Origin of the sequence: Streptomyces sp. SKN60 (assembly GCF_026236535.1) — a bacterium.
Lineage (GTDB): Bacteria > Actinomycetota > Actinomycetes > Streptomycetales > Streptomycetaceae > Streptomyces.
On the sequence record NZ_JAHTMW010000017.1, the window covers coordinates 1 to 56,960 of the forward strand.

At 74.5% G+C, this 56,960-nt stretch carries 46 protein-coding genes (1 of these 46 running past the window's edge); 20 read left to right on the forward strand and 26 right to left on the reverse strand.

The genetic code is table 11. The features are described 5' to 3' along the window. The first annotated feature begins 432 nt into the window (after window positions 1-432). Both KV205_RS26015 and ptsP read left to right on the forward strand, forming a co-directional pair. A complete protein-coding gene (locus KV205_RS26015; RefSeq protein WP_265867052.1) occupies window positions 433-882 on the forward strand; it encodes a PTS glucose transporter subunit IIA in 450 nt (149 codons plus the stop codon). A gap of 81 nt (window positions 883-963) precedes the next feature. Next, entirely contained in the window at window positions 964-2,634 is a 1,671-nt protein-coding gene (gene ptsP, locus KV205_RS26020; protein WP_265867053.1) for a phosphoenolpyruvate--protein phosphotransferase, read from the forward strand. A 62-nt stretch (window positions 2,635-2,696) separates the two neighbouring features. Here the strand turns inward: ptsP and KV205_RS26025 are convergent, their stop codons facing one another. Beyond that, a complete protein-coding gene (locus KV205_RS26025; protein ID WP_265867054.1) occupies window positions 2,697-3,620 on the reverse strand; it encodes a hypothetical protein in 924 nt (307 codons plus the stop codon). Between the two features lie 34 nt (window positions 3,621-3,654). Beyond that, a complete protein-coding gene (locus tag KV205_RS26030) occupies window positions 3,655-4,956 on the reverse strand; it encodes an MFS transporter (RefSeq protein ID WP_308404100.1) in 1,302 nt (433 codons plus the stop codon). A gap of 47 nt (window positions 4,957-5,003) precedes the next feature. Here KV205_RS26030 and KV205_RS26035 point away from each other — a divergent pair, with 47 nt between their 5' ends. After that, window positions 5,004-6,323: an aminotransferase class I/II-fold pyridoxal phosphate-dependent enzyme gene (locus tag KV205_RS26035; RefSeq protein ID WP_265867055.1), complete on the forward strand. Its 1,320-nt coding sequence runs from the start codon at window positions 5,004-5,006 to the stop codon at window positions 6,321-6,323. 76 nt (window positions 6,324-6,399) lie between these two features. Here the strand turns inward: KV205_RS26035 and KV205_RS26040 are convergent, their stop codons facing one another. Beyond that, on the reverse strand, window positions 6,400-8,364 hold the full coding sequence (locus KV205_RS26040) for an acetoacetate--CoA ligase (RefSeq protein ID WP_265867056.1): 1,965 nt from the start codon (window positions 8,362-8,364) through the stop codon (window positions 6,400-6,402). 215 nt (window positions 8,365-8,579) lie between these two features. Here KV205_RS26040 and KV205_RS26045 point away from each other — a divergent pair, with 215 nt between their 5' ends. Continuing rightward, window positions 8,580-10,952 carry a glycoside hydrolase family 31 protein gene (locus KV205_RS26045; protein ID WP_265867057.1) on the forward strand — a complete coding sequence of 791 codons (2,373 nt, stop codon included), beginning with the start codon at window positions 8,580-8,582 and terminating at the stop codon, window positions 10,950-10,952. A 121-nt stretch (window positions 10,953-11,073) separates the two neighbouring features. Here the strand turns inward: KV205_RS26045 and KV205_RS26050 are convergent, their stop codons facing one another. After that, complete coding sequence (locus KV205_RS26050; protein ID WP_265867058.1) at window positions 11,074-11,622, reverse strand: NUDIX domain-containing protein; 549 nt, start codon at window positions 11,620-11,622, stop codon at window positions 11,074-11,076. A gap of 59 nt (window positions 11,623-11,681) precedes the next feature. Between KV205_RS26050 and KV205_RS26055 the strand changes: the two genes are divergently transcribed. Genes KV205_RS26055 through KV205_RS26065 form a run of 3 tightly spaced genes read left to right on the forward strand, consistent with a single transcriptional unit; the run spans window position 11,682 to window position 14,260 of the window. Then, window positions 11,682-12,521 carry a M15 family metallopeptidase gene (locus KV205_RS26055; RefSeq protein ID WP_370410708.1) on the forward strand — a complete coding sequence of 280 codons (840 nt, stop codon included), beginning with the start codon at window positions 11,682-11,684 and terminating at the stop codon, window positions 12,519-12,521. 45 nt (window positions 12,522-12,566) lie between these two features. Beyond that, window positions 12,567-13,076 carry a Zn-ribbon domain-containing OB-fold protein gene (locus tag KV205_RS26060; RefSeq protein ID WP_265867059.1) on the forward strand — a complete coding sequence of 170 codons (510 nt, stop codon included), beginning with the start codon at window positions 12,567-12,569 and terminating at the stop codon, window positions 13,074-13,076. Next, window positions 13,073-14,260, forward strand: coding sequence for a lipid-transfer protein (locus tag KV205_RS26065; protein WP_265867060.1), 1,188 nt, complete (start codon window positions 13,073-13,075; stop codon window positions 14,258-14,260). The genes KV205_RS26060 and KV205_RS26065 overlap by 4 nt, the downstream gene beginning before the upstream one ends. A gap of 19 nt (window positions 14,261-14,279) precedes the next feature. On the opposite strand, the gene KV205_RS26070 is transcribed toward KV205_RS26065, so the two are convergent. The 4 genes from KV205_RS26070 to KV205_RS26085 are packed head-to-tail and all read right to left on the reverse strand — an operon-like array spanning window position 14,280 to window position 18,552. After that, complete coding sequence (locus tag KV205_RS26070; protein WP_265867061.1) at window positions 14,280-14,888, reverse strand: ATP/GTP-binding protein; 609 nt, start codon at window positions 14,886-14,888, stop codon at window positions 14,280-14,282. Next, the gene (locus KV205_RS26075) at window positions 14,869-15,282 is read right to left on the reverse strand and encodes a DUF742 domain-containing protein (RefSeq protein WP_265867062.1); all 414 of its coding nucleotides are present in this window, start codon (window positions 15,280-15,282) and stop codon (window positions 14,869-14,871) included. Before KV205_RS26075 ends, KV205_RS26070 begins: the two co-directional genes overlap by 20 nt. Before the next feature lie 16 nt (window positions 15,283-15,298). Continuing rightward, window positions 15,299-15,736 (reverse strand): roadblock/LC7 domain-containing protein, encoded by a 438-nt coding sequence (locus KV205_RS26080; protein WP_265867063.1) that lies wholly within the window; start codon window positions 15,734-15,736, stop codon window positions 15,299-15,301. Beyond that, window positions 15,733-18,552 carry a nitrate- and nitrite sensing domain-containing protein gene (locus tag KV205_RS26085; protein WP_265867170.1) on the reverse strand — a complete coding sequence of 940 codons (2,820 nt, stop codon included), beginning with the start codon at window positions 18,550-18,552 and terminating at the stop codon, window positions 15,733-15,735. Before KV205_RS26085 ends, KV205_RS26080 begins: the two co-directional genes overlap by 4 nt. A gap of 424 nt (window positions 18,553-18,976) precedes the next feature. Between KV205_RS26085 and KV205_RS26090 the strand changes: the two genes are divergently transcribed. Continuing rightward, window positions 18,977-19,486: a hypothetical protein gene (locus KV205_RS26090; protein WP_265867171.1), complete on the forward strand. Its 510-nt coding sequence runs from the start codon at window positions 18,977-18,979 to the stop codon at window positions 19,484-19,486. Window positions 19,487-19,557: 71 nt separating this feature from the next. Here KV205_RS26090 and KV205_RS26095 read toward each other — a convergent pair whose 3' ends face one another. The 5 genes from KV205_RS26095 to KV205_RS26115 all read right to left on the reverse strand — a co-directional run bounded on the left by KV205_RS26095 (window position 19,558) and on the right by KV205_RS26115 (window position 28,255). After that, on the reverse strand, window positions 19,558-24,378 hold the full coding sequence (locus tag KV205_RS26095; RefSeq protein ID WP_265867064.1) for a hypothetical protein: 4,821 nt from the start codon (window positions 24,376-24,378) through the stop codon (window positions 19,558-19,560). 43 nt (window positions 24,379-24,421) lie between these two features. Then, a complete protein-coding gene (locus KV205_RS26100; protein ID WP_265867065.1) occupies window positions 24,422-25,318 on the reverse strand; it encodes a hypothetical protein in 897 nt (298 codons plus the stop codon). Then, a complete protein-coding gene (locus KV205_RS26105) occupies window positions 25,315-25,785 on the reverse strand; it encodes a hypothetical protein (protein ID WP_265867066.1) in 471 nt (156 codons plus the stop codon). The genes KV205_RS26100 and KV205_RS26105 overlap by 4 nt, the downstream gene beginning before the upstream one ends. Then, window positions 25,782-27,329, reverse strand: coding sequence for a hypothetical protein (locus KV205_RS26110; RefSeq protein ID WP_265867067.1), 1,548 nt, complete (start codon window positions 27,327-27,329; stop codon window positions 25,782-25,784). The genes KV205_RS26105 and KV205_RS26110 overlap by 4 nt, the downstream gene beginning before the upstream one ends. Window positions 27,330-27,547: 218 nt before the next feature. Beyond that, window positions 27,548-28,255 (reverse strand): GntR family transcriptional regulator, encoded by a 708-nt coding sequence (locus KV205_RS26115; protein ID WP_265867068.1) that lies wholly within the window; start codon window positions 28,253-28,255, stop codon window positions 27,548-27,550. Window positions 28,256-28,422: 167 nt separating this feature from the next. On the opposite strand from KV205_RS26115, the gene KV205_RS26120 reads away from it, so the two are divergent. From KV205_RS26120 to KV205_RS26135, 4 genes are all read left to right on the forward strand, one after another. Continuing rightward, on the forward strand, window positions 28,423-29,703 hold the full coding sequence (locus tag KV205_RS26120; RefSeq protein ID WP_265867069.1) for an MFS transporter: 1,281 nt from the start codon (window positions 28,423-28,425) through the stop codon (window positions 29,701-29,703). A gap of 85 nt (window positions 29,704-29,788) precedes the next feature. Continuing rightward, the gene (locus tag KV205_RS26125; RefSeq protein WP_265867070.1) at window positions 29,789-30,553 is read left to right on the forward strand and encodes a LamB/YcsF family protein; all 765 of its coding nucleotides are present in this window, start codon (window positions 29,789-29,791) and stop codon (window positions 30,551-30,553) included. Continuing rightward, window positions 30,550-31,176, forward strand: coding sequence for an allophanate hydrolase subunit 1 (locus KV205_RS26130; RefSeq protein WP_265867071.1), 627 nt, complete (start codon window positions 30,550-30,552; stop codon window positions 31,174-31,176). Before KV205_RS26125 ends, KV205_RS26130 begins: the two co-directional genes overlap by 4 nt. Then, window positions 31,173-32,045: a biotin-dependent carboxyltransferase family protein gene (locus KV205_RS26135; protein ID WP_265867072.1), complete on the forward strand. Its 873-nt coding sequence runs from the start codon at window positions 31,173-31,175 to the stop codon at window positions 32,043-32,045. The genes KV205_RS26130 and KV205_RS26135 overlap by 4 nt, the downstream gene beginning before the upstream one ends. 116 nt (window positions 32,046-32,161) lie before the next feature. On the opposite strand, the gene KV205_RS26140 is transcribed toward KV205_RS26135, so the two are convergent. The 5 genes from KV205_RS26140 to KV205_RS26160 form a co-directional block, all read right to left on the reverse strand. Beyond that, on the reverse strand, window positions 32,162-35,779 hold the full coding sequence (locus KV205_RS26140; RefSeq protein WP_265867073.1) for a hydantoinase B/oxoprolinase family protein: 3,618 nt from the start codon (window positions 35,777-35,779) through the stop codon (window positions 32,162-32,164). Between the two features lie 276 nt (window positions 35,780-36,055). After that, window positions 36,056-36,964, reverse strand: coding sequence for an SGNH/GDSL hydrolase family protein (locus KV205_RS26145; protein WP_265867172.1), 909 nt, complete (start codon window positions 36,962-36,964; stop codon window positions 36,056-36,058). 409 nt (window positions 36,965-37,373) lie between these two features. Then, on the reverse strand, window positions 37,374-38,492 hold the full coding sequence (locus tag KV205_RS26150; protein WP_265867074.1) for a glycosyltransferase family 1 protein: 1,119 nt from the start codon (window positions 38,490-38,492) through the stop codon (window positions 37,374-37,376). A 171-nt stretch (window positions 38,493-38,663) separates the two neighbouring features. Further along, window positions 38,664-40,085 carry a HEAT repeat domain-containing protein gene (locus KV205_RS26155; RefSeq protein WP_265867075.1) on the reverse strand — a complete coding sequence of 474 codons (1,422 nt, stop codon included), beginning with the start codon at window positions 40,083-40,085 and terminating at the stop codon, window positions 38,664-38,666. 231 nt (window positions 40,086-40,316) lie between these two features. Further along, window positions 40,317-40,751 (reverse strand): ankyrin repeat domain-containing protein, encoded by a 435-nt coding sequence (locus KV205_RS26160; protein WP_265867076.1) that lies wholly within the window; start codon window positions 40,749-40,751, stop codon window positions 40,317-40,319. 326 nt (window positions 40,752-41,077) lie between these two features. Here KV205_RS26160 and KV205_RS26165 point away from each other — a divergent pair, with 326 nt between their 5' ends. Further along, window positions 41,078-41,272 (forward strand): hypothetical protein, encoded by a 195-nt coding sequence (locus KV205_RS26165; protein ID WP_128976945.1) that lies wholly within the window; start codon window positions 41,078-41,080, stop codon window positions 41,270-41,272. A gap of 43 nt (window positions 41,273-41,315) precedes the next feature. Continuing rightward, window positions 41,316-42,986 (forward strand): hypothetical protein, encoded by a 1,671-nt coding sequence (locus tag KV205_RS26170; RefSeq protein WP_265867077.1) that lies wholly within the window; start codon window positions 41,316-41,318, stop codon window positions 42,984-42,986. Between the two features lie 86 nt (window positions 42,987-43,072). Here the strand turns inward: KV205_RS26170 and KV205_RS26175 are convergent, their stop codons facing one another. Further along, on the reverse strand, window positions 43,073-44,575 hold the full coding sequence (locus tag KV205_RS26175) for a PLP-dependent aminotransferase family protein (RefSeq protein WP_265867078.1): 1,503 nt from the start codon (window positions 44,573-44,575) through the stop codon (window positions 43,073-43,075). A 177-nt stretch (window positions 44,576-44,752) separates the two neighbouring features. On the opposite strand from KV205_RS26175, the gene KV205_RS26180 reads away from it, so the two are divergent. From KV205_RS26180 to KV205_RS26195, 4 genes are all read left to right on the forward strand, one after another. Further along, on the forward strand, window positions 44,753-45,421 hold the full coding sequence (locus KV205_RS26180) for a YitT family protein (protein ID WP_265867173.1): 669 nt from the start codon (window positions 44,753-44,755) through the stop codon (window positions 45,419-45,421). After that, complete coding sequence (locus KV205_RS26185; protein ID WP_265867079.1) at window positions 45,418-46,185, forward strand: glycerophosphodiester phosphodiesterase; 768 nt, start codon at window positions 45,418-45,420, stop codon at window positions 46,183-46,185. The genes KV205_RS26180 and KV205_RS26185 overlap by 4 nt, the downstream gene beginning before the upstream one ends. An 85-nt stretch (window positions 46,186-46,270) precedes the next feature. After that, the gene (locus tag KV205_RS26190; RefSeq protein ID WP_265867080.1) at window positions 46,271-47,644 is read left to right on the forward strand and encodes an MFS transporter; all 1,374 of its coding nucleotides are present in this window, start codon (window positions 46,271-46,273) and stop codon (window positions 47,642-47,644) included. A gap of 255 nt (window positions 47,645-47,899) precedes the next feature. Beyond that, window positions 47,900-48,274: an RNA polymerase-binding protein RbpA gene (locus KV205_RS26195; protein WP_026278069.1), complete on the forward strand. Its 375-nt coding sequence runs from the start codon at window positions 47,900-47,902 to the stop codon at window positions 48,272-48,274. A 108-nt stretch (window positions 48,275-48,382) separates the two neighbouring features. Here KV205_RS26195 and fxsA read toward each other — a convergent pair whose 3' ends face one another. The 4 genes from fxsA to KV205_RS26215 all read right to left on the reverse strand — a co-directional run bounded on the left by fxsA (window position 48,383) and on the right by KV205_RS26215 (window position 52,335). Beyond that, window positions 48,383-48,982 (reverse strand): FxsA family membrane protein, encoded by a 600-nt coding sequence (fxsA, locus tag KV205_RS26200; protein ID WP_265867081.1) that lies wholly within the window; start codon window positions 48,980-48,982, stop codon window positions 48,383-48,385. Window positions 48,983-49,049: 67 nt separating this feature from the next. Next, entirely contained in the window at window positions 49,050-49,823 is a 774-nt protein-coding gene (locus KV205_RS26205) for a polyprenol monophosphomannose synthase (protein ID WP_265867082.1), read from the reverse strand. 402 nt (window positions 49,824-50,225) lie between these two features. Then, window positions 50,226-51,848, reverse strand: a complete 1,623-nt coding sequence (locus tag KV205_RS26210) for an amidohydrolase (protein ID WP_265867083.1) — start codon at window positions 51,846-51,848, stop codon at window positions 50,226-50,228. Window positions 51,849-51,894: 46 nt separating this feature from the next. Next, complete coding sequence (locus KV205_RS26215) at window positions 51,895-52,335, reverse strand: Lrp/AsnC family transcriptional regulator (RefSeq protein WP_189976755.1); 441 nt, start codon at window positions 52,333-52,335, stop codon at window positions 51,895-51,897. Between the two features lie 235 nt (window positions 52,336-52,570). Here KV205_RS26215 and KV205_RS26220 point away from each other — a divergent pair, with 235 nt between their 5' ends. Then, complete coding sequence (locus tag KV205_RS26220; protein ID WP_265867084.1) at window positions 52,571-52,939, forward strand: hypothetical protein; 369 nt, start codon at window positions 52,571-52,573, stop codon at window positions 52,937-52,939. A gap of 21 nt (window positions 52,940-52,960) precedes the next feature. On the opposite strand, the gene KV205_RS26225 is transcribed toward KV205_RS26220, so the two are convergent. After that, the gene (locus KV205_RS26225) at window positions 52,961-54,052 is read right to left on the reverse strand and encodes a phosphotransferase family protein (protein WP_265867085.1); all 1,092 of its coding nucleotides are present in this window, start codon (window positions 54,050-54,052) and stop codon (window positions 52,961-52,963) included. Window positions 54,053-54,213: 161 nt separating this feature from the next. Then, window positions 54,214-55,335 (reverse strand): hypothetical protein, encoded by a 1,122-nt coding sequence (locus tag KV205_RS26230; RefSeq protein ID WP_265867086.1) that lies wholly within the window; start codon window positions 55,333-55,335, stop codon window positions 54,214-54,216. A gap of 345 nt (window positions 55,336-55,680) precedes the next feature. Here KV205_RS26230 and KV205_RS26235 point away from each other — a divergent pair, with 345 nt between their 5' ends. After that, window positions 55,681-55,887, forward strand: a complete 207-nt coding sequence (locus tag KV205_RS26235) for a hypothetical protein (RefSeq protein WP_265867087.1) — start codon at window positions 55,681-55,683, stop codon at window positions 55,885-55,887. On the opposite strand, the gene KV205_RS26240 is transcribed toward KV205_RS26235, so the two are convergent. Continuing rightward, window positions 55,850-56,960, reverse strand: partial view of an acyl-CoA dehydrogenase family protein gene (locus tag KV205_RS26240; protein ID WP_265867088.1) — the 3' portion only. It continues 50 nt past the right edge of the window; the window shows 1,111 of its 1,161 coding nt (coding positions 51-1,161); its start codon lies beyond the right edge, outside the window; its stop codon occupies window positions 55,850-55,852. The two genes, KV205_RS26235 and KV205_RS26240, sit on opposite strands and share 38 nt — an antisense overlap.

A 56,960-nucleotide genomic window follows, 5' to 3' on the forward strand; every position in this document is an offset into this window, starting at 1 on the left:
CTTTCCTCCGGGCGCTTCCTTCGTTTCCGACTCTATCAGATCTTTCCGATCCGATTTCCTCGGCGCTTTCCGGTCCCTTTTCCAGGAATTCACCTGGGGTTCCTTCGGCGGGGTCAAACACTACCAGGCTTTTCCGCTCCCCCTGACCACCCCTCGGCGAGCAGAGCACGCAGAGGTGTAGACCACTGGGGTTAGGATCTGGCTTGATAGGTGCTGCCGACCCACGACTCAAAGCCGCGTTGGGGTCAGGCAGGAGTACGACAGTACATCCCACCACCACTGGAAGCAAATCGTTTCGGGGTAGTCCCTAGGTCCGCCAACCGGTACGTCCCGGGCGGAACCCGGACTTCCCATGACATACGCTTCTGAACAGTACGCCGTCCAGGACAGGTAGTGACGGCGCCTCATATCTCCGCCCCTGGGAGGCTTCCCATGACATCCGTGACGTCGCCACTCGCTGGACGCGCCATCGGTCTCGCCGCTGTTCCCGACCCGGTCTTCTCCGGCGCGATGGTCGGTCCCGGTACCGCCATCGACCCCGTCCGTGAGCCCGGCGAGGCCGTCTCGCCCGTCGACGGGGTCGTCGTCTCTCTGCACCCGCACGCGTTCGTCGTCGTGGACGCCGAGGGTCACGGGGTGCTGACGCACCTCGGGATCGACACCGTTCAGCTCAACGGGGAGGGCTTCGAGCTCCTCGTGAACAAGGGCGACACCGTGACCCGCGGACAGGCGGTCGTGCGGTGGAACCCGGCCGCGGTCGAAGAGGCCGGCAAGTCCCCCATCTGTCCCATCGTGGCGCTCGAAGCCACCGCCGACTCCCTCTCCGACCTCCGCGAGGACGGGGACGTGAAGGCCGGCGACCAGCTCTTCTCCTGGAGCTGACCGTCGGCTCGTCCCACTGACGAGCGCGCAGACGACATTCAACGCGGCGGCCCGGCCGCCGCTCTATCGGAGACGGGTGAGATGGAGACAACGCTGCGAGGCGTCGGCGTCAGCCACGGGGTGGCGATCGGCGAGGTCCGGCACATGGGCACGGCGGTCCTGGAGCCGCCTGCCAAGCAGATCGGCGCCGACGAGGCGGAGCGCGAACAGGGGCGCGCCCGTCAGGCCGTCGAGGCCGTGGCCGCGGACCTGAATGCGCGCGGCAATCTGGCCGGTGGCGAGGCCCAGGCGGTCCTCGAGGCGCAGGCGATGATCGCGCAGGACCCGGAGCTGATGGCCGACGTGGACCGCCGGGTCGCGGTGGGCAGTACGGCCGAGCGGGCCATCTTCGACGCGTTCTCGCACTACCGGGAGCTGCTCGCGGGTGCCGGTGAGTACATGGCCGGCCGGGTGGCCGACCTGGACGACGTGCGGAACCGGATCGTGGCGCGGCTGCTGGGTGTGCCGATGCCGGGTGTGCCGGACAGCGACGAGCCGTATGTGCTGATCGCCCGGGACCTGGCGCCGGCGGACACGGCGCTCCTCGACCCGGCGCTTGTGCTCGGCTTCGTGACCGAGGAGGGCGGGCCGACCAGCCACAGCGCGATCCTGGCGCGTGCGCTCGGCGTGCCGGCCGTGGTCGCGCTGCCCGGTGCCGGTGAGCTGGCCGAGGGCACGGTCATCGCGGTGGACGGTTCCACGGGCGAGATCTTCGTGGACCCGAGCGAGGAGAAGAAGGCGGCGCTGACCAAGGCCGCCGAGGAGCGGAAGGCGGCGCTGTCGGCTTCCAGTGGTCCGGGGGCGACCTCGGACGGGCACAAGGTGCCGCTGCTCGCGAACGTCGGTGGTCCGGCGGACGTGCCGGCGGCGGTCGAGGCCGGTGCCGAGGGCGTGGGTCTGTTCCGTACCGAGTTCCTGTTCCTGGACGACAGCGCCAAGGCGCCGTCGGAGGAGAAGCAGGTCGAGGCGTACCGCAAGGTGCTCGAGGCCTTCCCCGAGGGCCGGGTGGTCGTGCGGGTGCTCGACGCGGGTGCGGACAAGCCGCTGGACTTCCTGACGCCGGCCGACGAGCCGAACCCGGCGCTCGGCGTGCGGGGGCTGCGGACGCTGCTCGACCACCCGGAGGTGCTGCGGACGCAGCTGACGGCGCTGGCGAAGGCCGCCGAGGGTCTGCCGGTGTATCTGGAGGTCATGGCGCCGATGGTGGCCGACCGCACGGATGCGAAGGCGTTCGCCGACGCGTGCCGTGAGGCGGGGCTGCGGGCGAAGTTCGGTGCGATGGTGGAGATTCCGTCCGCCGCGCTCCGGGCGCGTTCGATCCTGCAGGAGGTCGAGTTCCTGTCCCTGGGCACGAACGACCTGGCGCAGTACACGTTCGCCGCCGACCGTCAGGTGGGTGCGGTGTCGCGGCTGCAGGACCCGTGGCAGCCGGCGCTGCTCGACCTGGTGGCGCTGTCGGCCGAGTCGGCCAAGGCCGAGGGCAAGAGCTGTGGTGTCTGCGGTGAGGCCGCGGCGGATCCGCTGCTCGCGTGTGTGCTGACGGGTCTGGGCGTGACCTCCCTGTCGATGGGTGCGGCGTCGATTCCGTATGTGCGGGCGACGCTGGCGAAGTACACGCTGGCGCAGTGCGAGCGTGCGGCGTCCGCGGCGCGTGCCGCGGACACGGCGCACGACGCGCGGATCGCCGCGCAGGCCGTGCTGTCCGGGGAGTAACCGGACGGCAGCGAAGTCGAAGGGGCCTTCCCGCCGTTCGTGGCGGGGAGGCCCCTTCGGTGTCAGTGGGGGTGGGGGTGCGGGTCGTCGGTGGGTCCGAGGGGGAAGCCGGCGCGGTAGTCGACGTGGGGTTCGGGGGCGATGGGGTCGCCGGTGCGGGCGTCGGTGCAGTAGGCGTCGAAGACCTCGGCCTCGGTGAGGGGGTGGAGTCGGCCGTCGTGGAGGCGCCAGCCGTGGAGTCGGTCGGGGGCGCCGGGGGTGGTGGTGCGCAGGACGAGGCCGCCGGGGCTGCCGAGGGCGATGCCGGCGGCGAGGACGCTGAGGAACTCGGCGCCTTCGGCGGTGTCGAGGCGGGCGGGTCCGTCGGTGTCGCGGGTGGTGTGGAGGGCGGCGATGAGCTGGTCGTCCTCGGCGGGGACGCTGCAGACGAGGTGGTGGGTGCCGGGTCCGGCGCCGTCGAGGAGGCGGAGCAGGAGGTGGGAGGCGCGGTCGAAGGAGGCACGTCCGATGTCCTGGCCGCAGTCGGCGCAGGGTCCGGCGTCGGTGAGGAGCATCGTGGCGTACTCCCAGGTGGCGTGGCGGACGGCGGTGTCGACGAGGGTGGGGACGAGGGTCGTGAGGGGTTGGCCGGTGTAGGTGACGCGGGGTCCGGTGGCGGCGCGTTCGGCGGTGTAGGCGGCGCGGCTGGCGGGGTGGTCGGGGTCGCGGCCGGTGGCGGCGCAGTGTTCGGCGTAGTCCTCGGGGTCGAAGAGGGCGACGGAGGTGTGGCCGCCGCGGGCGTGGAGGGTTTTGAGCAGGGCTTCGGCGTGGGCGAGGTAGCGGCGGTGGTCGTCGAAGGCGAAGGTCGGGTACTGCCGCATGGCGGTGAAGTCCTCCTCGTCGGCGAGGAGGGCGACGGTGCCGGCGGTTTCGCGGCGCAGGGCGCGGCGGAGGGCCGCGCTGGTGGTGCGGTTGTTCGTGCGGTCGGTGGTGCGGCGGTCGGTCATGGGTCCCCCTGGGTGCTGTCGTCGTTGCGACTGACTACTCACTCACCGTAACCGTGGGCACTGACAGTGACGCCTGGGCGGGCTTGGTGACGCGGTCGCGGATCAGGCGGTGCTGGGCGGCTCCGGCGCCGACGAGGGCCAGACCGAGGACCGGCCAGGCCAGGGGCCCCGCGGTCATGACGGCGGTGACGAGGAGGGGGCCGGCGAAGCGCTGGGTGGACTGGGCGAGTCCGTGGACGCCGAGGTAGGAGCCCTGGGCGTCGGCGGGGGCGAGGGCGACGGAGAGTTCCCAGGAGGCGGTGGCGTGGATGATCTCGGCGAAGGTGAGGGCGATCACGGCGACGGCGAGGGCGCCGATCGCGAGGGCCCGGCCGCCGGCGGCGGAGACGGCGAGGGCGAGGGTGCCGACGACGAAGAGGCCGCAGAGCGGGACGATCAGCCGGCGGGCGGCCGGGGTGGTGGCGCCGAAGCGGGCGAGGGGGACCTGGAAGAGGACGACGAGGACGGTGTTGAGGACGAGGAGCAGCGGGGCGAGGCCGACGGGGGCGGCGGTGGCGTGGACGATCCAGAGGGGGACGGCGACCTGGAGGATCGTGTCGTCGAGGAAGAGGGCGGCGTCGGTGGCGGTGTAGCCGAGGAAGGTGCGGTCGCGCCAGGGGTTGGCGCGGCGTGGTGCGGGGGCGCCGGCGGTCTTGCCGTCCCGGGCGGCGGAGACGACGGCGACGTGGGCGGGGGCCGGGGGTTCGGCGCAGCGCAGGGTGAGGGCGGCGATGACGGCGTAGGAGAGGACGTTGCCGACGAGGAGCAGCGGGTAGGCGTGGACGCTGCCGGTGGCGAGGGCCGCGGCGGCGCCGAGGCCGCCGATGGACCAGCCGATGTTGACGGTGGTGCGCTGGATGGCCTGGTAGCGGACGCGTTCGGGTCCGGCGAGGCGGGCGGCGTAGAGCTTGATGAGGACGCTGCCGGCCCGGTCGGGGAGGGCGCCGAGGGCGGAGTAGAGGGTGAGCAGGAGGAAGTCGTCGGTGGTGAGGAGGGCGAGGAGGGCGACGGCGCGCATCACCTGGGTGGCGGCGATGACGCGGACGAGGGGGAAGCGGTCGGCGAGTCGGCCGGCGAGGGGTGCGCCGGCGATGCCGACGCCGCCGGAGACGGTCATGAGGAGGCCGACCTGGCCGAGGCCGAGTCCGGAGACGTAGGTGAAGTAGAGCGCGGTGCAGCCGGCCCAGAGGCCCGTGCCGGTCTTGTCGATGATGCTGACGATCAGCATGCGGCGGCCGTCGCGGCCGCCGGGTATGCGGTCGAGCGCGGTGCGGTGCCATGAAGTCGGGCGGCTCACTCGGTTCCCCCTTGACGCGAGTTATGTATTGATACATAGTTCAGTACGTGGCAACACAATATTCGATCAGTGGGACGACGGCCAAGGGGATTGCCGCGTCCGTCGAGCGCGGAGTCTCCGAGGGCGAGCTCGCGCCGGGCGACGCGCTGCCGCCCGTACGCCGGCTCGCCGACGAGCTCGGCGTGAGCCCGGGCACGGTGGCGACCGCGTACAAGGAGCTCCGGCGGCGCGGACTGGTGGTGACGCGCGGGCGCGGCGGCACGGTCGTCGCGGAAGCGCCCTCGGTGGCCTCGCGCCGGCCGCCGCGCGTGCCCGAAGGGCTCGTGGACCTGGCCGGCGGGCACCCGGACCCCGCGTTCCTGCCGGTGCTGCACCCGCCGGCCGAGGTACGCCCGGTGTTCGGCTCGCACCGGGCCGCGCCCCGGCTCGCCGGTCTGGAGGAGCTGACCCGCGCCTGGTACGCGCGGGACGGCGTCCCGGCGGAGCGGGTGAGCTTCGCGCACGGGGCGCTCGACTGCATCGCCAGGCTGCTCTCGGTGGAGCTCCGTCCCGGCGACGCGGTCGCGGTCGAGGACCCCGGCTTCCACCATCTCCTCGATCTGGTCCCGGCCCTGGGGCTGCGCATGGTGCCGGTGGCCGTGGACCGGGAGGGCATCACCCCGGACGCGCTGCGCACGGCGCTCAGGGCCGGGGTCCGGGCGGTGGTGTGCACCCCGCGCGCCCAGAACCCGACCGGGGCGTCCCTCTCCCCCGCCCGGCGGGACGCGCTGGTCGAGCTGCTGCGCGAGTTCCCCGAGGTCCTGGTCGTCGAGGACGACTACACGGCCGAGCTCTCGGGACCGGCCGCGCCCACCCTGGCCGCCGCCGGGCTCGACCGCTGGGCGCAGGTCCGCACGGTCTCCAAGCGGCTCGGCGTCGACCTGCGCTGGGCCGGGGTCGCGGGCGATCCGGTGACCATCGCCCGGCACGACGGGCGGATGCTGATGACCTCCGGCTGGGTCAGCCACGTCCTGCAGGAGACGGTCGCCGGGCTGCTCACCGATCCGGCGACGGTCCGGCTGGTGGCGGCCGGCGAGGCCGCGTACGCGGAACGGCGCGGGGCGCTGGCCGGCGCACTCCGCACGTACGGCATCCGGAGCGCCGAGGGCACCGGGATGAACCTGTGGGTCCCGGTGCGCGACGAGTCGGCGGTGGTGAACGGGCTGCGGACGCAGGGCTGGTGGGTGGCGGCCGGTGCCCGGTTCCGGATCGCGGCGCCCACCGGCGTACGGATCACGACGGCCGCGCTCGACCCGGCGGACGCGGAGCGCCTCGCGGCGGACTTCGCCGCCGTGCTCGGCGACGCGCAGGCGACGTACGGCGGTTAGCGGGCGGTCGGCGCAAGACGCGGGAGGGCCCCGCGCACCGGCATGGTGCGCGGGGCCCTCTCTCATGGGTGCGGGGCTACTTGCGGGTGCGGGCGAGCTCCTCGTAGAAGCGCAGCAGGTCGAGGTTGTCGACCGAGCCGGGGTTGACCGCCTTGGCCATGGGGGTGCCCTGGAGGAGGCGCTTGACCGGGACCTCGATGCGCTTGCCGGTCAGGGTGTGCGGGACGCCGGGGACCTCGATGATGACGTCGGGCACGTGGCGCGGGGAGAGTTCGGCGCGGATCGTGCTCTTGATGCGCCCGATCAGCTCCTCGTCCAGGGTTGCGCCGTCGGCGAGGTGCACGAACAGCGGCATCCAGTACCCGCCGTCCGGCTCCTCCAGGCCGATGACGAGGGACTCGCGGATCTCCGGGAGCCGTTCCACCGCCTCGTAGATATCGGCGCTACCCATACGGACGCCCTGGCGGTTCAGGGTGGAGTCGGAGCGTCCGTGGATGATCACCGAGCCGTGGTCGGTGATCGTGATCCAGTCGCCGTGCCGCCAGACGCCGGGGAACATCTCGAAGTAGCTGTCGCGGTAGCGGCTGCCGTCGGGGTCGTTCCAGAAGCGGATCGGCATGGACGGCATCGGGTTGGTGACGACGAGCTCGCCGACCTCGCCGACCAGCGGCTTGCCCGAGGGGTCCCAGGACTGCAGGTCGGTGCCGAGGCAGGCGGCCTGGAGCTCGCCGATGTGCACCGGGAGGGTGGGGACGGCGCCGGCGAAGCAGGAGCAGACGTCGGTGCCGCCGCTGACGGACGCGATCCACAGGTCCTCGCGGACCTCGTCGTGCAGCCAGCGGAAGCCGTCGGGCGGCAGCGGCGAGCCGGTGGTGGCGACGCACTTCACCTTCGACAGGTCGAAGTCCCGGCCGGGGTGCACGCCTGCCTTCGCGCAGGCCATGACGTACGCGGCGGAGGTGCCGTACAGGGTGGCGCCGGTGCGCTCGGCGACGCGCCACTGGGCGCCGGTGTCCGGATAGCCCGGGCTGCCGTCGTACAGCACCACGGTGGTGCCGGTGAGCAGGCCGGAGACGAGGAAGTTCCACATCATCCAGCCGGTGGAGGTGTACCAGAAGAACACGTCCTCGGGGCCGAGGTCGCAGTGCAGGCCCAGCTGCTTGACGTGCTCGATCAGGATGCCGCCCTGGGACTGCACGATCGCCTTGGGCAGACCGGTGGTGCCGGAGGAGTACAGCACCCACAGCGGGTGGTCGAAGGGCACGTGCGCGAAGACCGGCTCGGTGTCGGCGGCGGTGAGCGCGGACCACTCCAGGGCGCCCTCGGGGGCCGCGGTGCCGAGCAGCGGGATGTGCACGACGGCGCGCAGCGTGGGCAGTTCGGCGCGCAGCTCGGCGACGGTGTCGCGGCGGTCGTGCTCCTTGCCGCCGTAGCGGTAGCCGTCGACGGTGAAGAGGACGACGGGCTCGACCTGCTGGAAGCGGTCGAGGACGCTGCGGGCGCCGAAGTCGGGGGCGCAGGAGGTCCACACGGCGCCGACGGCGGCGGTGGCGAGGAGGGCGACGACGGCCTCGGGGATGTTGGGCAGGTAGCCGCTGATCCGGTCGCCGGGCTCGACGCCGAGGCGGCGCAGCTCGGCGGCGAGCGAGCCGACCTGGCGGCGCAGCTCGGCCCAGGTGATCGGGCGCGGCTCGTGGGTCTCGTCGACGTGCAGCAGCGCGGTGTCGTCGGGGCGCTCGTCGGCGGCGCGCAGCGCGTGCTCGGCGTAATTGAGGGTGGCGCCCGGGAACCAGGCGGCGCCGGGCATCGAGCGATCACCGAGGACGCGCTCGTACGGGGTGGCGAAGCGGAGGTCGAACCACTCGGCGACGGCCGCCCAGAAGCCCTCCAGGTCCTCGACGGACCAGCGGTGCAGGGCCGGGTAGCCGCCCTCGGCGGGCGCTCCGTGGCGCTCGGCCGCCCAGGCCTGGAAGCGGGTGACGGCGGCCGCGGCGACGCGGTCCTCGTCGGGCTGCCACAGCGGCTCGGTCTGCGATGTCATGTGGGTCGGCTCCCTGGCTGTACGCGGGTCTGCGTGTGTCGCGCGCACGTGCGGGGTGTGCGCGTGACGCGGCTGACAGGGACGATGCCATGTGATCTTCGTTCGGTCCAGGGTTCCCTGCCCATGGTCGGGTAGCTGAATATGTGCTCCCACCACGGGTGAACGGCAGTTGAACGGGGCTCGCACGGCCCGGCGCGGATGGCAGGCTGAGCTGCATGGACGGTCGTGGGCTGGTGCGCTCGGTGCGGGTGATGGGTTCGGTGCAGGGGTTGCGGGGGGTGCGTGCGGCGTGGCGGCAGCGGCGGACGGACGCGCGGGCACTGCCCCGCCGGGGGGCGGAGCGGGCGCGGGTGCCGGGGCCGGTGGGCGAGGTGGAGCCGGCGCCGGGCGGCGGGACCGTCCGGTTCGCCCGTTCGGAGCTGCGGATCTCGGTGTCGGCGGGCGGCACGGTGTTCTGGGGCTGGGACGGGGCCGGGCCGCTGCCCTCGTACGGCCTGGCCGGGGAGCCGCCGGAGCCGGACCCGCGGGCCGTCCTGGAGCCGGACACGGACGGCGGCTGGCGGGTGGTGTCGGAGCGGGTGACGGTCGCGGTGTCCCGGCACGGGGCGGTGGAGGTGCGGACGCCGGGCGGGGTGGTGCTGCGCCGTGATCTGCCGCCGCGCTGGTGGGAGCCGGTGCGCGACGGGGCGGCGGAGGCGGGTGCGGCGCGCTGGGTGCAGCGCAGTGAGGTGCCGGCCGACGCGCGGTTCTTCGGGCTGGGCGGGCGGGCGGCGGGGCCGCGGCTGCGGGACGGCTCGTACCGGCTGTGGAACACCGACCCCAAGGCGCCCTTCGGCCCGGCGGAGGACCCGCTGTACATCACCATGCCGGTGCAGCTGGTGGTCGCGGACGCGGGCACCCATCTGGCGTTCTACGACAATTCTTGGGACGGGCGGGTGGTGCTCGCCGAGGGCGAGGAGGGCGCCGGTTCCGGCCATGACCGGCCCGGCACCAGCGAGGTGCGGATGGACGGCGGCCCGCTGCGCTGCTGGGTGGTGGTCGGCACCCCCGCGCGCGTGCTGCACGGCTGGGCGGCGCTCACCGGCGCGCCCGCGCTGCCGCCGTCCTGGGCGCTCGGCCCGCAGCACGCCCGCTGGGGCTTCGGCAGCGAGCGCGAGGTGCGGCGGGTGGTCGACGGCTACCGGGACCACGGCCTTCCGCTGTCCGTGCTGCACCTCGACATCGACCACTACGACGGACACCGGGTGTTCACGGTGGACCGGGAGCGCTTCCCCGACCTGCCGGGGCTCGCCGACGAGCTGCGCGAGCGGGGCGTGCGGCTGGTGTCGATCGTCGACCCCGCGGTGAAGGCGGAGCCGGGCGAGCCGGTGTACGAGGCGGGGCGGGCCGCCGGGGCGTTCGTCCGGGACGACCGGGGCGAGGAGGTCCACGGGGTGGTGTGGCCCGGGGAGTGCGTCTATCCGGACTTCACCGATCCGGCGGTGCGGGAGTGGTGGGGCGCGCTGTACGAGGAGCGCCTGAAGCAGGGCTTCTCCGGGGTGTGGCACGACATGAACGAGCCGGTGTCCTTCGCCGCGTTCGGCGACCGGACGCTGCCGCGCTCGGCCCGGCACCGCCTGGAGGGCCGCGGCGGCGACCACCGCGAGGCGCACAACGTCTACGGCCTGACGATGGCCCGCGCGGGATACGAGGGGCTGCGCCGGCTGCGGCCCGAGGAGCGGCCCTTCCTCTTCTCGCGGTCGGGCTGGGCGGGCATGCAGCGGTACGGCGGGACCTGGTCCGGCGACGTGTCGACCGGGTGGCCGGGGCTGCGCGCCTCGCTGGCGCTCGTGCTCGGCCTGGGGCTGTGCGGGGTGCCGTACTCGGGGCCGGACGTGGGCGGTTTCGACGGGAGCCCGTCGCCTGAGCTGTTCCTGCGCTGGTACCAGCTGGGGGCCTGGCTGCCGCTCTTCCGTACCCACGCGGCGATCGACGCGGGGCGGCGCGAGCCGTGGGAGTTCGGCCCGGACGTCCTCGCGCACGCGCGCGTGGCGCTGGCCGAGCGCGAGCGGATGCGGCCGTACTTCGTCACCCTGTCGCGGCTCGCGCGGATGACCGGCGCGCCCTATGTGCGGCCGCTGTGGTGGGGGACGCCGGAGGACCGGGCGCTGCGGGACTGCGAGGACGCCTTCCTGCTCGGCGACTCGCTGCTGGTCGCGCCGGTGCTGTCCCGGGGCACGGACCGGCGGGCGGTACGGCTGCCGCGCGGCCGCTGGTACGACACGGCGACCGGCGAGGCGTACGAGGGCCCCGGGCAGGTGCTCCTCGACGCACCGCTCTCACGGATCCCGGTGCTCGCCCGCGCGGGCGCGGTCCTCCCGGTGCGCGGCGAGGACGGCGAGGACCTGGTCCTGGAGGTGTGGGCCCCGGCCCCGGGCCGCACCGGCGGCGGCCTGGTGGTCCGCGACACCGGCGACGGCTGGGAGCCGGGCGAGATCGAGCGCTACCAGTCCCGCCTGGTGGACGGCCGGGTGGTGGTGGAGCGGGTCACGGACGACGGCGTGACGGAGCCGGACCTGCCGGTGCGGGTGCGGGGGCTGGGGGCGTAGGCACCCCGGCGGGGGCGGTGCCGGGGCCCGGGCGCGGTTGCCCGGCCCGGCCTCCTCCGGGTCCCGCCGGCCGCGGCCGGCGCCGGCCGGGCCGCCGACCCTCCCGCGTAATCCCGCCCCCTTACCCGTACACCCCCGCGAAGAAGCGTCGTACCGCCTCCGTATGCAGGGGGAAGGCCAGTTCCTCCGGGGCGTGGAGGAGGTGGTGGCCGCTGGTCTCGTCCGTCGGGGTCGACGGCGGGAGGGCGGCGGCGGGGCGGGGCGGGAGGAGACCGAAGAGGAGGAGGTGGCCGGCCGGGGAGCTGAGGGCGTCGGCGAGGCGGACGTCCTCGGCGGCGGCCTCGATGCCGGTCTCCTCGCGCAGTTCGCGGACCACGGCCGCCTGCCAGTCCTCGGCGAAGTCGATGAAGCCGCCGGGCAGGGCGACCCGGCCGGCCTGGGGCGGGATGGTGCGGGTGATGACGAGCAGGGCGGTGCCGTCGGGGTGGGTGACGGGCAGCAGGGCGACGGCGACCGGGAGCGGGTTGCGGTAGGCGGTGGTGCCGCAGTCGGGGCAGGTGCGGGGCCAGCCGGCGTCGGCCGGGTAGCGGGCGCCGCAGGAGGAGCAGTGCGAGTGCGGTGCGGGGGCGGACGCGGAGCCGGAGTCGGGGTCTGAGACGGAGTCGGTCACGCGGCCGACCGTACGCGATCACCCTTTCCCGGCGCTGCCGTTACTGATAGACGGTGCGCATGACAGGACTGAAGCGACTGACAGGACTCGCCTCCGCTCTCCGTACCCTCGGCGCGCTCGCCGCCGCCGGGCTGCTCGCGGCCACCGCCGCGGCCCCCTCCGCCAGTGCCGCCCCCGAGCCGAAGGCCCCGAAGGAGTTCGTGGCGCTCGACCGGGTGGACCCGACGATCCTTCAGGAGATGCGCTACACCACCGCCCACAACTTCGTGGGCGAGCGGATCGACGGCTACCACCAGCCGGTGTGCATCCTGACCCGGCCGGCCGCCGAGGCCTTGCACCGGGCGCAGACGAAGCTGCTCGCGCGCGGCTACACCCTGAAGGTGTACGACTGCTACCGGCCGCAGCGGGCCGTGGACCACTTCGTGCGCTGGGCGAAGGACCTGGACGACGAGCGGATGAAGCAGGAGTTCTATCCGCTGGTGGAGAAGGACCGGCTGTTCGCGGACGGGTACATCGCGGAGAAGTCGGGGCACAGCCGGGGTTCGACGGTGGATGTGACGGTGGTGCCGCTGCCGGCCGCGCCGACCCGCCCGCACGTGCCGGTGCCGGGCGAGCCCCAGGTACCGTGCTTCGCGCCGCAGGACCAGCGCTTCCCCGACAACTCCCTCGACATGGGAACCGGCTTCGACTGCTTCGACACCCTCTCCCACACCGACGATCCGCGGATCACGGGCGTCCAGCGGGCCAACCGGGACCTGCTGCGAAGCTCGCTCGCCGAGCAGGGCTTCGTCAACCTGCCCGAGGAGTGGTGGCACTTCACCTTCAAGCCGGAGCCGTTCCCGTCGACCTTCTTCGACTTCCCGGTGGCACGTCGGTCCGTGACCGTGGCACACTTCTGACGCTTCGTCAGATTACGTGGAGCGGGCGGCGGGAGGGGCCGGGAGATGGCACGGACGCGCAAGCCGGTGGTGGCCGGCTGGTTCACCGAGCACACCGAACACACCGAACACACCGGAGAATCCGGAGAATCCGGGGAGGGCGGCTTCCGGCTCCTCGGGACCCGTTGCACCGCCTGTTCCTCCGTGTTCTTCCCGCGCGTGGACGACTGGTGCCGCAACCCCGGCTGCCCCGGCGGCGGCGAACTGGCCGAGACGCCGCTGTCCCGGCGCGGCCGGATCTGGTCGTACACCGACGGGCGCTACCGGCCGCCCGCGCCGTACGTCTCCGACCCGGACGCGCCCTGGGAGCCGTACACCCTGGTCGCGGTCGAGCTGGCGGCGGAGGCCATGGTCGTCCTCGGGCAGGCGGCGCCGGGGGTGCGCACGGCGGATCTGGCGGTCGGCGCCGAGGTCGAGCTCGTGCCGGGGGTGCTGAACGAGGACGACGAGCACATCTGGACCACCTGGCACTGGCGGCCCGTCGCCGCCGCCGGATCCCCGGAGGCCCGCGCATGAACGACATCGCCGTCCTCGGAGCCGGAATGCACCCCTGGGGCAAGTGGGGCCGGAGTTTCGTCTCGTACGGTGTGGCGGCCGCCCGGGCCGCGCTCGCCGACGCCGGGCTCGACTGGCGGGACATCGGCTCGATCGTCGGCGCGGACACCGTGCGCGGCGGCTACCCCGGCTACGTGGCGGGCGCGACCTTCGCGCAGGCGCTCGGGTGGCAGGGCGCGCGGGTCAGCAGCGTCTACGCGGCCTGCGCCTCGGGCGCCCAGGCCATCAACACCGCACGGGCGCAGATTCTCGCCGGCCTTGCGGACGTGGTCCTGGTGGTGGGCGCGGACGCGGCGCCGAAGGGCTTCTTCGCACCGGCCGGCGGGGACCGGCCGGACGATCCGGACTGGCTGCGCTTCCGGGTGCTCGGGGCGACCAACCCGGCCTACTTCGGGCTCTACGCGCGCCGCCGGATGGCCCTGTACGGGGACACGCCCGAGGACTTCGCCCTGGTCAAGGTGAAGAACGCGGCGGCGGGCGCGCTCAATCCGCTGGCCCGCTACCGCACGCCGGTGACGGCGGAGGAGGTGGCGGCCTCGGCCGTGGTCGCCGATCCGCTGCGGCTGCTCGACATCTGCGCGACCTCCGACGGCGGCGCCGCGCTCGTCCTGTCGGGCATGGACTTCGCCCGGCGGCACGGGCACCCCGATCCGGTCCGGATCCGGGCGGTGTCGACCGTGACCCCGACCTATCCGAAGGCGGTCCTGGACCTGCCCGACATCGCGACCGACTCGGCCGTCTCCGTCTCCCCGGCGCCGCTCTCCTTCCGGGCGTCGATCGCCCGCGCCGCGTACGAGGAGGCCGGGCTCGGGCCCGGCGACCTGTCGCTCGCCGAGGTGTACGACCTGTCCACCGCCCTGGAGCTGGAGTGGTACGAGGACATCGGCCTGTGCGCGCCGGGCGAGGGCGCCAAGCTGGTACGGGACGGGGTCACCGCGCTCGGCGGGCGGGTCCCGGTCAATCCGAGCGGCGGGCTCGCCTCCTTCGGCGAGGCGGTGCCGGCGCAGGCCATCGCGCAGGTCTGCGAGCTGACCCGGCAGCTGCGCGGCGAGGCCGGCGACCGGCAGGTGCCGGGCGCGCGGGCCGGGATCACCGCCAACCAGGGCCTGTTCGGGCACGGGTCGGCGGTGGTGGCGGTGCGCTGAGCACAGCGCACCCGCCCCCTCAGGGCGCGAGCGCCTTCGGCGCGTCCGCGAGCACCAGGGCGTGCTCGACGACCGCGACCAGGACGTTCTTCACGGACTCCCGGTCGCGGGCGTCGCACATCACCAGCTCGACCTCGGGGTCGAGGTCGAGCGCGCCGCGGACCGTCTCCGCCGGGTAACGGCGGGCGCCCTCGAAGCAGTTGACGGCGACCGTGAACGGGATGCCACGCCGCTCGAAGTAGTCGATGGCGGCGAAGCTGTCCTCCAGGCGCCGGGTGTCGGCGAGCACGACCGCGCCCAGGGCGCCCTGCGCGAGCTCGTCCCACAGGAACCAGAAGCGGTCCTGGCCGGGCGTGCCGAAGAGGTAGAGGACCAGGTCCTCGCGGAGCGTGATCCGGCCGAAGTCCATGGCGACGGTGGTGGTCGACTTGGCCTCCACGCCGTGCAGGTCGTCGACCGGCCGGCCCGCCTCGCTCAGGATCTCCTCGGTGCGCAGCGGCCGGATCTCGCTGACCGCGCCCACCAGAGTGGTCTTGCCGACCCCGAATCCGCCCGCGACGAGGATCTTCAGCGTGACCGGCTCGACCGGCGGCTGCTGGCGGGTGGAGCTAGAGCGCCCGAAGGCCATTGATCACCTCGCGAAGGATGCTCACGTCCGGCAGTTCGGCCGGCGGAACGGGGCGGGTCACGTGTACGAGCTCGTCGTCGACGAGGTCGCCGACCAGCACCCGTACCACGCCTACGGGCAGGTCGAGGGCGGCGGCGAGTTCGGCGATCGACTGCGGCTGCTCGGCGCAGCGTTCGACGATCTCCACGTGTTCGGGGGACAGCGTCTGGTCACGTCCCGGGTCGTCGGCGGCCGGGTCGAGCACCACGAGCGCGATCAGGTCGAGCCGGTGGCGGGTCGCGGCGCTGGTGCGGCCGCGGGTCATGGCGTACGGGCGGACCACCGGGCCCGCCTCGTCGTCGAACCAGCGGGCGACCGGCTCCTCGCGGGACTGGTCGGTGTCTGCGTCGGTCATGCCGTCCCCCCTCTCCTCATCCTCCGGCGGTCAGTCCGGACCGGGGGGCCGTGGCGAGGTGCGCGCCGACCCGCTTGACCATCAGGGTCATCTCGTACGCGACCTGGCCGACGTCCGAGTCGGCGTCGGCGAGCACGGCGAGGCAGCTGCCGTCGCCGGCGGCGGTGACGAAGAGGAAGGCGTCCTCCAGCTCGACCACGGTCTGCCGGACGCGGCCCGCCTCGAAGTGGCGGCCGACGCCCTTGGCGAGGCTGTGGAAGCCGGAGGCGACGGCGGCGAGGTGCTCGCCGTCCTCGCGGGTGAGGTCCTGCGAGGCGCCGGTGGCCAGGCCGTCGCTGGAGAGCACCAGGGCCTTGCGGATGGAGCCGACGCGCTGGACCAGTTCGTCGAGGAGCCAGTTCAGCTCCCCGTTGCCGTGGGCGGAGCTGTGGGCTGCGGCGTTCGGTGCGGTCATCGACCGTCCCCCTCGGGTGTCGTTCCTGGTGCTGTCGTTCCGGGTGCTGTCGTTCCGGGTGCGGTCGTGTCGGGTGCTGTGGTTCCGGGTGCTGTCGTTCGGGCGTTCTGCCGGCGGCCGCGCTGCCAGCCGCGCTGCATCGAGGCCATGCGGCTGCGCACCTCCTCGGCGTCCCGCTCGAAGGAGTCGGTGCGGTCGGCGGGCGCCGGGCCGGCCTGGCGGCCCGGCCGGTCGTCGGCGCGGTCCCCGGTGCGGTCGCCGGTGTCGCGCAGCTGGGGCGCGAGGCTGGCCTGCCGGACCCGGCGGGGCAGTCCGGCGAAGGGGGCGGGGCCGTCGTCCTCGGCGACGGGCACCGGCACGGGTACGGGCACGAGGGTGGGCGCGGGGCGGACCCGGGCCAGTTCCATCGTGTCGTCGGGCCGGGTGCCGGCGGAGTCGTCGTCGGCCGGGCCGCCGGCCGGGTGGGCGCGGCCGTCCTCGTCGAGACGGCGGCCGTGGTCGACGACGAGCGTCGGCGGGCGGCGGCGCGGCAGCGGTACGGGACGGGCGGGGGTGCCGTCGGCGGCGCGGCCGCCGGAGTGCTCCGGGGTCTGCTGGTGCTGCTCGCCGCGGCGGCGGTGCTCGCGGGCCCGGAACAGGCCGCCGCGCTCGCTTTCGGTGTCGAGCAGGTCGTCCGCGCCGCCGAGCAGGGCGCCGAAGCCCTCGGCGCCGAGCGGGGCCTCGAGTTCGACGGGGCCGTCGAGGAGCGGGGCGGCGGGTTCGAGGGCCGGGTCGGGGACCTTGGTGAGGGCGGGGCGGCGGGACGGCAGGCCGTCCGGGCCGGTGCCGCCGGTGCGGTCGAGGGTGCTGCGGTCGAGGGTGCCGCCGGGTGTGCGGTCGGGGGTCTTGCGGTCCAGGCGGAAGCCGGCGCCCTGGGTCTCGGGGGCGTCGGTGAGCAGCGCGGCCGGGATGAAGACGACCGCGGTGGTGCCACCGTACGGCGAGGGCTGGAGCGAGACGCGGACGTTCTGGCGCTGGGCGAGGCGGCTGACGACGAACAGGCCGAGCCGGTCGGTGTCGGACAGCTCGAACTCGGGGGTCTCGGCGAGCCGGAGGTTGGCGTCGAGCAGGGCGTCGGGATTGATGCCGAGGCCGCGGTCGTGGATCTCCAGGGTGAAGCCGTTGGCGACGCGCTCGCCGAGCACCTGGACGGCGGTGTGCGGGGGCGAGAACACGGTGGCGTTCTCGAGGAGTTCGGCGATGAGGTGGGTGAGGTCGGCGACGGCGGGGCCGCCGACGCCGAGCCGGGGCAGCCGGCGGACCTCGATGCGCTCGTAGTCCTCGACCTCGGCGACGGCGGCGCGGACCACGTCCATCAGCTGGACGGGCTTGCGCCACTGGCGTGAGGGGGCGGCGCCGGAGAGGATCACGAGGCCCTCGGCGTGCCGGCGCATACGGGTGGTGAGGTGGTCGAGCCGGAAGAGGTCGGCGAGTTCCTCGGTGTCCTCGGTGCGGCGCTCCATGGTGTCGAGCAGGGTGAGCTGGCGGTGCAGCAGGACCTGGTTGCGGCGGGCGAGGTTGACGAACACCTCGGAGACGCCGCGGCGCATGTCGGCCTGCTTGACGGCGGCCTCGACGGCGGCGCGCTGGAGGGTGTTGAGGGCCTGGCCGACCTGGCCGACCTCGTCGTCCTCGTACCGCAGGTGGGGCACCTCGGTCTCGACGTCGACGTGTTCGCCGGCGGCGAGCCGGCGCATGACGCTGGGCAGCCGGACGCCGGAGACCTCCTGGGCCTCCTTGCGCAGCCGGCGCAGGTCGCGGACGAGGTCGCGGCCGATGCGGACGGAGACGATGACGGAGACGAGGAGGGCGACGAAGCCGAGGACGCCGGCGACGCCCGCCTTGAGGAGGACGCTGTACGCGGCGGGCTGGACGCGGTCCTGATAGCGGTCGCCGGCCGCGTAGTTGTCGCGGGCGAGGCTGTCGAGGACGAGTCCGGACTGCTCCTGCCAGCGTTCGGCGGTGACGGAGTGCGGGCGGTCGGTGGCGCCCTCGGTGATGAAGGCCTCCTCCGCCTTGCGCAGCGGGGCGGTGTCGGCACCGGACCAGTACTTCTCGAAGCGGTCGCGCTCGGTTCCGGGCAGCACTTCGAGGCTGGTCTCGTAGAGCAGCTTGCGGCCGGCGACGAGGTCGGTGACCAGGCGCGCCTCCTCGCCGGTGACGCGTTCGGCGATGAGCGCGGAGGCGATGACGGCGTCCTCGCGGGAGAGGAGTTCGCGGGCGCGGGTGACGCCGACGAGGGCGCGGCCCTGCTTGTCCATCTCGACGTTCTCCAGGGCGTGGAGCGTCATGAGGAAGCCGTAGCAGGGGTCGACGAGCCGGTTGTAGAACTCCAGGGCCTGCATGCGGCCGATGCTGCGGTTCTCCACGGAGCGGCGCAGCGAGGAGAGGCCTTCGAGGGCGGTGAGGAAGGAGTCGAGGCGCTGACCGGTGACGGGGTTCATGTCGGCGCGCACGCCGCTGTCGGCGGCGTTGCGGCGGATCAGCTCGATCTGCCGGTCGGTGGCCTCGCGTTGTTCGCGCAGCCGGGTCTGGGCGTCGGCGGCGCGCGGGTCGGCGAGGTAGATCAGGGACTGGCGGCGTTCCTTCTGGATGACGCGGGCCGTGTCCTCGATCGGATAGCCGATCTTCTCGACGATGTAGCCGACGTCGAGGAGCTGGCGTGCCTCACGCCCGGTGAGGACGGTCGCGAACCCCCACAGTCCGGTGAGGGAGACGAGCGGCACGAGCAACAGAGCCACGATCTTCCTGCGGATGGACTTCCCGCGAAAGCGCATGGCCTCCCCCAGCTCGGCCTCCGCGGCCACGGAGGTCCCTCACGTCGTCACGCCCGGCGTCAACTCGTGGCGTCAACCTTCATCTTCAACAAACCGCGCGCGAGCCTACTACTGCATCACAGCCATCTCGAAGACGTGTCCGGACGATTTTCAGCCGGTCGAGTGAGCGTTGATCATGAGATGTCCCGGTATTCGGGGAGTTGAGTTCCGGCAGTGTGGCGTAGGACACCTGACAACGGGACAATTCCGGGCTCCGGGCAGATGGCTGGAACTTTTCGTTCCGGAAGCGGGTGAAGGGGACCCCGGCGAAACCTTTTCCCCCACGCGTACGTCATTCTGTACCGGGGGGGTTGTGTCCGCGTAAAGCGACCCAAGACGGGCAGCAGTCACCCTGGAGACATCCGTGGTGGGGAGTGAGGGCGCGATGGGCCACGAGGCGCGGCCGGTGCGGCAGTTGTGGGTGGAGGACGACCGGGGCCGGAACCGGCTACCGGATCCGGTGCGCACCGCCGCGGTGCGCGCGGTGCTCCTCACCTCGGTGACGCTGATACAGGCGATGGTCGCCTTCTTCTGTTCGGTGACCGGCTCCTGGCTCGCCTTCCCGCTGACCGTGTCGAGCGTCGCCAGCACGGTCGTCGCCACGTGGAGCGTCCTGGACGTGTGGGTGACCCGTCAGGTCTGGCGCCAGCGCAACGGGGTCGTGTCGGAGCCGAGCAGCGTGGCGCGCCAGGCGCGGCGCGAGCGGCGCCGCCAGGAGCGGGCCGCCCGCTCTGAGGCGAAGAAGAGCGCGAGCGTGAAGAAGTCCGCGAGGGCGACGAAGACCGCGCGTGCGGAGAAGACCGCGAGCGTGAAGAAGGGTGAGCGGGTGGCGGGCGGGGAGCCGGCCGCGGAGCGCGCCGCCGAGGACGGCCGGGTGCTCACCGACGCCGCCTGAGCGGCGCACGAGAACGGCCGACGGCCCGGCTCCCCTTCGGGGGATGCCGGGCCGTCGTGCGTCCGGGGGCTCTACTGCTCGGCGTCGGGCGCCGGCTGCTCCGCCGGTGTACGGCGGAACACCCGGGTCGCCGTGATCTCGCCGTGGATCGTCTCGCCCTCGGTGCGCTGCTGCGGCAGACCCGGCCGCAGGTGCTCCTCCACGCTGATGTACTTCAGACCGGCCCGCAGGTCCGCGTCGTTGCGCAGCCGGATCACCAGCGGGAACTCGGCGAGCGCGGTCGTGTCGAACAGACCGGTCGTGTAGAGCAGCTGGACGCCGAGCGCGTCCGACACCGCCCGCTGGAGTTCGAGGAGATACGTGGCGTTGGCGCGGCCGATCGGGTTGTCCAGGAACAGGGTGCCGGCGTGCCGGTGCTTGTCGCGGCCCCGGTCGTTGGAGCGCAACGCGGCCATCGTGCAGTAGAGGGCGATGGCGGCGGTGAGCAGCTGGCCGCCGGAGAAGACGTCGCCCATCTGTCCGACGGGGACGCGCTCGGCGCGCAGCACCGCGTCCGGCTTGAGGATCTCCACGGCGATGCCCTTGGGTTCCAGGGCGGCCTGGACGCCGCGAAGCAGCAGGGACATGCCGTCCCGGCGCAGGTCGGAGTTCTTCTTGACGGCGGCGCGGGTGGCCTCGTCGATGACCTCGCCGAGCCGCTCGGTGAGCGTGGCCTGGTCGGGCTCCTCGAAGCGGATCCGCAGGAACTCCTGGCCCGACCACTCCCCCAGGCCCTCGGGCAGCCGGGACAGGCGCTGGGCGGAGCGCAGCGTGGTGAGCGCCGACTCCACCAGGCCGCGCAGCCGGTCCACGATCGAGTCGCGGTTGCGCTCCAGCTGCGCCAGTTCGTCGGTGAGCACCCGAAGGCGCGGTGCGAAGGCCTCGGCCCACTTGGCGGCGTGCTCGGGCAGCGCGGCGGCGGGCAGTTCGCGGATCTGCTGCCGGGCCGGGGTGCGGACCTGCTCGAAGCGGGTCGCGTTGGCATGCCGTACGAGGATGTCGCCGGCCTCGCGGACGGCGGCGTCCGCGGCGGACAGGTCGGCGGCGCAGCCGCGCAGCGAACGGCGGGCCTCCGCCGCCGAGGTACGGGCCTCGGCCAGCGGGCCCGGGTACGGCTCGGGCTCCTCCTGATCCTCCTCCGCGTGGTCGCGGAGCAGGTCGCGCAGCAGGGCGGCGGTCTCGTCGAAGCCGCCGGCGGCGTCCTCGGCGGCCCGGTGGGCCTGGAGCAGGCCGGTGTGCGCGGCGCGCGCGGCCTCCAGGGCGTCGGTGCGGGCGGCGAGTTCGGTGGTGGCTCCGCGCAGCAGGGTCTGGGCGTGCTCGGCGTCGGCCGGGACGAGCTCCTCGGGCAGCTCGGTGTGCGCCTCGCCGTCCTCGGGGGCGAGCCGCTCGGCCTCGCCGCGCAGCCGGCCCAGCTTCTCGCTGGCCTCGGAGGCACGGGTCTCCAGCTTCTGCACCAGCGCCTCGGCGCGGGCCGCGGCGGCCTGGCGGGACGGGCCGTCGGCGCCGTCGGTGGACTCCAGGAGCTGCTCGGCGCGGGTGCGGACCTTGTTGGTGAGCCGGTCGAGCTCGGCGAGGGCGGCGGACTCGTCGCTCTCGGCGCGGGCCTGCTCGGCGCGCAGGTCGGCGCCGACGCCGACCTTCTCGTACACCTGGGAGGCGGCCCGGTAGGCCTCGCGGAGGGTGGGGAGCGCGGCGCGCGGGGCGTCGGCGTCCTCCTCGGGGAGGTTCTCGGGGGCGCCGGCGATCTCGGCGCGCTCGGCGCGCAGCGCGCGGGCGGTGCGGTGGGCGTCGTCGGCGGCGCGCTGCGCGGCGCGGCGGTCCTCGTCGGCGGCGCGGGCGCGCTCCAGGCAGGTCTGGGCGCGGGCCTCGGACTCGGTGGCCTCGTCGGCGAGTTCGCGGAGCTTGGCCTGCCAGGCGGAACGCTCGCGGAGCCGGAAGGCGAGTCCGGCCAGCGCGTCGGCGGCGCGGCGGGCGCGCTGGGCGGCCTCCTGGCGTTCGTCGCGGACCCGGGTGGCGTCGGCGGCGGCCTCGTCGGCCTCGGCTCGTACCGTACGGGCTTCGGCGAGGGTGGCGTCGGCGGTCTCGGCGGTGGTGCGGGCGGCGGCGGCCACGGAGGCGAGCTCGGTCAGCATGCCGGGCGGGCAGTCGGCGCGCCAGGCGCCGATCCGGGCGGCGAGCGAGCGGTCGCCGGTGAGCCGGGCGGCGAGGGTGCGGATCTCCTCGTCACGGGCGGCGGCGCGGGCGCGCAGTGTCTGGCGTTCCTCGTCGGCGGCGTGCTCGTCGTGCATGGCCGGGTTCGGCGGGACGAGGAAGACGTCCGTCTCCTGGCCGGTCTCCGGCGCGGGTACGGGGGCGAGCAGCGCGGCGGCCGTGCCGACGGCGACGGTGGAGCGGGGCAGCAGCGCGGCGCCGCCCAGGACTTCGCGGGCCCGGGTGTACGAGACGGGGTCGGTGATCACGACGCCGTCGACGAGCTCGGGGCGGGCGGCGAGCACGGCGGCGTGGTCGGCGGGGTCGACGGCCTGGGCGAGATAGCGCCAGCCGGGGAGGGCCGGGATGCCGTGCTCACCGAGGTACTCGACGGTGGCGAGCACGTCGGGGCCGGGCGGCAGCAGACCGCCGTCGCCGAGGGCGCCGAGGATGCGGTTGTCGTCGGCGGCGGCGGTGCGCAGGTCGAAGAGCTGGCGCTCGGCGGAGGCGATCGACTGGTCGAGCAGGCCGCGCAGTTCGTCGGCGTAGCGGTCGAAGTCGGTGACGGTGAGGGGGCCTTGGGCGCGGTCGGAGGCGGCGGCGAGGCCGAAGGCCGCGCCGGTCGCGGGCGCGCGGCGGCCGTGGCCGTCCTCGGTGCGGCCCGTGCCGGGACCGTCGGGCTCGTGGCCGCTCGCCCTGCCGGCGGCGGGCCCGCTGCCGGCCGTGCCCGGATCTGACTGGCCGTGGGCCGAGCCGTCAGGGCCGGAGGCGCCGCTCCGCTGCCCCGGCAGCGACGAGCCGCCCGCGTCGGGCGTCGCGCCCGGCAGGCTCAGCAGTTCGGCCAGGCGCGGGTCGGCGGCCAGGGACTCGGCGGCGCGGCGCTCGGCGTCGTAGGCGTTCTCGGCGGCCTCGGCCGCGTCGGCGGCGCGGGCGGCGGCGAGTTCGGCGCGGGACTCGGCGGCGGCGGCCTCGCGGGCCCGCTCGGTGGCGCTGCGGGCGGCCTCGCGGGCCGCGTCCCAGGCGGCGACGGTGGTCTTCTCGGCGTCGCTGGCGGCGAGCGCGGCGCGGGCCGGGTCGGCGTCGGGCGCGGTGTCGTCGAGCCAGCCGGCCCGGACGGCCTCGGCGGTCTCCTGCTCGACCTCGGCGAGCCGCTGGCGCAGATGGCCGGCCTCGCTGCGGGCCCGCTGGGCGTCGGTGGCGGCGGCGGTGGCGTCGCGGTGGGCGGCCTCGCCGGTCTCCTGGAGGACGGCGGAACGCTCCTCCTCCTCGGCGGCCTGCCGCTCGCCCTCCTCGGCGGCGGAGGCCAGCGCCCGTACGAGATCGGCCGCGGCCTTGGCGCGGGCGGCGAGCGCCGGGGCGGCGTCCCGCTCGGCCTCGCGGATGGCGGCGGCGACGCGGGCGGAGCGGTCGCTCGCGGCGCGGTGGCGGAGCACGGACTCGGCGGCCTGCCAGGCGGAGTGCAGGGTGCGGGCGTCGGTGAGCTCGCGGCGCTGGGCTGCGGCGCCCTTCTCGGCGGCGGTGAGCGCCAGCGAGGCGTGCCGGTAGGCGAGTTCGGCGGCGACGAGGGCGCTGCGGCCGCGCGCGGTCTCGGCCTCGGAGACGGCGTGGGCGGCCTCGGTGACCTGCTGGGCGAGTTCGGCGGTGCGGCCGCGCTCCTGGGCGGCACGGGCGGAGAGCCGGCGGGCCAGGGTGCGGGTGCGGCGCTCGGCGCCGGCGTGCACGTCGCGGGCCCGGGCGCGCGTGCCGGCGGCCTCGACGATGCGGCCGAGGAGGTCGACGGAGCCGGCGGTGAAGTCGCGTTCGGCGGTGAGTTCGGCGCGCCGGCCGAGCTTGTTGCCGAAGCCGCTGACCAGGTCGGCGAGGCCGTCGGTGTCGCGGGTGTCGGTGACGGCGCGGAGCAGCAGGTCGGTGAAGTCGGAGTCCTTCTTGACCGCGAAGAGGCCGGCGGCCTCGCCCTCGTCGGCGTTCATCTCGCGCTGGTAGCGGAAGAGTTCGGGGTCGAGGCCGAGGTCGCCGAGGTGCTCGTTCCAGCGGTCGTGGATCTCCTCCCAGTACACCTCCAGGTGCGGGTAGGCCTTGCCCGCCTCGGTGAGGGCGTCGCGGAAGCCCTTCATGGTGCGGCGGCGGCCGGTGGCGCCGGAGGCGCCCTCGGCGGCGGGGCGCACGGAGGTGGCCTCGGCGACCGGCAGGTTGTCCAGGCTGAGGCCGGGGCCGGGGCGGAAGGAGTACCAGGCCTCGGCGAACTTCCGCGGGTCGTTGGAGACCTGGCGGCCGCGCCACTCGCTGACCTTGCCGACGACGACCAGCTCGCCGGTGAGGGTGTGCTGCCATTCCAGGGCGACATGGCCGCAGTCGTCGGCGAGCAGGAACTTGCGCAGCACGCCGGAGCTGGCGCCGCCGAGGGTGTTGCGGTGGCCCGGGAGCATCACCGAGAAGATCAGCTTGAGCAGGACGGACTTGCCGCCGCCGTTCTCCAGGAAGAGCACGCCGGCGGGGGCGGGGCGGCGCGGCGGGCCGACCGGCTCCTCCTCGAAGAACTCCGCCTGGGTGGGCGCGGGGTGGGGCACCGGCGCGCCGACCCCGCGCAGGTCCAGGACGGTGTCGGCGTAGCGGGCACCGGCCGGTCCGATGGAGTAGAGGCGGACCCGGGACAGCTCGTACATTGCGGCGGACTCTCGTGCTGGGAGTGGTCGATTACGGGGGCGGTCAGCCGTGGAAGGGCAGGCCGGCGTCAGCCGCGATCTCCAGGTCGTCGCCCTCGGGCGGCGGCAGGAGGGTCGCGGAGCCGTCGCTGACGGGGACGACGCCCAGGTCGAGCAGCTCGGCCAGGGCGGCGCTGCCGGCCATGTCACGGACCTGGAGCTGGTAGCGGGCGGTGGTGCGGTAGGAACCGCCGGACTCGTCGCCGGTGCGCTGCAGGAAGCCGGAGTCGGTGAGAAAGGCGACGGCCTTCCCGACGATGCCGGTGGTCGAGCCGGCCAGGCGGCGGGCGTCCTTGGTGGCGCCGGTGGAGCTGCGCCGGGCGTAGATCCGCCAGGCGGCCTCCAGGCCGGGGGCGTCGGTGGCCGGGTCGGTGTTCTCCCCGTCCTGCTCGGCGCGCTCCTCCAGGCGGCGGCAGGCCTGGCGGACGAAGGCGTCGACGCCGTTGACGGTGAGCCGGCCGATGTAGCCGTCGTCGGCCAGGTCCTCGGGGCGCGGGAAGGCCATCGCGGCGACCGCGAGGTGCGCGAGGCCGTGCAGGAACCGGTCGGCGGAGTCGGTGGAGGCGCGGCGCGCGTAGTCGCCCATGCGGACGGCGAACACGGAGTCCTCGCCGGCCGTCACGGCCATCCCGGCCCGCGGCGACACCTCCAGGACGACCAGGCCGAGCCCGGTGGCGACGGCATCGGCGAGCCGGGCGAACGCGGGGTCCTCGCGGTAGCGCCGCAGCAGTTCCGCGTACTCGTGGTCGCGGGCCGGCAACAGCTTGGGCTGAAGCCCGAAGGAGACGAGCCGCGCGGCGTCGGCCGCGTCGGCCGGGGTCAGCACGGCGGGCGCGGCCGGCGTCCGGGGGGCCTCCGGCTCGCTCCACGCGTCGGCGTGCTCGACGTGGTGTTCGCTCACGGCTGGGGCTCCTCGGTGCGGTTGTTCGGTGACGCGGGGTCGGTGGGGGCGGGGGTTGCGTACTCGGCGGGGGTGGCTGGGGCGGTCGGGGCGGGGACGGTCGACGTCCGGCCGGGCCGCGTAGGGTCCGCGGGCTTGGGGCGGGCTTCGGGGAGGGGGAGGCGTACGGGTGTCACCCTGACGGGTGGGAGGGGGGCGGACGGAGCGGGGGTGGGGCGGCGGGTGCCGGGGAGTGGGACGGGGCGGACGTGGATGCGGGTGAGGGGTGGAGGCGGGGCGCCGAGGTCGATGGGGCGGACGAGCGGGCCGTTCTGGGGCGTGGGCTCGGGCGCCGCGGTGGCCGGCGGCCCGTCCATGGCGCTCGGGCGCGCGACGACCACCCGGGCCACGCGCGGCCCGGACGCGGCAGGCGGGGCAGGCACGGGCGGCGCGGCGGAGGTGTCGTCCTCCGGGACCGGCGGCGTCACGAAGCCTCCGTGCGGTCGGCGGCCATGCCCACGGCGTCGAGGAGGGCGGTGCCCACGATGAGGTCGGCGCCGCCGAACTCGGGGTCGTCGAGCGGGGTGCCGTCGTCGACGGCGAAGAGCAGGCGCTCCTCGCCCTGGCGGTAGGCGGTGCCGACCGGGGGGCTGGCGGCGTGCACGGCGAGCAGCGCCACCAGGTAGGCGAGGTCGGGGTCGCCGCCCCGGCGGGCCTCGGCGAGGAGTCCGGAGAGCCGGCGCGGGGCGTCGTGCTCCAGGTCGAGCAGCTCCATGGCGGCGGCCAGCTGCTCGTCGCTGAAGCGGCTGTCGTCGGGGGTGGCGATGAGGTCCGGCTCGGGCATCTCGGCGCCGAGGTGCTGGCGCTCCACGGGCGGGGTGAGGAGCAGGTCGACCAGGTCGCCGACGCGCACGGCGGCGGGGGTGCGCAGTCCGGTGCCGCGAGCGAAGAAGGCGTCGGTGACCCGGGTGGCCTGCTCGACGGGGAGCGGGAGGACCGGGGCGACCAGCTGTCCGTAGAGGTCGAGTCCGGTGTACGCGGTGGGCGCGGCGAAGGCCTGGCGGTCCTGCTCGGCGCGGAACAGCGGGCCGGCCTCCAGGAGGCGGGACTGCAGCTGGGTGTGGCGGCGGATGCAGTCCTTGACGATGTCGACGAGCTCGGCGGCGCGCCGCTTGTGCTCGGCGGTCCTGGCGTCGGTCGCGGCCTCGGCCTCGTCGCGGGCCTTGCGGATGTTGGTGAGGATCGCGTTCTCGTGGCGGTAGCGGTCGGCGACGTGGTCGAGCGCCTCGGCGATCATGTCGGGCACGGTGTTGAGCCAGTCGACCGCGCGGACGTTGCGCCGGGTGGCCTCCAGGGTCTTCCGGAGGGTCTCCGCGTACTGCACGGTGCGGTAGCGGGCCTGCTCGGCGGCGAGCTGCGCGTCGGCGAGGCGGCCCCGGCTGATCAGGACCTCCAGCTTGACCTCGGCGGCGATCTGGGCGCTGGTGACGTCGGTGTCGAGGGCGCCGACCAGGACGTTGACCGCCTCGTCGGTGGTGCGCAGGTACACCCCGCCGCCGTAGCCGGGGACCTCTTCGATGAGCTTGAAGTCGTAGTCGCGACGCGTGTAGACGCCGTCGGCGCCGAACGTGCCGTAGACCGCGCGGAAGCCGCGGTCGACGCTGCCGACGTTGATCAGGTTCTCCAGGACCCAGCGGGCGACCCGCTCGTGCTCGGCGGCGGGGCGCTCGGGGGCCTGGGCGGCGACGCGGGGCAGCAGGCGGGCCACTATCTGCTCGTGGTCGGCGCCGGTGTCGAAGTCCATGTTGAGCGTGACCAGGTCGATCGCGGCGAGGGCGACCTCGGCCATCGCGTAGACCGAGTACTCGCCGGCCAGGTTGGCCTTGCGCGCGTCGAGGTCGTGCAGCGGAGCGGTGCACGCGAGCGCGCGGAGGCGCCGCGCGAGCCCTTCGTCGGCGGCCGGGCCCTGCGCGGGCCGCGGCCCCGCGCTGAGCTGGGGCGGAGCGAGGTCCGTCGAGGCAGGCGAAGTCACGGTGCACAGAGTAGGTCCTCGCACTGACAACGGTCGAAACGGCGCTTATACGACCGGGGGTGTGCGCCCCTCGGCGGGGCGCCGCGCCGGAACGGGCGCCGGGCCGGAACGGGCGCGCGGCGGGCGGCTATGGACCCGGCGCGGGTCCGGGTACCGGGGCACCCCACCCGTACCGCCTGTGCGGTCGGCCCCGCCCACCACAACAACTGTGGCGCCCATCACACCTCCGGGGCGTCGACCGCCTTCGCGTACGCCGCCACGATCCGGGTCCGGGAGTCGTCGAGGTAACCGGCGAGGAGCTGTTCGGCGCGGTCGAACCGGCCGCTCTCCAGGGCGTCCAGGATCTCCCGGTTCCGCTGGAGGTAGGGCTCGTGGAGCGCGCGGGCGTCGTCCACGACGTGGAAGGCGAGCCGGAGTTCGGCGAGGACGCCGCGCATCAGCTCGTCGGTGCGGGCGCTGCCGGCCAGGGCGACCAGTTCGCGGTGGAAGTGGATGTTGGCGGTGGAGACCCCCTTCCAGTCGCCGTTCCGCGCCGCCTCCTGGCCCTCGGCGACGGCGGCGGCCAGCGCGTCGAGGACGAACAGCGGCTCTTCCAGGCCCAGGCCCAGACCCCGTACGACAGCGCATTCGACGAGCCGCCGGGTGCGGTAGAGGTCGGCCACGTCGTCCACCGTGAGGACCCGGACGAACACCCCCCGGTTGAGCCGGTGGACGAGCAGCCGCTCGTGGGTGAGCAGCCGGAAGGCCTCGCGCAGGGTGTTGCGGGACACCCCGAGGGCGCCGCCGATGCCGTCCTCGGAGAGCCGGGTGCCGGGCGGGAAGAAGCCCTCGGCGATCCGGGTGCGCAGGATGTCGGCGACCCGCTCCGCCGTGCTGGTGCGGCCCAGCAGGGCGCGGTCGTCCGCCAGTTCGCCGATCGGGTCCATCGTGCCTCGTCTCCTCCGCGTCGTACGCCGCCGAGTCAAGCGCAGGAGCTCCCGCGAGACAAGAACGTGCCTCCGCGAGGCTTGTCGGATTGTTGAACGATCCCTACATTGAACGACGACTTCGGCACGTCTCTCCCGCACCCTCCCCTTCCTCCTGCGAGGTGCAGATGAGCACGACCCAGACCCCACGCCAGACGACGGGCGAACGCCCCGACGACCAGGGCGCGTTCGCCTGGCTGCGCGCGCTCGGCCCGCGCGGCCGGCGCGCCTTCGCCGGCGCTTTCGGCGGCTATGCCCTGGATTCGTACGACTTCTTCACACTGCCGCTGTCGATGGTGGCCATTGCCGCGTACTTCGGCCTCGACAAGGGCCAGACCGGACTCCTCACCACCGTCACGCTGGTGGTCTCGGCGGTCGGCGGCGCGCTCGCCGGGATCCTCGCCGACCGCGTCGGCCGGGTGCGGGCGCTGCTCGTCACCGTCGTCACGTACGCGCTCTTCACCGTGCTGTGCGGCTTCGCGCCGAACTACGAGACGCTGATGGTCTTCCGGGCGCTGCAGGGCCTCGGCTTCGGCGGCGAGTGGGCGGTCGGCGCGATCCTGGTCGCCGAGTACGCCTCCGCCCGGCACCGGGGCCGTACCCTCGGCGGCGTCCAGAGCGCCTGGGCGGCCGGCTGGGCGCTCGCGGTGATCGTCTACACCCTGGTCTTCCGCTTCGTGGACGCCGACACCGCCTGGCGGGTCATGTTCTGGACCGGCGCGCTGCCCGCGCTGCTCGTGGTCTTCGTCCGGCGCCATGTCGAGGACGCGCCGCAGGCGGCCGCGGTGCGCCGGGCGAGCGCCGACCGGGGCTCGTTCACCGCCGTCCTGCGCGGGCCGCTGCTGCGCACCACGCTCTTCGCGGTGCTGCTGTCCACCGGCGTGCAGGGCGGCTACTACACGCTGGCCACCTGGGTGCCGACCTTCCTCAAGACCGAGCGCGGGCTCACCGTGGTCGGCACCGGCGGCTACCTCGCCTTCCTGATCTCCGGCGCCTTCCTCGGCTATCTGACCGGCGGGCACCTCACCGACGTACTCGGACGGAAGAAGAACATCGCGCTCTTCGCCGTGCTCTCCGCGGCCGCCGTCCTCGCCTACACCCACCTGCCGCCCGGCGCGAACGACCTGCTGCTCGTGCTCGGCTTCCCGCTCGGCTTCTGCATGTCGGCGATCTTCAGCGGCTTCGGCTCCTTCCTCGCCGAGCTGTACCCGACGGCGGTGCGCGGCACCGGGCAGGGCCTCACCTACAACACCGGCCGCGCGGTCGGCGCCCTCTTCCCCACCCTCGTCGGCTTCCTCTCGGAGAGCTGGGGCGTGGGCGGAGCCCTGGTGTTCGGCGCGGTCGGCTACGGCCTGGCGGTGCTCGCGCTGCTCGGCCTGCCCGAGACCCGCGGCAGGGAACTGACCTGAACACCCCCACCCCCGGATCCGCACCCGCACCCGCACCCGCACCCGCACAGTGCCCGCACGCGGGGCCAAGGAAGGAGAACCTCTGATGACCCGGGTCTCGATCGACCTCAACGCCGACCTCGGCGAGGGCTTCGGCCGCTGGACGCTCACCGACGACGAGCGGCTGCTCTCGGTGGTCACCAGCGCCAACGTGGCCTGCGGCTTCCACGCCGGGGACGCGGCGACCATGCGCCGGGTGTGCGCGCTGGCCGCGGAGCGCGGGGTACGGATCGGGGCCCAGGTCTCCTACCGCGACCTGGCGGGCTTCGGGCGGCGCGCCATGGACGTGCCGCCCGCCGAGCTGGCCGCGGAGGTCGCGTACCAGATCGGCGCCCTGGAGGTGTTCGCCCGCGCGGCCGGCGCCACCGTGGCGTACGTGAAGCCGCACGGCGCGCTCTACAACCGGGTGGTGCGCGACGCGGAGCAGGCGGCGGCGGTCGTCTCCGGGGTGCTGCTCGCCTCCCCCGGGCTTCCGGTGCTCGGCCTGCCCGGCTCGCGGCTGCACGAGGCCGCGGCGGTGGCCGGACTGCCGGTGGTCGGCGAGGCGTTCGGCGACCGGGCCTACCGGGCGGACGGCACGCTGCTGCCCCGGGGGCAGGAGGGCGCCGTGCTGCACGACCCGGCCGAGGTGGTGGAGCGCTCGGTGTCCATGGCCCGGTTCGGGACGGTCGGCGCGCACTGCGGCAGCCCGGTCGCCGTACGGGCGCGCTCGCTGTGTCTGCACGGCGACACGCCCGGTGCCGTGGACCTGGCGCACCGGGTGCGGTCGGCCCTGGAGTCCGCCGGGGTCCGGGTGGAGGCCTTCGCATGAGGGCCCGTGAGGTCTTCCGGGTCGGCGAGCGCGGGCTGCTCGTCGAGCTGGTGAGCGGGGAGGCCACCGAGGCCTTCCACGCCGAGCTGCTGCGCCGCCGGGCAGCCGGTCTGCTCGGCGGGGTGCGGGAGATCGTGCCGGCCGCCCGGACCGTGCTCCTGGAGGGGGTCGCCGCGCCGGACCGGCTCGCGGCCGAGCTGCGCTCCTGGGACGTTCCGCCGCTCCACGCGCGCGTGGCGGCGTCCGTGGTGCTTCCGGTGCGCTACGACGGGCCCGACCTGGCCGAGGTCGCCGCCCTGTGGGGAGTGTCGGTGGAGGCGGCCGTACGGATCCATGCCGGAACCGAATTCCGGGTGGCGTTCTGCGGGTTCGCGCCGGGCTTCGGCTACCTGACCGGGCTCGGCGAGCGGTACGGGGTGCCGCGCCGGGTCACCCCGCGCACCGCGGTGCCGGCCGGTTCGGTCGCGCTGGCGGGGCCGTACACCGGGGTCTATCCGCGCTCCTCGCCGGGCGGCTGGCAGCTGATCGGGCGGACCGACGCGACGCTGTGGGACACGGCGCGCGAGCCGGCCGCGCTGCTCTCCCCCGGCACCCGGGTCCGGTTCACGGTGGCGGGCCGATGACCGACCGTGCCGTCGCCGTCGTACGGGCCGGGGCGCTGACCACCGTGCAGGACCTCGGCCGCCCGGGCCACGCCCACCTGGGCGTGCCGCGCTCCGGGGCCCTGGACCCCGGTGCCGTACGCCTGGTCAACCGGCTCCTCGGCAACGCCGATTCCGCGGCCGTCCTGGAGACCACGCTCACCGGCTGCGCGGTACGGCCGCGCCGGGCGGTGACGGTCGTGGTGGGCGGCGCCCCCTGTCCGGTACGGGTGGACGGGCGGCCCGCCGCGTGGGGCGCCCCGGTACGGGTCGGCGCCGGACAACTCCTGGACGTGGGCGCGGCGGTGCGCGGGGTGCGCTCGTACGTGGGGTTCGGCGGCGGGATCGCGGTCGACCCGGTCCTCGGCAGCCGCTCCACCGACCTCCTCTCCGGCCTCGGCCCGGCGCCGCTGACGGACGGCGCGGTGCTGCCGCTGGGGCCCGCGCCGGTTCCGGCGGCGGTACGGGGACGGGTCGACGCCCCGCCGTGGCCGGGGCCGCCCGACGAACTGGTCCTGCGCGTCCGGCTCGGCCCGCGCCACTCCTGGTTCACCGCTGCGGCGCTCCACGCCCTCGCCACGCGCGCGTGGCGCGTGTCCCCGGCCGGCAACCGCATCGGCCTGCGCACCGAGGGCCCCGCCCTGGAACGCGCCGTCCCGGGCGAACTCCCCAGCGAGGGCATGCCCCTGGGCGCCGTCCAGGTCCCCCCGGACGGCCGCCCGGTCATCTTCCTCGCCGACCACCCCACCACCGGCGGCTACCCGGTGGTGGCCGTGGTCCACGAGCACGACCTGCCGTCGACGGCCCAGGCGGCGCCGGGAACACCGGTGCGGTTCGTGCCGTACGCGTAGCGGCGGGGGGCCCGCGGGGCTGTTCCCCCACCCCGCCCCTTGCCGAAACCGGGGGCTCCGCCCCCGGACCCCCGCGCCTCAAACGCCGGCGAGGCTGAAGTTTTGCCCGACCCCCGTCACAGGGGCGGCGGGCCGTAACCCCCGCCTCCCGGTGTGCGGACGACGAGGACGTCGTCGATGCCGACGTCGGTGGTGTCGACGCCCGCCAGGTGGTCGACGGTGCCGGCGGCGCGTTCGATCGTGTTGGTGCCGAGGGCGCCCGGTTCGCCGCCGGCCATGCCGTAAGGGGGGATGCGGCGGTGGCCGGTGAGGAGGGCGATCGTCATGGGTTCGAGGAAGCGGATGCGGCGCTCGACGCCGGCGCCGCCGTGCCAGTGGCCGCGGCCGCCGCTGTCCTCGCGGACGGTGAAGGCGTCGACCCGGACGGGGTGGCGCCATTCCAGGACCTCGGGGTCGGTGAGCCGGGAGTTGGTCATGTGGGTCTGGACGGCGTCGGCGCCGCGGAAGCCGTCCCCGGCTCCGGAGCCGCTGGCGATGGTCTCGTAGTACTGGACGCGGTCGTTGCCGAAGGTGAGGTTGTTCATCGTGCCGGAGCCCTCCGCCTGGACGCCGAGGGCCGCGTAGAGGGCGCCGGTGACGGCCTGGGAGGTCTCGACGTTGCCGGCGACGGTGGCGGCCGGGTAGGCGGGGGCGAGCATGGAGCCGGCGGGGACGCGCACGTCGAGGGGGGCGAGGCAGCCGCTGTTGAGCGGGATGTCGTCGTCGACGAGGGTGCGGAAGACGTAGAGGACGGCGGCCATGACGACCGAGGTGGGGGCGTTGGCGTTGCCGGGCAGCTGGGCGGAGGTGCCGGTGAAGTCGAGGACGGCGGAGCGCTGTTCGCGGTCGACGGTGACGGTCACCTGGATCTCCGCGCCGCCGTCGGTCTCGTAGCGGTACGCGCCGTCCTTCAGGCGCGCGACGATGCGGCGGACGGACTCCTCGGCGTTGGCGCGCACGTGCCGCATGTAGGCGTGGACGACGTCGAGGCCGAACTGGTCGACGGTCTTGTGGAGTTCCTCGATGCCCTTCTCGTTGGCGGCGATCTGGGCGCGCAGGTCGGCGAGGTTGGTGTCGGGGTCGCGCGAGGGGTACGGGGCGCCGGTGAGCAGTTCCCGGGTCTCGGCCTCGCGGAACCGGCCGTCGCGGACGAGCAGCCAGTTGTCGAAGAGGACGCCCTCCTCGTGGACGGTGCGGCTGAAGGCGGGCATGGAGCCGGGGGTGATGCCGCCGATCTCGGCGTGGTGGCCGCGGGAGGCGACGAGGAAGCGGAGTTCGGTGCCGTCGGGGTCGAAGACGGGGGTGACGACGGTGACGTCGGGCAGGTGGGTGCCGCCGTGGTACGGGTCGTTGACCGCGTAGACGTCGCCCGGGCGCAGCCCGCCCGCCGCCCCGCCCTCGGCCCCGGCCTCGTTGCGGCGCAGCACCTCCTTGATGGACTCGCCCATGGAGCCGAGGTGGACGGGGATGTGGGGCGCGTTGGCGATGAGGTTGCCCTCGGGGTCGAAGAGGGCGCAGGAGAAGTCGAGCCGCTCCTTGATGTTCACGGAGTGGGCGGTGTTCTCCAGGCGCACGCCCATCTGCTCGGCGATGGACATGAAGAGGTTGTTGAACACCTCCAGGAGGACCGGGTCGACGTCGGTGCCGGCCGCGGTGCGGGCGGGGCGCGGGGTGACGCGGCGCAGCAGCAGGTGCCCGGTGTCGGTGGCGGTGGTCTCCCAGCCGGGGTCGACGACGGTGGTGGCGTCGGCCTCGGCGAGGATCGCGGGGCCGGCGACGGCGTCGCCGGGGCGCAGGTCCTCACGGCGGTGCAGCGGGGTGGGGACGGTGCGGCCGCCGCTGTACGTGGTGACGGTGGCGCGCGGCGCGAGGTCGCCGTCGCGGGTTCCCTCGGGCACGGTGACGGGGCCGTGCGGCCCGGCGGTGCCGATCGCCTCCACGGAGACGGCCTCGACGACGACCGGTGTGTCCATGATGAAGCCGTACCGCGCCTGGTGAACGTCTGTGAACTCGGCTTTCATCGTTTCCGGTGCGGCGAGCGGTACCGGCAGGCTCGCGTCGGTGCCCGCGTAACGCAGCAGCACGCGCGCGTGGGTGGTGATCGCGTCCTCGGGCAGTCCGTCGGCGCGCAGCTCCTCCCGGGTGCGGTCGGCGAGGTCCGCGCACAGCCCGTCGACGCGCTCGGGCGTGCCGGTCGCGTCGAGTTCCGCCTCGACCGACTGCTCCCGCATGGCGGTGGCGTCGGCGAGCCCGATCCCGTACGCGGAGAGGACACCGGCGAGCGGCGGTACGAGCACGGTGTCGACGCCCAGCGCGTCGGCGACGGCGCAGGCGTGCTGCCCGCCGGCGCCGCCGAAGCTGGTGAGGGCGTAGCGGGTGACGTCGTGACCGCGCTGCACGGAGATCTTCTTGACGGCGTTGGCCATGTTGAGGACGGCGATCTCCAGGAAGCCGGCCGCGACCTCCTCGGGGCCGCGCCCGCCGCCGATCTCGGCGGCGAGGGCGGTGAACCGCTCGCGCACGACGTCGGCGTCGAGCGGCTGGTCACCGTGCTCGCCGAACACGGCGGGAAAGTGGTCGGGCTGGATCCTGCCCAGCATCACGTTGGCGTCGGTGACGGTGAGCGGGCCGCCGCGCCGGTAGCAGGCGGGGCCGGGGACGGCGCCGGCCGAGTCGGGGCCGACGCGGTAGCGCTGCCCGTCGTAGTGGAGGACGGAGCCGCCGCCGGCCGCGACGGTGTGGATGCTGGTCATCGGGGCCCGCATCCGCACCCCGGCGACCTGGGTGCCGAGTTCGCGCTCCAGGGTGCCCGCGTAGTGGGACACGTCGGTGGAGGTGCCGCCCATGTCGAAGCCGATGACCTTTTCGAAGCCCGCCTGCCGGGAGGTGCGGGCCATGCCGACGACCCCGCCGGCCGGTCCTGACAGGACGGCGTCCTTGCCGCGGAAGTGCGCGGCTTCCCGCAGGCCGCCGTTGGACTGCATGAACATCAGCCGGATCCCGGCGAGTTCGCGGGCGACCTCGTCGACGTAGCGGCGCAGGATCGGCGAGAGGTAGGCGTCCACGACGGTGGTGTCCCCGCGCGGCACCAGCTTGATCAGCGGGCTGACCTCGTGCGAGCAGCTGACCTGCGGGAACCCGGCGGCGCGGGCGAGCGCCGCGATCCGGGTCTCGTGGCCGGGGTGCCGGTAGCCGTGCATCAGGACCACGGCGGCCGAGCGCAGCCCGTCGCGGTGGGCGTCCGCCAGGGCGTCGGCGACCGCCGTCTCGTCCAGCGGGGTGACGACGCGGCCGTGGGCGTCGACGCGCTCGGGGACCTCGACGACCCGCTCGTACACCGCCTCGGGCAGCACGATGTGCCGGTCGAAGATCCGCGGCCGGTTCTGGTACGCGATGCGCAGCGCGTCCCGGAACCCGGCGGTGATCAGCAGCAGGGTCGGCTCGCCGCGCCGCTCCAGGAGGGCGTTGGTGGCGACGGTGGTGCCCATCTTGACCACCGCGATCCGCTCGGCCGGCACGGGTTCCTCGGGCCCGAGCCCGAGGAGCAGCCGGATGCCGGCGACGGCGGCGTCGTGGCGGCGGCCCGGGTCGTGCGACAGCAGCTTCCGGGTGACGAGCCGCCCGTCGGGCCGCCGGCCCACGACGTCGGTGAAGGTGCCGCCCCGGTCGATCCAGAACTCCCAGCGTCCGGTCATGCCTTCATTGTGGCGGCGGGGGTGGGGTCGGGGCGGGTCTTACGAGTCGGGGCGGGGGCGGTGTTCGGGCTCCCGCCCGGGTCGCCGGGGGCGCGAGGGGGTGGGGCTGCCCTGGGCATGCCTGGCCCCGGCCCCGGGGTGTCTGAGCGTGGGCCTCGCCGGCGCCGCCGGGGTGCCCCCTTCCGAGGCCTCGCCAGGCCCAGGCGTACCGGCGGACCCGAGGCCCACCAGGGCCGTGGGTCCGGGGCGGCGCGCCGGGGCGCACCGGGAGCGGGGCTAGCGGAGCGCTTCGGCTTCGGGGCTCCCCAGGCCCTCCGGGCCCAGGGGAGACGACGCCCTGGCGTCGTCGGTGGTGCCCCCGCCCGGCCGAACGGTGCGCAGGGCGCGCCCCAGGGCGGCCTCGGCGCGGGCGTCGAGAAGGGCGCCGGTACCGGCCGCGGAGTGCCGCAGCTCGGCGGCGGCGAGCCCGAGGAGCTGCGGCAGCAGGTCTCCGCAGCGCCGCACCACCCAGGCGGAGCCGGCGGTGGCCAGCCACAGCACGGCGTCCGTACGGGTCGGCGGCGGCTGTTCCGGCTCGGGCGACGGCGCCGGGCCGAGCGCGAGCCCGCGCTCCGTGAGGAGCCGGTGGAACGCGGCGGCGACCGCCCGGTGCCCGCGCTCCCCCGGGTGCAGCCGGTCGGCGCTCCACAGCGCCCGGTCCTCGGTCCAGCCGGGGGCGGCCAGGTGCAGGTGGACCGCGTCGTAGCGCTCGGACAGCGCGTGGACGACGGCGTTCACCGCCCGCTGGCGCCGCGCCAGCGGCCGGGCGAGCGGCCCGGGCAGCCCGAGCATCCGCCCCGGATCCGGCAGACACGCCGTCAGCACCACGGCCCCGGCGGCCGTCAGCTCCCCGCACACCCGGTCGAGGCGCCGTGCCAGCCGCCCGATGTCGAACGTCCGCCGCAGCGTGTCATTGACCCCCACCACCACGGACGCCAGCTGCGGCCGCAGGGCCAGCGCGGCCGGCAACTGCGTCTCGACCACATCCCGGCTCTGTGCCCCGCTCACGGCGAGATTGGTGAACGCCACGTCCTCGCCGCCGGGCCGCAGCCCTTCGGCGAGCAGGGCGGCCCACCCGGCGAAACCGGGGGCCGGGGGCCCTCCGGCGCCCGGTGCCGCGGGCGGCGCCGTCGAGACAGGCGCCACGCCACACGCGGGCCGGCGATCCGGACCGCCCGGGTCCACGAGCACGCCTGCCTCCTCCGGACCGGGCACAAGCTCGCCGGCCGCCGCCGGGCGGGCCAGGCCCGGCTCGGCCCGAGCCGCCGGAGCAGGCGCAACGCCGGGTGCCGGCCGGCACGCCGGGCCGGGCAGTAGCTCGGCGGCCTCCGTCAAGCGAGCGGTGCCAGGCGCGGTCCCCGCCGCCGGGCGGCACTCCAGACCCCCCGGGGCTGCGGGTCCACCGCCATCAGCCGGTCCGGGCAGCAGGTCAGGCGACACCGGCATCGGCATCGGCACCGCGGGCATGCGCGGTCGGCCGGCCGGGCCCACGAGTGTGCCGGCGTCCACCGGACCAGGAAAAGGTTCGGCGGCCGCCGCCGAGGCGGGCGGCGCGTCAGACGCCGGCCGGGCATCGGCGTCCCCCACCGCGCACGCGGCGTTCGTCGCCGATCGCCTCCCAGGTGCGCCGTTCGACGGCGGCACGACCCGCCCTGCCGTACGCGGCGCGGAGCGCGGGCGCCGCGGCCAGGGAGGCGACGGCGGTGCGGAGCGCGTTCGGGTCGGAGGGCGGGACGAGCAGGCCGGTCGTGCCGTGGTCGACGAGGTCGAGGGGGCCGCCGACGGCGGGGGCGACCACCGCAACGCCGCTGGCCATGGCCTCCTGCACGGTCTGGCAGAAGGTTTCGTACGGTCCGGTGTGGGCGAACACGTCGAGCGAGGCGAAGATCCGCGCCAGGTCGGCCCCGGTGCGCCGGCCGAGGAAGACGGCGCCGGGCAGGGCGGCGCGCAGGCCCGGTTCGCTGGGGCCGTCGCCGACCACCACGACCCGTACGCCGGGCAGCCCGCACACCCCGGCAAGCAGGTCGACGCGCTTCTCGGGGGCGAGCCGGCCCACGTAACCGACGATCGTCCCGCCGGTGGGGGCGAGTTCGCGGCGCAGGGTCTCGTCGCGCAGCTCCGGGCGGAAGCGCGCGGTGTCGACGCCGCGCCCCCACAGGCGTATCCGGCCGATGCCGTGCGCCTCCAGGTCCGCCACGGCGGCGGTGGACGGGGCCAGGGTGCGGTCGGCGGCGCCGTGCACGGTGCGCAGCCGGCGCCAGGCGGCGGACTCGCCGGCGCCCATGTAGGTGCGGGCGTAGCCGGCCAGGTCGGTCTGGTAGACGGCGACGGCGGGCAGGCCGAGCCGGGTGGCGGCGGTCATGCCGCGCACGCCGAGGACGAAGGGGCTGGCCAGGTGGACGAGGTCGGCGCGGTGCGCGGCGATGGCGGCGGCCACGCGGCGGCTGGGCAGGGCGACCCGTACCTGGGGGTAGCCGGGCAGCGGCAGGGAGGGGACGCGGACGACGGGACAGGGCGCGTCGGCGTCCGTTCCCGGGGCGGATGCGGGGACCGCGGGGGCGACGACCAGGGGGTCGTGGCCGCGGCGGACGAGGTGGCGGGCGGTCTGCAGGGCCGTGTGGGCCACGCCGTTGACATCGGGCGGGAAGGACTCGGTGACGATGACGACACGCATACCCGTGTTGTCGTCGGACCCGGCGTGTCCCCGTCAAAGTGGATCTGGACGTCCGGAAAACGTCCCATGAGCGTTTTCCCCGAACATGACCGCCCGGCCGCTCGGCGGCCCACGCACGCGGGGGTGGCCGTCATCCGGCCACCCCCGTCGTACCACTCCTGCGCCGCGACCTCAGACCTGCAGGTCGAGGTCCGGTCCTATCCGGTTGCGCACCGCCGTCTGGACCTCCGCCTCCTCGGCGGGGTCGGCGGCGAGCCGGCGCAGTCGTTCGGCGACGCGGGCGTCGCCGGTCGCGGCGTGCTGGGCGGCGACCTCGCGGGTGGTCTCTTCGCAGTCCCAGAGGCACTCGACGGCGAAGCCGGTGGGGAAGCCGGCGTCGGTGGCGGCGAGGGCCTGGGCGGCGCGGCCGCGCAGCTGGGAGGAGGAGGTCTCCCGGTAGACGTGGCGCAGCACGGGGGCGGCGCACACGATGCCGAGGCGGCCGGCGCCGTCGACCAGGGGGTAGAGGGCGGGCGCGTCGGGGCCCTGGGAGCGCACGGTCTCGCGGAGGGCGCCGAGGACGAGGGGGGAGTCCTCGGAGCCGCCGCGGCAGGCGAGCGTCCCGGCGGCGGCGGCGCCGAGCTCGTCGGGGCGGTGGATCCAGCCGCGGGCGCGGTCGACGGCGGCCTCGCCGCACATCCGGCCGTAGGCGGCGACGGCGGCGTCCGCGACGGTGCGGGAGCCGTCGCCGACGGCGCGTTCGACGAGGTCGAGGACGGCGGGGTCCTGTGCCTCGGCGAGGTAGTGCAGGGCGGCGCAGCGGGCGCCGTCCGGGCCGCCGCGGGCGGCGTCGAGGATCGTCTCGCGGTCCTCGGGTCCGGCGACGGCGACCAGGCAGCGGGCGGCGGGCCCGTGCAGTTCGGCGCCGCGCTCGTGGCCTTCCTGGGCCCAGTCGAGGACGGCCCGCACGCTCCAGCCGGGCCGGGGGCCGGCGGGGCTGAGCTGGCGCTGCCAGCGGTCGAAGGAGCCCTGCTCGCGGGCGGCCGTGATGCGGGCGCCGACGGCGGGCCGCGGGTCCTCGGCCCACAGGCGCCAGGGCCGGGGCTCGTAGGCGTCGCGGACGGTGGCGGCCAGCTCGGCCTCGCCCTCGGGGGTGGCCGGGAAGCGGGCGAGCACGGGTTCGGCGAGGGCGCGCAGGCCCGCGTCGTCGTCGCGCAGCGCGAGCTCGTCCAGGGCCCAGGCCCAGTTGGCGCCGCCCGCCGCGTACCGCCGGAGCAGTGCGAGGGCGTCCCGGCGTCCGTAGGACGCGAGGTGGCCGAGGACGGCGAGCGCGAGCCCGGTCCGGGACTCCTCGGTGTCGAGGTGGTCCTCGGCTCCGAAGAGGTGCGCCTCGATCTCCTCAAGGCCTCCGTGGAGGTCCAGGTAGAGCCGGGCGTAGTAGAGGGAGCGGTTCTCGACCCGCCAGTCGTGGCGGGGGTCGTCGAGCACGCAGTGGTTGAGGGCCGCGAGGGCCTCGGCGCGTGGCGCGGCGAGCGCGTGGAGGGTGCCGTCGCCGCGGCCCCTCTGCAGCAGACCGAGCAAGGTGCCGCTCGGCGCTATGACTGGATCGAACATGGAAGACGCCTCACATCAAGCTGTCGACACGACCGGGGGGATTCCCGGGATGAACCGGGGCAGGCTGTTCGCCTAGGCCGTGCGGCAACATGTCGGGCCGCCCGTCGTCCTGCGCTTGCCAGTGACCATCTTCCTCTGCCTCTCGTCGGTGGCCCCCTGCGGGCCCGACGTCATGATGACCCACCCATTTCGCCACCGCGACCACATTTACGGCGCCGTCTCACCTGGGGTTCAGCCCTCGTTCACCGATCCGGAGAAGAGCTCCAGGAGTTCCGTCTTCCCAAACATCCGCGCGGTATCCACGGCGGACGGAGTTCCTGCTTCCGGATTCGCGCCGCCGGCGAGCAGGGCGCGGATCACGGCGTCCTCGCCCTTGAAGACGGCGCCGGCCAGCGGGGTCTGGCCGCGGTCGTTGGCGCGGTCGGCGTCGGCGCCGCGGGCGAGCAGGGCGGTGACGGCCTCGGCGTGCCCGTGGTAGGCGGCGAGCATGACGAGCGAGTCGCCCTTCTCGTTGCTCAGGTTCGCCGGGACGCCCGCGTCGAGGTAGGCGGCGAGGGTCGCCGCGTCGCCGGTCCTGGCCAGGTCGAAGACCTTGCCGGCCAGTTCGACGACCTCGGGGTCCGGGGTCTCGTGCTCGCTCGGCTGCTCGCTCGGCTGCTCGCTCATGGTGGTGCCTGCCTCTCCTTGCCTCGGCCCGTCCCGCACGACGTGCCCGACCGCGCACGGCGACGGCGGCCGTACGAGTGAATCGACAGGGTACTGCCCGCCGGAGCACATGAGGGGCCCCGTCCGCGGCAAGGATGATCGCGGTCCTCCCCCGGACCGGTGCACTACCTCAGCGCGCGCGTTTCGCCACCCGGAGGGGCACCCGGCGTCGGCCGGTCAAGTGAAAACGCCAGCGATTCACCCGTATGCACCTTTAGTCACATAGATACTTGCTGTGAACCTGGAAGGACTCAAGGTGACTGTCCCCTCAACCAGGAGAACACCTCATGATCCTGTCCATCTCAGGCGTGGTCCTGCTCGGCATCATCTGCTTCCTGTTCTTCAAGAAGGACGGGCTCAAGGCCTCGCACGCGCTCGTCTGCGCGCTCTTCGGCTTCTACCTCGCCGGCACCGCGATCGCCCCCAGCATCACCGCCGGCGGCCAGAGCCTCGCCAGTCTCTTGGGCGGGATCAAGTTCTGACGTCCCCCAGCCCCTTCCACCTCCACCCCTTCAGGAGTACGACGTGGCCCGGCGCCCACTCCCCCGCATTCTGAGCAGCGGCGGCGCGCAGCTCGCGCGCAGCCGAGAGATCGCGCGAACGGCCGCCGACAGCGCCACCGACGTGCTCCATCCGCTGATCACCCTCTCGCGTGGTCTGCGGAAGCTGGCCGCGACCGCGCGCGCCAAGTGGGCCGCGACCCCCAAGGAGCGGCGCGGTCCCACGCTGTTCCTGGTCGCGGCCTGCGTCCTGGTCGTCGCCCTCGTGCCGTACGGTCCGCTGCTCGCCCTCGTGGCGCTGATGGGCGCGGCCGCCTGGCAGGGACGTGAGCGCCCGGTCGTCAAGACCGGGCCGGACGACGCCGAGATCGCCCGGCTCAAGGGTCTCTACGAGGCCCTGGTGCCGTATCTGTCCCACCCGGAGGACCCCGAGCCGCTGTTCGCCCACGGTGGCGACTGGGCCGCCGTCTTCGGCGACCACGCCTTCGACGAGGACGGCCGGATCACCCGGCTGCGGATCTCCTACCCCCCTTACTTCACCGACGGCGAGCCCGCCTCCCGGGCCCGGATCGAGCAGCTCCTGCACGCCAAGTCGGGCCGGGGCCGCGAGTACCTCTTCGACTGGGACGAGGAGGGCAACCGGCTCACCATGCGCGTGCTGTCCCCGCTGCCCACCACGATCGCCGCCCAGCGCTTCGTGACGGTGCCGGGCGAGACGGTGCTCGGCTTCACCGACGCCGACGCGGTGCAGCGCACCGTGCCGGTGCGCGCCTCCGACGGCACCGAGGACGCCCCGGCCGTGGTGTGGCGCACCGGCCCCCGCTCCACCGAGCCGCACCTCCTCGCCGTCGGCCAGCCGGGCAGCGGCACCAGCTCCCTGCTCCGCTCGATCGCCCTCCAGGCGCTGCCGCACGGCGACGTCCTGGTGATCGAGGGCAGCGGCACCGGCGAGTACGCGTGCCTGGTCGGCCGGGACGGCGTGCTCGCCGTCGAGTGCGGTCTGGCCGGCGCGCTGGCCAGCCTGGAGTGGGCCGCGCACGAGACCGAGCGGCGGCTGATCGCCGCGAACCGGGCCCGGCAAGCCGGCCGGCCGGCGCCGGAGGACACCCGCCGGCCGCTGTGGCTGCTGCTCGACCGGCCCAGCGTGCTCGGCCACCTGGCCGCCGCCGACGGCCGCCCCGATCCGCAGGACCTGCTCCAGGTGCCGCTGCGGCACGGCCGGGCCGCGTCGGTGACGGTCGTGGTCGCGGAGCAGTTCGACAGCGTGGAGGGGCTCGGCGAGACGGTACGGACGCACACCCGCGCCCGGATCGTGCTCGGGCCCGCCGCGCCGGACCAGGTCGCCGCGGTCCTCGGCACCGCCCCGCACACCACCCCGGTCCCGGACGTCCCGCCCGGCCGGGGCTACGCCCGGCTCGGTGCCGGCCCGGTGCTGCGCCTGCAGGTGCCGGCGACCCCCGACCCGTACGACGACGCGACCAGCGAGGCGCACCGCCGGGCGGTCCTGGAGCTGCTGCCGGAGCGCCGCACGGCGACGGTCGCGGCGGTGGCGGCGGTCGAGACGGTGCCGGGCTCGGCTCCCGAGCCGGAGCCGGCGACGCACCCGGAGACGCACCTGGACACGGACACCGCGCCGACCGTGCGCAAGGAGCCGGGCACCACGGCGTTCCCCTCCCCCGTGCCGGCGGAGGGCTGAGCCCCGTACCGGCGCATACGGAAGGAGGGCGGCCGCACCCACCGGGGTGCGGCCGCCCTCTGCTGTCCGGGGAGCTGTCCGGGGCCCTACGCCACGAACGACCGTGGGCCGGCCTCGTTGCCCGCGCCCGCGCCGGACTCGACCAGGCGGGCGGCGGCGGCGAGCCGGACGGCGGCCTCCTCGGCGACCGGGCCGCCGACGGTGAAGGGCAGCCGGACATAGCCCTCGAAGGCGCCGTCCACGCCGAAGCGCGGGCCCGAGGGCACCCGGACGCCGACCCGTTCGCCGACCTCCGCGAGCCGCGAGCCGGACAGGCCGCCGGTGCGCACCCAGAGGGTGAGCCCGCCGCGCGGGACCTCGAACTCCCAGTCGGGCAGCTCCTTGCGGACGGCGGCCACGAGCGCGTCGCGGTTCTCCCGGGCCTGGGCGCGGCGCAGGCCGACGGCCTCCTCCCAGCCGCCGGTGCGCATCAGCCAGTTGACGCCCAGCTGCTCCAGGACGGGGGTGCCGAGGTCGGCGTAGGCGCGGGCGGCGACCAGGGAGCGGATGACGTCGGGCGCGGCCCGCACCCAGCCGATCCGCATGCCCGCCCAGAAGGCCTTGCTGGCGGAGCCGACGGTGAGGACGGTGGCGCCGGCCGGGTCGAAGGCGCAGACCCGCCGGGGCATGTCCAGGTCCTCGTCGAGGAAGAGCTCGGTCATCGTCTCGTCCACCACGAGCACCGTGCCGGCCGAGCGGGCGGCCTCGACGAGCTGCCGGCGCTGGTCCTCGTCGGCGAGGGCGCCGGTGGGGTTGTGGAAGTCGGCGACGACGTACGCGAGGCGGGGCGCGGCGTCCCGCAGCACCTGGCGCCAGCGGGGCAGGTCCCAGCCGCCGAGCCCCTCGGCCATGGCGACGGGCACCAGCCGGGCGCCGGCCTCGCGCATCAGCTGGAGGATGTTGGCGTACGAGGGGGACTCGACGGCGATCCGTTCGCCGCGGCCGGCGAAGAGGTGGCAGATCGCGTCGATGGCGCCCATCGCGCCGGTGGTGACCATGATCTGCTCGGGCATGGTGGGGACGCCGAGCTCGGTGTACCGGTCGGCGAGCATCTGGCGCAGCGCGGGCAGTCCGGCCGGATAGTCGCCGTGGGTGTGGGCGTACGGCGGCAGCTCCTCCAGGGCGCCCTGGATGGCGCGGGTGAGCCAGGGCTCGGGCGCGGGCAGCGCGGCGCAGCCGAGGTCGATCATGGAGCCGAGGGACTCCGGCGGCAGCGGTTCCAGACCGCGGGCGGGCAGCGGGTTGCCGGCCGGGACGGCGGTCCAGCTGCCGGCGCCGCGCCGGGACTCCAGGAAGCCCTCGGTGCGCAGCGCCTCGTAGGCGGCGGCGACGGTGGTGCGGCTGACGGTGAGGGCGAGGGCCAGTTCGCGTTCGGCGGGCAGCCGGGCGGCGACCGGGACCCGGCCCTCCAGGACGAGCAGCCGGATGCCGTCGGCGAGGGCGCGGTAGGCGGGCGGCTTGCGCGTGCCCGGGGCGGCGGGCCGGGGCTGCTGGGCCTGCAGTTGCCGGGCGAGCTGGGCCGGCCCCACGGCCGAGGTCCACTGGGCCATGGAAATCAGTCCACCTTCCGCGAATTGGCCATGGTTGGCATGTCGTCCCCCGCCACAGAGTGTCATGAGCCAGTCCACTTTCACCACCCAGGCTCCGTCCTGCACCACCCAGGCTCCGTCCGAGCCGTCACACAAGGGGGCATTCCTTTGTCCGTCGCCTCCGGTCTTCGCGGCCGGCTGTCCCTCGCCTCCGGCCTCCGGGGCCGGCACCTCACCCGCCGGCTCGTCCAGCTCTACGCCGGTCTGGCGCTCTACGGCGTGAGCTCGGCGCTGCTCGTGCGCGGCGGGCTCGGTCTGGAGCCCTGGGGGGTGCTGCACCAGGGGCTCGCCGAGCGGACCGGGCTGACGATCGGCGTGGTGTCGATCATCGTGGGCGCGGTCGTGCTGCTGCTGTGGATCCCGATCCGGCAGAGGCCGGGCCTGGGCACGGTGTCGAACGTCTTCGTCATCGGCCTGGCGATGGACGGCACGCTGGCCCTGGTGCCGGAGATCGACGGGCTGCCGGCCGAGATCGCGCTGATGCTGCTCGGCATCGTGCTCAACGGCGTGGCCACCGGCCTCTACATCGCGGCCCGCTTCGGCCCGGGCCCGCGCGACGGCCTGATGACGGGTCTGCACCGGCTCACCGGCCGGTCGATCCGGCTCGTGCGGACGGCGATCGAGATCGCCGTCGTCGCCACCGGCTTCCTGCTCGGCGGCTCCGTCGGCGTCGGCACGGTGCTGTACGCCCTGGCCATCGGCCCCCTCGCCCAGTTCTTCCTGCGCTTCTTCGCCGTGCCCGGGGAGGGCTCCGGCAGCACTCCGGTCGCCTCGGGGACACCGGGGCAGGCCATACTGCGGCGGTGACTCGCGTACGCCACCCCTACCTCGACCACCCGGCACCGCTGCTGCCCTTCGCCCACCGCGGCGGCACGGCGGACGGCCTGGAGAACACCGCGGCCGCCTTCCGGCGGGCCGCCGCGGCCGGATACCGGTACTTCGAGACCGATGTGCACACCACCGCCGACGGCCGGCTCGTCGCCTTCCACGACGCGACCCTGGACCGGGTGACCGACACCGGGGGCCGGATCCGGGACCTGCCGTGGGCGGCGGTGGCCGAGGCCCGGGTCGCGGGCAAGGAGCCGCTGCCGCTCTTCGAGGACCTCCTGGAGGAGTTCCCGGAGGCCCGCTGGAACGTGGACATGAAGGCCGAGTCGGCGCTCGTCCCGCTGCTCGACCTGATCGGCCGGACCGACGCCTGGGACCGGGTCTGTGTGAGCTCCTTCACCGAGGCGCGGATCGCCCGGGCGCAGCAGCTGGCCGGACCGCGGCTCGCCACCTCGTACGGCATGACCGGCGTCGCCGCCCTGCGGCTGCGCTCCCTCGGCGTCCCCGTACCGCTGCGCGCGGGCGCGGTCGCCGCCCAGGTCCCGGAGAGCCAGGCCGGCATCCCGGTGGTGGACCGCCGCTTCCTGCGCGCGGCGCACGCCCGCGGTCTGCAGGTGCACGTGTGGACGGTCAACGAGCCGGAACGCATGCACGCCCTCCTGGACCTTGGCGTGGACGGCATCATGACCGATCATCTGGAGACGCTGCGGACCGTCCTCACCGACCGGGGACTGTGGGCCTGAGCGCTCAGCAGCACGCAGCACACACCACAACGGGGCACCCCGTGGCGCCACGAGGCACCACGGGGACGAGCGAGGGGGCGCGGCCTTGACCGACGTCGACACTGACGGACAGCCGGACGGCCGGGCGGCCGACCCGGCCGAGCGGCGCCGGGAGCAGCGCGGCTGGTACTTCTACGACTTCGCCTGCTCGGTCTACTCGACCAGCGTCCTCACCGTCTTCCTGGGGCCGTATCTGACCTCGGTGGCGAAGGCGGCGGCGGACCCGGAGGGCTTCGTGCACCCGCTGGGCATCCCCGTGCGGGCCGGTTCCCTCTTCGCGTACGCGGTCTCCGCGTCGATCGTCGTCGCGGTCCTGCTGATGCCGCTGGTCGGCGCGGCGGCGGACCGCACGGGCCGGAAGAAGCCGCTGCTCGCGGCCGCGGCGTACGTGGGCGCGGCGGCGACGACCGGGATGTTCTTCCTGGGCGGGGAGCGCTATCTGCTCGGCGCGTTCCTGCTGATCGTGGCGAACGCCTCGCTGTCGGTGTCGATGGTGCTCTACAACGCCTATCTGCCGCAGATCGCCGAGCCCGACGAGCGGGACGCGGTCTCCTCGCGCGGCTGGGCCTTCGGCTACACCTCCGGGGCCCTGGTCCTGGTGCTCAACCTGGTCGTGTACTCCGGGCACGAGTCCTTCGGCCTGTCGGAGGGCACGGCGGTGCGGATCTGTCTGGCCTCGGCCGGGCTGTGGTGGGGCGCCTTCACCCTGGTGCCGCTGCGCCGGCTGCGGGACCGGCGGGTCGAGCGGGCCGGCGGCGCGCCCGGCGAGGGCGCGGTGGGCAGCGGCTGGAAGCAGCTGCGGGCCACCCTGAAGGACATGCGGCGGCACCCGCTGACGCTGTCCTTCCTGCTCGCGTACCTCATCTACAACGACGGCGTGCAGACGGTGATCTCGCAGGCGTCGGTGTACGGCTCCGAGGAGCTGGGCCTGGACCAGACGACGCTCATCACGGCGGTGCTGCTCGTCCAGGTGCTCGCGGTGGCGGGGGCGCTCGGGATGGGCCGGATGGCCCGCTCGTACGGCGCGAAGCGCACGATCCTCGGCTCGCTCGCGGTGTGGACGCTGATCCTGGCGGCTGGCTACTTCCTGCCGGCCGGCGCGCCGGTCTTCTTCTACTGCCTGGCGGCGGCGATCGGCCTGGTCCTGGGCGGCAGCCAGGCGCTGTCGCGCTCGCTGTTCTCGCATCTGGTGCCGCGCGGCAAGGAGGCGGAGTACTTCTCCGCGTACGAGATGAGCGACCGCGGGCTCAGCTGGCTGGGGCCATTGGTGTTCGGTCTCGCGTATCAGCTGACCGGAAGCTATCGGGATGCCATCATCTCCCTGGTGATCTTCTTCGCGATCGGCTTCGTGCTCCTGGCGCGGGTGCCGGTTCGGGCCGCGGTGGCGGCCGCGGGCAATCCCGTTCCGGCCCGGATTTAGACGCGGGAGTGAAAGGGCGGTAGTGTACGCGTTTGGCCTGCCAGGCGGACCGTTACTGCGTACTGACTTGGTGAAGACGTTGAGTGACATCTCATGCCAGATGTGACAAAACGGGCACTGGTGGGTACAAAAAGGGGCGGCACGACGGGCGACGCATGACCCGGAACGGGAATCTTTACCGCCGACCGGACGTTGACCGGATGACGACGACAGCGACACCTGTCCTGTGGGCGACAAGCCCGGGAGGCACGATTCATGAGTGAGCGAGCTCTTCGCGGCACGCGCCTCGTGGTGACCAGCTACGAGACCGACCGCGGCATCGATCTGGCCCCGCGCCAGGCGGTGGAGTACGCATGCGAGAAGGGCCATCGTTTCGAGATGCCCTTCTCGGTCGAGGCGGAGATTCCGCCGGAGTGGGAGTGCAAGGTCTGCGGAAGCCAGGCGCTCCTGGTGGACGGGGACGGCCCCGAGGAGAAGAAGGGCAAGCCGGCGCGTACGCACTGGGACATGCTCATGGAGCGGCGCACCCGCGAGGAGCTGGAGGAGGTGCTGGCCGAGCGGCTGGCGGTCCTTCGGTCCGGCGCCATGAACATCGCCGTGCATCCGCGCGACAGCCGCAAGTCCGCCTGACGGGCTGACACCAGGCCGGTGGCACGGCCATGAGAGATACGCCGAGGGGCCCGGTACACGATGTCGTGTACCGGGCCCCTCGGCGTGTGCGTACGCACCCCGGGCGGGTCAGGGCATCAGGGGCGGGCGGGGCTCCTGGGGCCGCGAGGGGCCCTGGGGCGCGTCCTCGCGGATGACCTCGCCCTGGACGACCTTCCCGTCGGGACGGCGCATCCGGGCCTGCTGGAAGGCGTCCTGGAGGCTGCCGGGCGGCGCGGCGCTCATCCGGCGCTCCACGGTCCGCTCCGCGTACCGCCCGACGGCCGTGCGCACCTGCGGGATCAGCAGGAGCAGGCCGAGGGCGTCGGAGATCAGGCCGGGGATCATCAGGAGCAGTCCGCCGAGCATGAGGAAGCCGTTGCGGTCCTCGGCGGCGGCCCGGTCGGGCGCCTGCGGCGCCTCGCCGCGCTGGACCGCCTCCTGGGCGCGCTGGAAGGTGCCGGTGAGGTTGGCGAAGGCCCGCCGGCCGGCCCGCTTGATGACGGTGCCGCCGAGCACGGCGCCGGCCACCAGGAGCAGGAACACGGTGAACCCGCCCGCCGCGTCCGCCACGACGGTGAGCAGCCAGATCTCCAGGACCAGCCAGACGGCGAGGCCCAGCGGGAGGAAGGTGCGGGCGCGGGAGCGCCGGGGGGCGTGGGCGGGAGAGGTCGGTGCGCCGGTCGTCATGGATCCCAGTGTGCCTGGCGGCCCGCAGGAACGTCGTAAAGGAGAGATCAGGACCGGACAGGGGCGATCAGGGCTTGCGGCCGAGCAGCCTGCCGACCTTCTCGGCCCGGGCGCTCAGACCCCAGCCGGTGACCCGCCACAGCGCCTCGACGACGATGTTCCGGCTCATCTTGGAGTCGCCGATCTCCCGCTCGACGAAGGTGATGGGCACCTCGACCACATGGAAGCCGGCGGCGACGGCGCGGCGCGCCAGGTCGACCTGGAAGCAGTAGCCGGCCGAGGCGACGTCGTCCAGGCCGAGGCCGAGCAGGGTCTCCTTGCGGAAGGCCCGGTAGCCGCCGGTGACGTCGCGGATCGGCACGTCGAGCATGAGCCGGGAGTAGAGGCTGCCGCCGCGCGAGATGAACTCGCGGGACTTGGGCCAGTTCACGATCCGGCCGCCGGGCACCCATCGGGAGCCGAGCACCAGGTCGGCGCCCTTGAGGGCGGTGAGCAGCCGGGGCAGCTCCTCGGGCTGGTGGGAGCCGTCGGCGTCCATCTCGACGAGGACGTCGTAGCCGTGCTCCATGCCCCAGCGGAAGCCCGCCAGGTAGGCGGCGCCGAGTCCTTCCTTGCCCTTGCGGTGCAGGACGTGGACGTGGTCGTCCTCGGCCGCGATCTCGTCGGCGAACTTGCCCGTGCCGTCGGGGCTGTTGTCGTCGGCGACGAGTACGTGCGCCTCCGGTACGGCCTCCCGTACGCGCGCGACGATCGGCTTGATGTTCTCCGCCTCGTTGTAGGTCGGGATGATCACCAAGGCCTCGCCGAGCGGGCCGTAACGCCTCTGGCCACCGTCGTTCACTACTGCCCCTTCGGATACATACGCGAGCCCCCACCATAGCGAGCGATGCGCACGGGGTGCGGGATCGGGGCCCGGCGTCCTTCGGGCCGACCCGGGATCCGCTGGCTGCGGATCGACCGAGGCCGTTGTCTACTGAACGCCGGGGCCCCACCCGGGTCGCACCCTCCGCCGGAAAAACCTTCCCTCGCCCCCGAGGCGCGGGCGGCGTTCGGTGCCTGCGTGGAGGTTTGAAACCGGTCGGACGTCCTTGGTGGACGCGCCGAACCTACCGGCCGGTCCCCGCCCGCTGTCAACACCCGTTTGACCTGCGGTGATGAACCGTCTCTGCAGCCGGTCCAGGAAGATCCGCAGGTCGCGGGCGAGCCCGGCGGGGTTCGAGCGGCGGTACGAAATGTCCTTACGTCACACGTTCGGCCGTACGAACACCGTTTGCCCGGACACCACCGTCTCCAGGCAGACCGGAAGATCGCCACCGGGGGACAGATCGGGCAGTCCGGGCGTTCCGGAGCGCGGGTCGGTCGACCAGCGGGCAACCCGGTCGTCCGGCGCCTGCACCACCAGTTCGCCGGTCCGCCAGATCGCGTAGTCCGCCGGGGCGCCCGGCACCAGGGTGCCGGCGTCGTCGCGGCCGACCGCGCGCCAGCCGCCGCGGGTGTGCGCGGTGAAGGCGGCCCGCACCGAGACCCGGTGCTCGGGCGTGCGGTGGAAGGCGGCGGCCCGCACGGTCCCCCACGGGTCCAGCGGGGTGACCGGGCTGTCGGAGCCGAAGGCGAGCGGCACACCGGCCCGCAGCAGCGCCGCGTACGGGTTGAGGCCGCGGGCCCGCTCGACGCCGAGGCGGTCGGCGTACATGCCCTGCTCGCCGCCCCAGTACGCGTCGAAGGCCGGCTGCACCGAGGCGGTGAGGCCGAGCTCGGCGAAGGCGGCGATCGACTCGGGGCTGATCATCTCGGCGTGCTCGACGCGGTGCCGGGCGGCCCGGACGCGGGCTAGGCCGAGCTTCTCGGCGGCCGTCCGGACGCCTTCGACGACCGCGTCCACGGCGGCGTCGCCGATGGCGTGGAAGCCGCCCTGGAGGCCGGCCTCGGTGCAGGCCACGATGTGGGCGGCGACGGCGGCCGCGTCCAGGTGGGCGGTGCCGGTGTGCCCGGCGCCCGCGTGGTCGGCGTACGGGTCGTGCAGACAGGCGGTGTGCGAGCCGAGGGAACCGTCGGCGAACAGGTCGCCGGCCGCGCCGAGGGCACCGAGACCGCGGGCCCGCTCGACGTCCAGGTCGGCCCAGTAGCCGACGATCCGCGGGCCGGGCTCGCTGCGCGCCAGGTCGAGCAGACCGGTGAAGTCCTCCTCGGAGGAGATATCCGGGCCGCCGCACTCGTGCAGGGTGCCGATGCCGAGCGAGGCGGCGTGCTCCCGGGCGGCCCGCTGGGCCTCGGTGCGCTGGCGCGGTGACAGGGCGGCGTAGGCGGCGGCCCGTACGGCGTGGTGGGCGTCGCCGGTGAGCGGCTGCTGCCCGTCGTGGAAGCCGTCGAGCGCGCGGACGCCCGGCACCAGGTCGAGCAGCGCGGTGGTGACGACGGCCGAGTGGACGTCGATCCGGGTGAGGTAGAGCGGCCGGCCGCCGGTGAGCTCGTCGAGCTCGGCGCGGGTGAGCGGGCGGCGCTCCGGCCAGCGGGCGGCGTCCCAGCCGTGCCCGATGAGGATCCGGTCGGCGGGGCGGGCCTCGGCGTATCCGCGGATCCGCTGGGCGGCCTCGGCGAGCGAGCCGGCGGCGGACAGGTCGAGGCCGGTCAGCGCGAGGCCGGTGGCGGTGGTGTGCACATGGGCGTCGACGAACGCGGGGGTGACGAGCGCGCCGTCCAGGTCGACCACGTCGTCCACGCCGGCGACGAAGGCGTCGGCCGCGCCCTCCGAGCCGACCCAGGCGATGTGCCCGCGCTCCACCACCATGGCGGTGGCGAAGGGGTCGGCGGGGCTGTGGACTTCTCCACCGCGCAGCAGCACGGTGCGGTGTTCGTTCGCGCTCATCCCACCAGGCTAGGACCTGGTGGGAGACGAAATGACCGGGGTGCCCCTAGATACGGGGCGGGCGGGCCTCGTACGGGGTGGAGAGCACGACCGTGGTGCGGCTGGAGACATGGGCCTGGGAGCGGATGCGGCTGAGCAGGTGCTCCAGCTCCAGCGGGGTGGCGACGCGCACCTTGAGGATGTAGTTCTCCTCGCCGGCGACGCTGTGGCAGGCCTCGATCTCGGGGATGTCGGCGAGCCGGTCGGGGGTGTCGTCGGGGGCGCTGGGGTCGAAGGGTTTCACCGAGATGAAGGCGGTGAGCGGCAGACCGACGGCCTCCGGGTCGACGACGGCGGCGTAGCCGCGGATGACACCGCGCTGCTCGAGGCGGCGGACGCGCTGATGCACAGCCGAGGTGGACAGGCCGGTGGCCTTGCCCAGGTCGGTGTAGCTCATGCGCCCGTCCTTGACGAGCAACTCGACGATCTGACGATCCAGCTCCTCCATGCGGTGACCCTATTGCCCCGGCGGGACCGGGGCACAGCCGGGGGCGGTCCGTATGCCGGTGTTCGCCGGTGTTCGGGGCATCCGGGAGGCACCTGCGAGCGGCATGTGACGAACGCCACAGGCATCTCGGGGTCTGGGGCGTGACCTCACGGTTATGCGACGGGCCGCATGGGAATTGCTTGCTGTGGTCGAGGCCACTCAGATCCGGCCGACCCGTCCGAGGGGGAGATTCTCCATGCAGGAGCCTGTTGATTCCGTCGACACCGTCGACGAGCTCGACGCGTACGACACCTTTGAGATGTACCGGGTGATCTGCCCGGACTGCGAGCAGCCGATCGCGCTGCTCGCGGACGAGGACGTCCTGCCGGAGCACGCGCTCTGCCCGACGCCGTGGAACCCCTTCGTGCTCACGGTCTGCTCCGGCACCGGCCGCGCCGCCGCCGAGGCGGGCGCCGCCGACGACACCCTGGAGGTCCAGGAGCAGGACACCGCCCTGCTCCTGACGCTGCCTCAGGGCCTCGACTGGCGGATGCAGCCGTTCTCGCACGTGGGCGGTCCGGGCTCGCGCCCGATCAAGCCGGCCCAGCTGCGCCGCGCGGCCTGAGCCCGTACGGGCCCGGGGCCTTCACCAGTAGCGTCCCTGCACCATGGCCGCCAGCGTGGCGTGGTGCAGGATCAGCCCGTCCGGGTTCTCCGGGACGTCCACCTCGCCGAAGTACGCCTGCCGGTACGCGATCCTGAGCATCACGATCGCGTGCCGCAGCGCCGCGTACAGGGTGTGGAACTCCATGTCCCGGGCCGTGTGGCCGGTGAGTTCGGCGTACCGGCGCTCGATCGCGTCGCGGCGCAGGAAGTCCGGCAGGCCGGGCTGGCCGAAGCTCACCGTCAGGTCCTGGAAGAAGCGGTGCAGATAGACCGTCCAGCCGAGGTCGACCTCGCGCGGGGCGCAGGCCGCCATCTCCCAGTCGAGCACGGCGGCGGGCTCGAACCCGTCGTAGACGATGTTCCCGATCCGGGCGTCGCCCCAGTTGAGCACCGCCGGGCCCTCGTCGGCCGGCCAGTGCGCCTCCAGCCAGTCGAAGGCCGACTCGATCAGCGGCGAGGGCGCGAGTCCGTCCACCACCCAGGCGTAGTACGCGCGTTGGGCGTCCACGTGCCGTCGCAGCGGGGTGCCGGTCCCCTCGGGCAGCAGGAACTCCGCCTGCTTCGCGGGGAACTGGTCGTGCAGCCGGGCCAGGACGGCGACCGAAGCGGCCTCCAGGCGGGCCCGTTCGGCGTCGCTCGCCGCGTGCAGCCAGTTCCCCTCGTACGTGTAGGGCATGACGTCCGGCGGGACCCGGCCCTCGGCGCGGGCCATCACGAAGAACGGCGCGCCCAGCGGCCCCGGGTCCTCCTCCAGCCACAGCACGCGCGGCACCGGCACGTCGGTGTGCGCGCCGACGAGCCGCATCACCCGGTGCTGCCGGGCCATGTCGTAGACGGGGAAGACGGTGTACGCGGCGGGGTCGGCGGCCAGCCGCAGGGCGCAGCCCCGTACCGGCGCGTCCGGGTGCTCCAGGTCGAAGAGCAGGGTCTCGCTGGACATCCCGTTGGAGCCGGGCACGGCGAGGCCGGTGACCCGGGCGCCGGGCAGCCGCCCGTCGAGCCATCCGGCGAGCCGGCGGCCCAGCTCCTCGGGGTCGCGGGTGGAGGTACGGGGGCGGGGTGCTGATGTCATGTGCGGCTCCCTTCTTTTCAGGGCTCGGTTCACCTCCGGGGCGCTCGAGCCGGGCTCACAGCCCCGACCGTGCTCGACCGCTCGTTCCTCGCGGCCTCCGCGCGCTCGCGACTGTTCCCCCGGCGCGCCCCTTCGGCTCACTCGCCGGTCGTGCGGGGCGTTCAACGGGGGGTGTCGGCGTGGTCGGCGAAGCCGCTCGGGTCGTGGCGGCCGAAGGAGCCGTGTTCGAAGATGCCGTAGCCGGTCTGCCCGTCGAGGGTGAAGCGGGCGGCGTGGTCGGTGACCCCGTAGGCGGCCAGGGGGTGGGCGGCGGGGTCGGAGAGGTCGTAGACCCGGCGGTCGGTCCAGTCGCGGCCCTGCCAGCTGCCGTGCTGCCAGTCGGGGGCGGGCGGATAGCCGGCGCCGATGGCGAGCGGGGAGGAGGCGAGGATCTCGACGCCGGCCTCCAGGGGCTTGCCGGCCGGGTCGGTGAGGTGGACGACGGCCCGTTCGGGGTCGCGGGTGCCGGGCCGGTAGGTGATGTCGGTGCGGGGCCAGCCGAGTTGGCTGTCGCGGTGCCCGTCGCGTACGAGCAGGGCCTCGTTGAGGGTGCGGTAGCCGTCGGCGTCCTCCTGCACCACGACCATGACGAAGCGGTCCTCGAAGCGCATCGGGATCCAGAGCCAGTGGAAGCCCTCGGGGCGGAACTCCTCGGCGCGGCCCGGCTCTTCGCCGGGCAGCGGGCGCACGCCCCAACTGCGGTCGCGGGTGCCGGTCCACTCCCCCGCCGTGACGGCGAACTCCTCGCCGCCGGCGCGGATCACACCCGTGCAGTGCCCGGCCTGGACGAAGCGGCGGCCCTCCAGGGTGAGCCGGTCGCCGCGCCGCTGGGTGTGGTGCGGCTCCCAGACGGCCGGGAAGTCACCGGTCCAGGTGAGGTCGAAGGAGAGCCCGTCGGGGTCGGCGGGATCGGGGTCGCAGTGCAGGGAGAGCCGCTTGAGCGGTTCGTCGACGGTGATGGTCAGCGGGCCGACGGCAAGGTTCATCCGGTCCTCGCCGAGGGCGTCGGAGGCGCGGACCGCGTGCAGCCGGTCGCCGGTGCGCAGGGTCGCGTAGGCGTCGACCACCCCGGTGTTGGGGTAGACGCCGAGCCCGGCGATGAGCAGGGCGCGCCCCTGGTGGTCGAAGACATGGAAGATGCACCGGTCGTAGGCGTTCCGGTCGCCGCTGACGTGGTGCTTCATGGAGAGCGGTGCCTGGTGCACGGGGTATTCGTCGAGCGGGACGGGCCGGTCGTCTGACACGTGTGACCTCCTCGGCGGCGACAGGGATCTGACGGTACGTCAGAAGCCGGGCCGACGGCCAGAGTCGTGCACCGCGGAGCGGTGGGAGGCAACGCACGGGAGCCCTCCGGGGACGCCTCGAACTCCCGCTCGACCGCGCCCGGCGGTGACCGGGGCCCGTGCCGAAGCGTTGGTCCGGGCATGACCACGCTGTATACGACACCCAGCGGATACGGCCGGCATCGACAGTCCGAGCCGCGTTCTGAAGAATCGGTTCAGCAGGCGGTTCCGGCGCCGGTTCCCGCGCCCGCCCAGAGGCCCGATTCGCGAGCCGCCACCCCCGCCCCCGTCCCGGTGTCCGCCCCCATGCCCACTCCGGCGCCGGCCGCCTCGCCGGCCCATCCCGCCGACCCGCCCATCTACAAGGCCGTGCTCGACCTCTGGGCCAGCCACGGCAAGACCCTCCCGGGCCTGCGCGACCAGGAGTGGAGCCGGCTCGCCGCGGGCCCCGTCTGGGCGGACCGCACGGTCCGGGTCAACGGGACTCTGGTCCGGCCAGGTGACGGGCGATGACCACCCGCTGGATCTGATTGGTGCCCTCGACGATCTGGAGCACCTTCGCCTCCCGCAGCAGCCGCTCGACGGGGAAGTCCGCGGTGTAGCCGTAACCGCCGAGCACCTGCACCGCGTCCGTCGTCACCCGCATCGCCGCGTCCGAGCAGAACAGCTTCGCCATGGCGGCCTGCTTGCCGAAGGGCCGGCCCTCGTCGCGCAGCCGGGCCGCCTCCAGATAGAGCGCCCGGCCCGCCTCGACCTGGGTGGCCATGTCGGCGAGCAGGAAGCGCAGCCCCTGGAAGTCGGCGATCGGCCGACCGAACTGGCGGCGCTCCCGCGCGTACGCCACGGCCGTGTCCAGCGCGGCCTGCGCCACGCCCACCGCGCAGGCCGCGATGCCGAGCCGCCCCGAGTCCAGGGCCGCGAGGGCGATGGCGAAGCCCTGCCCCTCGGCCCCGATCCGGCGGACGTCGGGGACCCGTACCCCGTCGAGGTGCACCTGGGCGGTGGGCGAGCCCTTCATGCCCATCTTCCGCTCGGGCGCGGCGGCGCTCAGACCGGGCGCGTCGCCGGGCACCAGGAAGGCGGTGATCCCCTTGGGGCCCTCGCCGCCGGTGCGGGCCATGACGGTGTAGAAGTCGGCGATCCCGCCGTGGGTGATCCACGCCTTGGTGCCGTCGAGCACCCAGTTCTCGCCGTCCCGGACCGCCCGGGTGCGCAGCGCGGCCGCGTCGGAGCCGGAGGAGGGTTCGGACAGGCAGTAGGCGCCGAGCAGGCCGCCGCCGAGCATCGCGGGCAGGTGGGCGGCCCGCTGCTCCTCGGTGCCGAAGGCGGCCAGGGCGTGGCAGGAGAGGCTGTGCACGCTGACCCCGAGGGCCACCGTGAGCCGGGCGGCGGCCAGTTCCTCCAGGACCTGGAGGTAGACGGCGTACGGCTGGTCGCCGCCGCCGTACGCCGAGTCGTACGGCAGTCCGAGCAGCCCGGAGGCGGACAGCAGCCGGAACAGCTCGCGCGGGAAGTGCCCCGCGGCCTCCTCGTCGGCGGCGCCCGGCGCGATCTCGCGCGCGGCGATCTCCCGGACCAGGGCGAGC

Coding starts and splice junctions, on each gene's coding strand:
- KV205_RS26015 (WP_265867052.1), top strand. CDS start 433: ATGACATCCGTGACGTCGCCACTCGCTGGACGCGCCATCGGTCTCGCC.
- ptsP (WP_265867053.1), top strand. CDS start 964: ATGGAGACAACGCTGCGAGGCGTCGGCGTCAGCCACGGGGTGGCGATC.
- KV205_RS26025 (WP_265867054.1), bottom strand. CDS start 3,620: ATGACCGACCGCCGCACCACCGACCGCACGAACAACCGCACCACCAGC.
- KV205_RS26040 (WP_265867056.1), bottom strand. CDS start 8,364: ATGACATCGCAGACCGAGCCGCTGTGGCAGCCCGACGAGGACCGCGTC.
- KV205_RS26045 (WP_265867057.1), top strand. CDS start 8,580: ATGGACGGTCGTGGGCTGGTGCGCTCGGTGCGGGTGATGGGTTCGGTG.
- KV205_RS26055 (WP_370410708.1), top strand. CDS start 11,682: ATGACAGGACTGAAGCGACTGACAGGACTCGCCTCCGCTCTCCGTACC.
- KV205_RS26060 (WP_265867059.1), top strand. CDS start 12,567: ATGGCACGGACGCGCAAGCCGGTGGTGGCCGGCTGGTTCACCGAGCAC.
- KV205_RS26065 (WP_265867060.1), top strand. CDS start 13,073: ATGAACGACATCGCCGTCCTCGGAGCCGGAATGCACCCCTGGGGCAAG.
- KV205_RS26070 (WP_265867061.1), bottom strand. CDS start 14,888: ATGGCCTTCGGGCGCTCTAGCTCCACCCGCCAGCAGCCGCCGGTCGAG.
- KV205_RS26075 (WP_265867062.1), bottom strand. CDS start 15,282: ATGACCGACGCAGACACCGACCAGTCCCGCGAGGAGCCGGTCGCCCGC.
- KV205_RS26080 (WP_265867063.1), bottom strand. CDS start 15,736: ATGACCGCACCGAACGCCGCAGCCCACAGCTCCGCCCACGGCAACGGG.
- KV205_RS26085 (WP_265867170.1), bottom strand. CDS start 18,552: ATGCGCTTTCGCGGGAAGTCCATCCGCAGGAAGATCGTGGCTCTGTTG.
- KV205_RS26090 (WP_265867171.1), top strand. CDS start 18,977: ATGGGCCACGAGGCGCGGCCGGTGCGGCAGTTGTGGGTGGAGGACGAC.
- KV205_RS26095 (WP_265867064.1), bottom strand. CDS start 24,378: ATGTACGAGCTGTCCCGGGTCCGCCTCTACTCCATCGGACCGGCCGGT.
- KV205_RS26115 (WP_265867068.1), bottom strand. CDS start 28,255: ATGGACCCGATCGGCGAACTGGCGGACGACCGCGCCCTGCTGGGCCGC.
- KV205_RS26120 (WP_265867069.1), top strand. CDS start 28,423: ATGAGCACGACCCAGACCCCACGCCAGACGACGGGCGAACGCCCCGAC.
- KV205_RS26125 (WP_265867070.1), top strand. CDS start 29,789: ATGACCCGGGTCTCGATCGACCTCAACGCCGACCTCGGCGAGGGCTTC.
- KV205_RS26130 (WP_265867071.1), top strand. CDS start 30,550: ATGAGGGCCCGTGAGGTCTTCCGGGTCGGCGAGCGCGGGCTGCTCGTC.
- KV205_RS26135 (WP_265867072.1), top strand. CDS start 31,173: ATGACCGACCGTGCCGTCGCCGTCGTACGGGCCGGGGCGCTGACCACC.
- KV205_RS26140 (WP_265867073.1), bottom strand. CDS start 35,779: ATGACCGGACGCTGGGAGTTCTGGATCGACCGGGGCGGCACCTTCACC.
- KV205_RS26150 (WP_265867074.1), bottom strand. CDS start 38,492: ATGCGTGTCGTCATCGTCACCGAGTCCTTCCCGCCCGATGTCAACGGC.
- KV205_RS26155 (WP_265867075.1), bottom strand. CDS start 40,085: ATGTTCGATCCAGTCATAGCGCCGAGCGGCACCTTGCTCGGTCTGCTG.
- KV205_RS26160 (WP_265867076.1), bottom strand. CDS start 40,751: ATGAGCGAGCAGCCGAGCGAGCAGCCGAGCGAGCACGAGACCCCGGAC.
- KV205_RS26165 (WP_128976945.1), top strand. CDS start 41,078: ATGATCCTGTCCATCTCAGGCGTGGTCCTGCTCGGCATCATCTGCTTC.
- KV205_RS26175 (WP_265867078.1), bottom strand. CDS start 44,575: ATGGCCCAGTGGACCTCGGCCGTGGGGCCGGCCCAGCTCGCCCGGCAA.
- KV205_RS26195 (WP_026278069.1), top strand. CDS start 47,900: ATGAGTGAGCGAGCTCTTCGCGGCACGCGCCTCGTGGTGACCAGCTAC.
- fxsA (WP_265867081.1), bottom strand. CDS start 48,982: ATGACGACCGGCGCACCGACCTCTCCCGCCCACGCCCCCCGGCGCTCC.
- KV205_RS26210 (WP_265867083.1), bottom strand. CDS start 51,848: ATGAGCGCGAACGAACACCGCACCGTGCTGCTGCGCGGTGGAGAAGTC.
- KV205_RS26215 (WP_189976755.1), bottom strand. CDS start 52,335: ATGGAGGAGCTGGATCGTCAGATCGTCGAGTTGCTCGTCAAGGACGGG.
- KV205_RS26220 (WP_265867084.1), top strand. CDS start 52,571: ATGCAGGAGCCTGTTGATTCCGTCGACACCGTCGACGAGCTCGACGCG.
- KV205_RS26225 (WP_265867085.1), bottom strand. CDS start 54,052: ATGACATCAGCACCCCGCCCCCGTACCTCCACCCGCGACCCCGAGGAG.
- KV205_RS26235 (WP_265867087.1), top strand. CDS start 55,681: ATGCCCACTCCGGCGCCGGCCGCCTCGCCGGCCCATCCCGCCGACCCG.